Here is a 56,292-nt window from a genome sequence, read left to right as displayed (position 1 = left end):
CGCGGCCCTTGAGCGTGCCGCCGCCCCTGATCACCTGGAAGCCGTCCTTGCCCTGGCGCATGAGGAAGCCCTCGGTCGGCCGAGCCGCGTCGTACCCGGCGATCCAGTAGCGGCCCTTGCCGTCGCCCGTGACGCCGTAGAGCCTGGCCTCGATCGCGGGCAGCTTCTCGCGGGTCCACTTCTTGCCGTTCCACGACAGCACGAGCGGCTCGACGCTGCCGGGCCCGTGATAGACGCCGCCGACGGCCAGCGCCCGCTTGGCGTTGTCGACCTGGATGTCGCGCAGATAGCCGCCGGGCACCGACGGGACCGGCATCGCCTTCCACGAACCGCCCGACTGCCGCACGATCAGCGGCTGCTCCCCCGTGTCGCCGACCGCGAAGCCCGAGGAGACCGCGTAGAGCGCGCCCTTCTCCTTGGTCTTCTGCACCGTCCAGGAGTTGCCCTGGCCGGTGACGATCAGCCCGGTCTTGTCGCGCCGCCCGACCGCGACGACCTTCCCGCCGCGCGCGTCGAGCCCGCCGAGCCAGTCACCGCTCCACAACCCCGGCACCTGCACGCGGTCGAAGCCCGCGAGGTCGCCCTTCGCCAGGTACGGCAGGCCGTCGTGCCCGTCGCCCAAAGCCCAGACCTCACCCGGCGCCGCGGCGGCCACGCTGCGCAGGTTTCCGGCGCCGGTGGAGTCGCGGATGGCGACCTCGCCCCAGGCCTTGCCGTTCCAGTGGCGGATGGTGCCGCGGTTCTTCCAGACGTCCCAGATGGCCTGCTGGCCCACGGCCCAGATGTCGCCCGCCGACAGCGCCAGCACGTCGGAGAGCGAGCCGTCGGCGTCCAGGCGCGCGCTCGTCGACTGCTGCCACGCCTCGATCGTGGCAGGGCGAGGGTCAGCATGCGCCACTCCTGGCGGGACGACCAGCGAGGACGCCAGACACACCGCCGCGGTCAGGGAGAGCGCACGCCGCCGAGAGCGACGGGTCATGAGCAAATGGTACGGGCTGCTCGGGCACGCCCGCCCGGGGACCCCGTCATGTGGCATCGTCCGGCACCGGGGCCCGCAGGGCACGCCGGTCCGGCATCACCCGGCCCGACCTGGGCATGATCACCCAGCGTGCGCGAACCGACACGGGAGAATGTTCAGCTGACCGTTGCCGGGGCGTGACCAGTTCCCGGGCCGATCAGCTCGGCGACGACGGGCAGGTGGTCGGTGGCGGCGACCAGGTCCTCCCGGGCGGCTCCGACACCCCCGCAGGCGGCCACCCGGACTCCGGTGCCCGTGAACACCCCGTCGATCCGCTTGCGCGGCTCCCTGGCCGTGAACGTCATCCCGTCCCCCCGCGGCGCCCACGCGTACGCGTCGGCCAGCCGCCCGGCCAGATACCGCCAGGTGGGCGCGTCGCTCTGCTCGTTGACGTCCCCGCAGACCACCGGGACCGCGCCGAACCGGGCCGCGGCCTTCTCCAGCCGCCCCAGCGCCTCCACCGCGTGGTGGAAGCGGGCCGCCGGGCTCAGGTCCAGGTGGATGGAGGCGACCGCCAGCCGTACCCCTTCGAGCTCCACCACGGCGATCGCCACGCCACGAATCTCCAGCCCCAGGAAGATCTTCAGCACGTGGTGCTCGGCGTGCACGACCCGCGCCCGAGGACCCACGTAGATCGACACCCCGCCGAGCCGCCCGCCGGCCGCCACCCGCATGCCCGCCGCCTCGGCCAGCGCCTGCCGCCGTCCGCGCCAGTAGAGGAAGCGCGGCGCCTCCTGCACGCACAGCACGTCGGCGCGCATCGCCGTGATCACGCGGACCAGCGCGGGCACGCTGTCCTTCAGCCCGCGCACGTTGTAGGTGCCGACCCTCACGCTGGGGAATCTAGCCCCGTCCGGCGCCGCTGTCAGCGCTGCCGCGCCAGGTCCGCCGCGCCGACGACCCCGGCGGAAGCGCCGAGCTCGGCCAGCCGGATGTCGGCGACGGGACGGTGCCCGCGGCCGGTGAGCTGCCGGGCGAAGGTCTCCTTGGCCTGCTCGAAGAACAGGTCGGCGGCACGCGACACGCCGCCGCCGATGATGAAGCAGCCGGGGTCGAGCACCGCGGCCAGGTCGGCCATGCCCTGCCCGAGCCAGTCGGCCAGCGAGGAAAAGGCGGCCAGCGAGGCGTCGTCGCCCTTGCGGGCGGCCTCGGTCACCTCCTCGCCCTCGATCTTCTCCCCGGCCAGCTCGAACAGGATCCGCGCCCGCTCGGGCTGCAGCCTGGCGATCTCCCTGGCGTCGGCGACGAGGGCGTTGCCGCTGGCATATTGCTCCCAGCAGCCGAGGTTGCCGCACCCGCACAGCCGTCCCTCGGGAACGACCTGCATGTGCCCGAGCTCGGCGCCCATCCCCCACCGGCCGCGGAACAGCTTGCCGTCGAAGACGAGCCCGCCGCCGATGCCGGTGCCGACGGTGATGCAGACGACGTGGGTCTGCCCGCGCCCGGCGCCGAAGTTGGTCTCGCCCCACGCCATGGCGTTGGCGTCGTTCTCGACGACGACCGGCAGGCCCACCAGACCGGTGATCTTCTTCTGCAGGGGCTCCTCGCGCCAGGCGAGATTAGGGGCGAAGCGCACGATCGAGCGGGTCTCGTCGACGAAGCCGGCGGCGCCGACGCCGATCGCCTCGATCTCGCGGCCCTCGGCGAGCTCCTTGACCACGTCGGCCACGGTCTCGGCGACGAGGTCCGGCTGGTCGGCCGGCGTCGGGCGCAGCGCGTGCGCGACGATCTCGCCGTCCTCGTCGACCACGCCGGCGGCGACCTTCGTGCCGCCGATGTCCACCCCGATAGTCAGCATGCTCACCCCAGGTCGATGTGTTCCACGTCGTCGCCGCCGCGCTCGTCACGCGTGCGGTCGCGAGTCCTCTCGGCTGCCCCGGGGGTGGGCCTGTTCAGCGCGTCGAACGCGCCACGGACCGCGGCGAACAGCTCTCCGCCCGCGGCCACCAGGTGCCCGGCCACGTCCGCGCCGGATTCCCGCCGCGCCGCGATCGCCCGGCAGACCGGGCAGGCGCGGCAGATGTATTCGTCGTGGGGCTCGGACACGGCCTCGCCCCACACATCCTTCTCCTTGCGCCCGCCACCGGTGACGGTGCTGGCGACGGAGTTGAAAACGGTCTTGCCCACCTGCCTGGTCGCGCGGTCCTGGATCACGCCGAAAAGCTTGCGCGCCTCGTCCGCCACGGATCCGATGGGATCCCTGTCGTTGCCCGTCTCAGTCATCTGACCCTCCCTGCTGAAGAGTCGCTCATCCTCCTCACTCACTTCGCGGCCGACCTCCTCCGTCGGTCGTCCACTCCGTTCGCTGCGTCGGATTCGCTCCTGAGACGAACCGTACCTTCAGGAACCCGTCCTGGAGCACCGCGGCGCCGATCTTCCTGCGGGCGAGCGCCGCCGGCAGCGCGATGATCCTGCGGTACGGCCCCGCCGTCACGATCAGCTCGTCCCGCTTGCGGGCCAGATCCACCTCGCCCTTGGCGGCCCCGGGCAGCGCCAGGCTGAGCTCGTCGGCGGTCAGGACCAGCGGCGGCTCGACGGCCGGCGGGGCGAACGGGTCGGTATCGCCGTAGAGGCTCTCGCCCAGGGCGGTGAGGGCGTCGGCGCCGACGGGCTCGGCGGGCAGGTAGGGCACGACGTGGATGGGCAGGGGCGCGAACGACTCCTCCGCCTCGGCCAGCAGCCGGGCCTGGGCGCGTACCCACTGGGCGCGCCACTCGTCGGCGTCGCCGGCGGGGAAGACCCGGTTGGCGATGACGGCGTCGACGCGGTAGCCGTACAGGTTGAGCGAGGTGAGGGTGCGGCGCGCTTCGGCGAGCACCACCGACTCGGGCGTGAGCACGAGGCGCACGGACGCGCCGGGGCCGGTGAGCAGCTCGCGGATCTCCATGAGCCCGCGGTGCAGGCGCTCGCCGGCGCTGACCACGTCGTCGCCAGGCGCGCTGACGTGGGCGACGCTGCGCATGAACGGCGAGACGACCTTCATGATCCGGCGGCCGACCGGCAGCAGGCGGCTGACGTGCCAGTCGAGCGCCTCGGGCAGGGCGAGCAGGCGCAGCGTCTCGGCGGTGGGCGCGCAGTCGACGACGATGACGTCCCAGCTGCCGGAGCGGGCGTGCTCGCGCAGCTCCAGCAGCGCGATGACCTCTTCGGCGCCGGGCAGGATGGTGATCTCCTCGGCGGTGATCTGGTCGAGGCCGAGCTCGCCGAGCACGCCGCGGGCGTAGTCCTGCAGCTCGCCCCAGTGCTCCTCCAGGGACTTCTGGGTGTCGACCTGGTGCAGGCGCAGGCCGGGGGCGATCTCGCCGGGCTGGGCGGCCAGCGCGTCGGCCAGCGAGTGGGCGGTGTCGGTGGAGATCACCAGGGTCTTGAGCCCGCGGCTGGCGGCGAGCGTGGCGGTGGCAGCGGCGACGGTGGTCTTGCCGACGCCACCCTTGCCGGTGAACAGCAGGACGCGAGGGCTCACCCCTCCACCCGCTTCTTCAGGCCTTTGAGAGCGGTGTCCACGATCACCTTCTCGGCCTTGCGCTTGATCATGCCGATCATCGGGACCTTGAGGTCGACGGCGAGTTCGTAGGTCACCTCGGTGCCACTGCCCGTCTCGGCGAGCTGATAACTCCCGCTGAGCTCGGAGATCATCTTGCCCTGCTCGACGACCCGCCAGCTGACGCCGGTGTCGTCGTCCCACGTGTAGCCGAGGGTGTAGGAGTCGCTGATCACGCCGGCGTCGAGCACGAAGCGCACGTCGGCCGGACGCCCGTCGGCGCCGGTGGTGCGGACCTCGGCGCTCTTGACCGCGCCGGCCCATTCCGGGTACGCGGGAAGGTCCGCGATGACCGCCATGACAGCGGCCCTGTCGGCGGAGATGGTGATGCTCGAAGTGGTGCGATCAGCCATGCGACCACAGTATCGGTCCGCTCACCACTCCAGCACGAACGGCTGTCCCTTTCCCCGGAAATGGCCGACGTTCACGCACTCGGTGCGACCGATCCTGGTGCGCTGGTAGAGCGGCTGGTGAACGTGCCCGAACAGGGCGTAGCGCGGCTGGACGCGCCGGATGTAGTCGAGCGTCGCCTCGCTGCCGCGTTCGAAGCGCCTGGCCACCGTGTCGTACAGCAACTGCGGGACCGCGGGCGGGATGTGCGCGCACAGCACGTCCACCTCGCCGAGCGCGGCGACCTTCGCCGCGTACTCCTCGTCCTCGATCTCGTACGGCGTGCGGTACGCCGTCTTCAGCCCGCCCCCGACGAACCCGAAGCGCCATCCCCCGATCTCCGCCTCCTGCCCGTCGAGCACCCGGTGCCCCGGTTTGAGGTAGTCGGCCCACAGCCGCGGCACGTCCACGTTGCCGTAGGTGAGGTAGGCGGGCTCGGGCATGGCGGCGAACAGCACGGCGTACTGCCTGCGCACGTTGGCCTCGATGTGCTCGCGCGGGTCGCCGCCGAGCCCCTTCCACAGCTCGGCCGACATGGCCCTGGCCTCGTCGAAGCGCTTGGCGGTGCGCAGCGCGATGAACGCGGCCGCGTTGTCGGCGCCGAACAGGTCGGCGAAGATCCCCTGCGCGTGGTCGTCGTAGTCGATGTAGAGGATGAGGTCGCCGAGACAGATCAGGGCGTCGGCCCCGTCGCCCGATCGGGCCAGCGCCTCGGCGCTTCCGTGGACGTCGCTCACGACATGGACCCGCATGCGGGAAATCCTACGAGCGGCGGCGGCTAGCATGAGGTTTGCCCTTCATAACGCCTGTATGACGAAGCTACCGGTGCGTAACTTAACGCGGTAACGTCTCGCCGGTCCCCGAAGAGGAGTTTGATCCGTGCGCGAGTACAGCGTCCCCGTCCTGGTGGATGTGCCGGCCTCGGCCAGCCTGACCGACACCGTGTTCAGGCGCGGCGAACAGGAACCGGGCGCGGTGGTGCTACGGCGCAAATCTGGAGACGACTGGCCGGCGGTGACGGCGGCCGAGTTCAGGGACCAGGTCGTGGCGCTGGCCAAGGGCCTGGTGGCGGCGGGCGTCGAGCCGGGCGACCGGGTCGCGATCATCTCCCGCACCCGCTACGAGTGGACGCTGGTCGACTACGCGATCTGGGCAGCGGGCGCGGTCTCGGTGCCGGTCTACGAGACCTCCTCGGTCGAGCAGGTGCGCTGGATCCTGTCCGACAGCGGCGCCAAGGCGGTCTTCGCCGAACTGGACAACCACGTGGAGACCGTACGCGAGGCCGCTCCCGAGCTGAAGCCGGTCTGGCGGATGGACGAGGCGCTCGACGGCGCCGCCGTGAGCGGCGAGGAGATCGAGCGCCGCCGGGCCGCCCTGACCGGCGCCGACCTGGCCACGATCATCTACACCTCGGGCACCACCGGGCGGCCCAAGGGCTGCCGCCTGACCCACGACAACATGCTGTTCACCGCGCGCAACGTGGCCGGCGGGCCGCTGGAGACGGTGTTCATGACCGAGGAGCCGGGGGTGCTGCTGTTCCTGCCGCTGGCCCACGTCTTCGCCCGGCTGATCCAGGTGGTCGCGATCGAGACCGGAACGGTCCTCTCGCACACGCCGAACATGAAGAACGTGGCCCCGGACCTGGTCTCGGCCAAGCCGACGCTGCTGCTGGGCGTGCCGAGGGTCTTCGAGAAGGTCTACAACGGCGCCGAGCAGAAGGCGATCCAGGGCGGCAAGGGCAAGATCTTCGCCCGCGCGGTGGACGTGGCCGTCGCCTACAGCAAGGCGTCCGGCAAGGCCGGGTTCGGGCTGCGGCTCAAGCACGCGGTGTTCGACAGGCTCGTCTACTCCAAGCTGCGCGCGGCCACCGGCGGCCGGCTGTCCACGGCGATCTGCGGCGGCTCGGCGCTGGGCGAGCGCCTGGGCCACTTCTTCCGCGGCGTGGGCATCGAGGTGCTCGAGGGCTACGGCCTGACCGAGACCTCGGCCCCCTCGACGGTCAACCTGCCCGGCGGCAACAAGATCGGCACGGTCGGCAAGCCGCTGCCGGGCGTCACGGTGCGCATCGGCGAGGACGGCGAGATCCTGGTCAAGGGCCGCCACGTCTTCGCGGGCTACTGGAACAACGACCAGGCCACGGCCGAGGCGGTCGACGCCGACGGCTGGTACCACACGGGCGACGTGGGCGAACTGGACGACGACGGCTACCTGCGCATCACCGGCCGCAAGAAGGAGATCCTGGTGACCGCGGCGGGCAAGAACGTCGCCCCCGGTCCGCTGGAGGACGCGCTGCGCGCGTACCCGCTCATCTCCCAGGCCATGATCGTGGGTGACGACCGGCCGTTCGTCGGCGCGCTGATCACGCTCGACCCCGAGGCGCTGGAGCACTGGAAGAAGGAGAACGGCGCGGAGAGCGCGACGGCGGCCGAGCTGAGCCGCGACCCGCGCATCCTGGCCGAGGTGCAGAAGGCGGTCGACACCGCCAACCTGATGGTCTCGCGGGCCGAGCAGATCAAGAAGTTCGTGGTGCTCGACATCGACATCACCGAGGAGAGCGGCCACCTGACGCCGACGCTGAAGATCAAGCGCAACATCGTCATGCGCGACTTCGCGGACACGGTCGAGGGCCTCTACACCACGTAACCCCTCCGATCACTTTTCTGTTTGAGAACGGTTGCAGGGCCGATATTGACAACTTGAGACGGATCACAGCTACTAGAGGTCGTATCATTCAGCGGCCCTGACTAGCAGTGCTCCGATGAATGGGCCGCACAGTCAACCCGCCGGTTCGTCACGCCCGGCGAGGAAGGCGGCAAGGGTGCACAAGACCCTCGCAGCAGGCTTAGCGGCCCTGCTCGCGCTCACCGCGTGTTCGGTGAACGAGGCGGCCGCGCCGTCATCGCCGGCCCCGGCAGGCGCCAAGGAAGTCACGTTTCTGCTGTTCGAGTCGCCCAACCTGAACGCGGCCTACTGGGACGCGCAGATCAAGCGGGCGACCGACGCGGTTCCCGGCATCACCGTGAAGAAGGTCGTGGCGCCCGCGGCGGGCAGCCGCGACGAGTTCGCCAAGCAGCTCATCGCCTCGGGCCAGTTCCCCGACGTGCACATCGGCCTGCAGGACATCCTCGGCTTCGCGCCGAACCTCTACGCCTGGACGCCCGAGGACCTCAAGGACTTCGAGTGCGCCACCTGCGGCGCGACCGGCGGCAAGGTCGTGCAGCTGCCCACCAACACGCAGACGCACTCGAACGTCTACTACAACAAGGGCCTGTTCGAGAAGGCCGGGATCACCGCCCCGCCCAAGACCTACGCCGAACTGCTCGACGCCGCGGCCAAGCTCAAGGCCAAGGGCATCACGCCGTTCGTGACCGGCGGCGGCCCCGACGCCTTCGCCTCCACGCTGGCCTGGACGGGCGTCCTGACCACCGACGTGTACGGCAAGAACCCCGACTGGATGCGCCAGCGGCGCGAGGGCAAGGTCACGTTCTCCGACCCCGACTTCAAGGCCGCCACCCAGAAGTTCGCCGACCTCGCGGCCAAGGGCTACATCGACAAGAAGGACCTCTCCCGCGACTACGGCGCCACGCAGACCGCCTTCCTCGAAGGCAAGGGCGCCATGTACCCGATGGGCAGCTGGTTCGCCTCGCCCGGCGCCGGCGACAACCCGGAGAACAAGATCGAGATCGGCCGCTTCAACTGGCCCGGCGAGGCCGACTCCGCCAAGCTGGCCGCCTTCACCGGCGGCGGGCTCACGGTCAGCGCCGCCGCCAAGGACCTGGAGTCGGCCAAGAAGTTCGCCCTGGCCTTCCAGCTCGACAAGGCCAACCTGGACGCCTCGGTCAAGGCCGACGCGCTCTTCCCGGCGATCAAGGGCTACACGCCGCCGTCGATGGGGCCGGTGTTCACGGAGTCGTACAAGGCCTGGTCGGACGCCAAGACGGCGGGCGCGATCGTGCCGTCGTTCGGCTGGGAGGCCGGCGACGACGCCATGCTGCCCGGCATGAAGGAGAAGTGGTGGTCCTCGGCCCAGGACCTCGTCAGCGGCAAGAAGAACGTGGACGACGTGCTGAGCTACCTCGACGACGAGTGGGACAAGTCCTCTTGAGAGTCGTGTACAGGAGGGCCTGGTACTTTCTCAGCTTCGGCGCGCCCGGACTGCTCATCTACGTGTGCTTCGTGCTCGTGCCGATCCTGCTCAGCGTGGGCTACAGCATGACGAACTACAGCCTGCTGCGCCCCGGCTGGACCTGGGTGGGGCTGCGCAACTACGAGCTGCTCCTCACCGACCAGGCGTTCCTGACCTCCCTGCGAGTCACCACGATCCTGACCGTCATGGTCCTGGTCGCGCCCAACCTCCTCGGGCTGGCGATCGCGGTGCTGCTGGATCGGCGCGGATGGTTCTACAACGCCATGCGCAGCGTCTACTTCACCCCGATGGTGCTCAGCTCCGTCGTGGTCAGCGTGATCTGGACGCGGGTCCTCGACGACGAGGGCCCGCTCAACCAGGCGCTGCGCTTCCTCGGCGTCGCCGACCCGCCGGGGTGGCTGTCCGACCCCGACTACGCCCTGTTCTCCCTGGGCGGCATCGTCTCGTGGCAGATGCTCGGCTTCTGCGTCGTGGTCTACCTGGCCGGGCTGCAGGGCGTGCCGAACGAGCTGGCCGAGGCCGCCTCCATCGACGGCGCCGGACCCTGGACGCGCTTTCGCCGCATCACCTGGCCGCTGCTGGCCCCCGCCCTGACCGTCAACACCGTGGTCCTGCTGATCACCACCTTCAAGATCTTCGACCACGTCAAGGTCATCACCAACGGCGGGCCCGGCACCGGCACCACCGCCACCGTGGCCTTCACGATCATGCAGGAGGGCTTCGTCGAGAACCACCAGGGCTACGCCTCCGCCATGGCCGTGGTCATGCTGGTGATCATCGCCGTGGCCTCCGTCGTCGCGTTGCGCGTACTCCAGCGCAGGGAGGTGCAGCTGTGAGACGCCCGCTCGTCACGCTCGCGGTCACCAGCGTCTTCTTCGTGCCGCTCTACGTCGCGCTGGTCAACGTCGTCAAGCCGAGCGCACTCATCCCCGGCGCGGGCGCGATCGCGCTGCCGATCCCGCCGACGCTGGACAACCTGAGCGCGGTCCTCACCGACCCCACCAACCTGTTCTGGGCGAGCCTGGCCAACAGCGTCATCGTCACCACGCTGTCGGTGATCGCGCTGACGCTGCTGTCGGCGATGCTCGCGCACTACCTCGCCCGTACGGCGGGCCGCTGGGGCCGGCTCATCACCGTGCTCCTGCTGTGCGGCCTGATGATCCCGCCCCAGGTCATCCTGGTGCCGATCACCCAGGTGCTGCGGGCCTTCGGCCTCATGACGACGGTCCAGGGGCTCGTGCTGTTCAACGTCGGCTACTACATCCCGTTCGGGGTGTTCGTGTTCACCGGGTTCCTCAAGGGCATCCCCGCCGACCTGGAGGAGGCGGCGGCGATCGACGGCGCGGGGCGCGGGCAGGCGTTCTGGCGCATCGTCTTCCCGCTGCTGCGCCCGGCCACCGCCAGCGTCCTGATCTTCCTGTCGGTGTGGATCTGGAACGACTTCCTCAGCCCGCTCATCATCCTCGGCCCCGGGCAGGGCACCACGGTCACCACCGGCATCTACCGCTCGCTCGGGCAGTACTCCTTCGACTACGGCGGCGTGTTCGCGCTCATGTTCCTCTCGACGCTGCCCGTCCTGATCTTCTATCTCGCGCTGCAGAAGCAGTTCGTCAAGGGACTCACCGGCGGTGCCACGAAGGGTTGAGTTTAGCCGCCCTGACAAACGGAAAAAGATCTCAGTCAACGCAAGGAAGCAGGTGCACCCCCCATGATCCTGCCCTCCACCAGAACCGCCGCCGCGTTGCTCGCCGCCGCGCTGGTGCTGGCCGCGTGTTCGTCCGGCAAGGAGGCCACCACCGCGGGCGCGAGCAAGGCGCCGGCGGACGGCAAGGTCTCGATCGCCTACCTCCAGAAGCAGGGCGACCAGGAATACTTCATCGGCGAGGCCCAGGGCGCCAAGGACAAGGCCGCCGAGCTCGGCGTCGACCTGCAGGTCGTCGACCTCGGCGAGGACACCAACAAGGCGGTCACCGAGACACAGGCCGCCATCGGCAAGAAGGTCGGCGGCATCATCATCGTCGTGCCCGCCCCTGCCGTCGGCCCCCAGATCGTCCAGCTCGCCAAGGACGGCGGCGTACCTCTGCTCACCTCCGACGACCAGGTCTGCGTCGACGGCCCCGACCCGGCCGCCTGCGACAAGTCCAAGCTGGTGCCGCGCGTCGGCTTCTCCGGCGCGCAGATGGGCGAGTCCGTCGGCACCCGGGCCGGCGAGGAGTTCAAGAAGGCCGGGTGGAAGAAGGAGGACTCCGCGATCATCACGGCGTGGCAGCAGGACGTGACCGTCTGCACCGACCGCGTCAAGGCCGCTGTGCCCACGTTCGAGGCTGCGGCGGGCGTCACCGGCGTGAAGGTCATCGAGGTCGGCACCGACAACACCCCGACCGGCGCCCAGGACAAGGTCGCGGCCACGATCAGCGGCAACCGGGCGGTCAAGAACTGGGTGATGCTCGGCTGCAACGACGAGAATGTCAGTGGTGGCGTCACCGCCATGCAGAACTCCGGAATCAAACCTGAGAACATCATCGGGGTGGGTTTGGGCGCCTATCTCGCGTGCAAGGACTGGAACAGCGGCAAACCTTCGGGTATGAAGGCAGCGTTGTTCATCAACGGATACGAGGTCGGCAAGCTCGCCGTGCAGACGATGTACGACAACATCAAGAACGGCACCGCCATGCCGGCCGAGGCCTTCGCACCGACGAAGATGGTGGATGCGACCAACTGGCAGGCCGAGGGAGTCAAGTGCAGCGCCTGACACGGTTATCGGTGGCCGCCGCGGCGGCGGCCACCGCTCTGGCAACGCTCGCGAACCCGGCGGCGGCCGACGAGGTGCCCGAAGGCGCCCTGCTCGGCGACGGCAGCCGGGTCGTGCGCGTCGACGACGGCCGCTGGGTGGTGGCCAAACACCTGCCCAACGGCGACATGGCGGTGGCGCTCTACAACGACAGCGGGCACCCGCAGCGCATCGCCACCACGGTCACCGACATCGGGCTGCCAGCGGCGGCGCCCGCCTACCGCGTCCGCGAGCTGTTAACCGGCGCCGACGCCCACACCGCGGGCGTCCTGGCCGCCAACGTGCCCGCCAGGCAGGCGATGCTCTACCAGATCTCCCGGGATGCCGCCTGGTCCTCCTACCCGCCGCTCCTCGAGTTCGACCTCCAGGTCCCCACCCCCTATCAGGGGGCCGCCGCGCTCATCGAGCCCGGCGCCACCGCCCGGGTGACCACCGTCGTCACCAACCACGGGCTCACCAACGCCGCCGACATCGCTTCGGCGCTGCGCGTGCCCGACCGGTGGCTGTCCGCCGCCGCGACCCCGGCCGCCGCCAAGGTCCTCGGCCCCGGCCAGCGCCTGGCCACCGCCTGGAACCTCACCACCCCGGCCGACCTGCCCCGCAACGCGTACTGGCTGGAGGGCAGCGCCGCCAAGCTCCGCGCCTCCTCCGTCTTCGTCGTGCCCCCGCCCGCCCCCACCGGCGCCGCCTACGTCAGCGACCTGCGCTGGCTCAGCATGGCCAACGGCAAGGGCGCGGTCGAACGGCGCAAGGTCGTGGTGAACGGCGCCACCTACGCCAAGGGCCTGACCGCCCACGCCCCCGGCACCCTCGACTACTACCTCGGCGGGCGCTGCACCAAGCTCACCGCGCACGTGGGCGTCGACGACGCCGCCGGCACGGGCGGCACCGTCACCTTCGAGATCTGGGCCGACGGCCGCAAGGCCGCCGACTCCGGGGTGCGGACCGGCGCCATGGCCGCGCTGCCGCTCGCCGCCGACGTCACCGGCGCCCGGCTCGTCAGGCTCGTCGTCACCGACGCGGGCGACGGCCCCAACGGTGACGCGGCCGCCTGGGGAGACCCGGTGATCGCGTGCTCAGGGTAGAGGAGCTGGCCAAACACTTCTCCGGCGTCCAAGCCCTCCGCGGCGTCACCTGCGACTTCCCCGCCGGCCAGGTCACCGCCCTCATGGGCGAGAACGGCGCCGGCAAGTCCACGCTCATCAAGATCGTCAACGGTGACCACCGCCCCGACGGCGGCCGCGTCCTGCTCGACGGCCGCCCCCTCGACCTCCACTCCCCCGCCGACGCCCGCAGCCACGGCATCCGCGTCATCCCCCAGGAGCCGGAGATCATCCCGCACGTCTCCGTCGCCGAGAACGTCCACGCCGGCGCCCTGCCCCGCCGCCGCGGCCGCCTGCTCGACCGCGCCGCCCTGCGCGAGCGCGTCCAGTCCCAGCTCGTACGGCTCGGCTTCGAGCACGCCCTCCACCCCGACACCCTCGGCTCAGCCCTCACCCCGGCGCAACGCCAGCTCGTCGAGATCCTGCGCGCCCTCACCGGCGAGGCCCGCGTCATCGCCTTCGACGAACCCACCTCCTCCCTCGGCGAACACGAGACCGAAGCCCTCTTCGCCCTCATCACCCGGCTGCGCGAGCAGGGCCTGGCCATCGTCTACGTCTCCCACCGCCTCAAGGAGATCTTCCGCCTGGCCGACCGCATCGCCGTCCTGCGCGACGGCGCCCTGGTCGGCGTACGGCAGGCCGCCGAGGCGAGCGAGGGCGAGATCGTGCGCATGATGGTCGGCCGGGACCTGTCATCCATGTTCGAACGCCCCGGCACCGAGGCCGGCGACGTCGTCCTCGACGTACACGAGGTGACCACCGACGACGTGCGCGGCATCACCTTCCAGGTGCGGGCCGGCGAAGTCGTCGCCCTCGCCGGACTTGTCGGGGCCGGCCGCTCCGAACTCTCCCGCGCGCTGGCCGGCGACCTGCCCATCCGCTCCGGGACTGTCAGCGTGGGCGGCCGGGTGCTGCGGCTGCGCCACCCGGGCGACGCCGTACGGGCCGGGCTGGGCTACGCCCCCGAGGAACGCAAGGCCCAGGCCCTCTTCCTCGACCGGAGCGTACGCGACAACACCTCCCTGGTCATCCTCGACCGCCTGCGCACGTTCCGCTTCGTAAACCGCGCCGCCGAGAACCGAGCCGTAGCCGAGTTCGTCACCCGCCTCCGCGTCCGCACCCCGTCCCTGGAACACGAGGTACGCAAGCTGTCCGGGGGCAACCAGCAGAAGGTCGTCCTGGCCCGCTGGCTGGCCCGCCGCCCCAAGGTGCTCATTCTCGACGAGCCGACCCGGGGGATCGACGTGGGGGCGAAGGCGGAGATCTACCACATCATCGCCGACCTGGCCCGCTCCGGCGTGGCCGTCCTCGTCGTGTCCTCGGAACTCCCCGAGGTCCTGGGCCTGGCCGACCGCATCCTGGTCATGCAGAACGGCCGCATCACCGGCGAACTCCCCCGCACCACCGCCACCGAGGAATCCATCCTCTCCCTGGCCATGACCGACGACCTAACCCCCACCCCCTCGTAAACCCCCGCCCACCCCCGCGGCACGCCCCGCCCAGCACGCCCCTCCCCGGCCGGACCATCCCCCACGCCCCCGCCCCGCCCTCGGCCGATCCATCCCCACACCATCCCCGGGCCCACCACCCAGCCCTCATCCCGCAGACCCCGCTCAGCCCGTGACATCACCGCGAACTGCCATCTCACGCACCATGATCGGCCGATGTCCCCACGGCCTGGCCGACGCACCGCCGTACCCCATGACCGCCACTCCCCGCCGAGGCCCGCACACCCATGACCAGCGCAGCAGAGCACGCCGACCCCATGCCAGGAGGCGCGCGATGACCTCCCAGACCAGCGCCCACAAGGCCCCCACCGACCCACGCGGGAACCGCGGCCGATGGGCAGGAGCCGTCACCGCCATCGGCGCCCAGAACCTGATCCTCGTGCTGGCCATCGTGGCCGTGGGCGCGCTGTTCGGCGTGCTGGACCCCGGCTACCTGGCGTGGAGCAACGTCCGGGTGATCGGCGACGCCGTGACGATCGCCGGACTGCTGGCCGTCGTCCAGACGGTGGTGATCATCTGCGGCGCCCTCGACATCTCCGTCGGCTCGGCCACCGGCGTGGCGTCCGTGGTCAGCGCGATGGCCTTCATGTCCACCGACCGCAACCCGATGCTCGGCATGGCCGCCGCCCTGGCCGTGGGCCTGCTGCTGGGTCTGATCAACGGCATCATCATCGTGTACGGCCGCGTCAACGCCGTCATCGCCACCCTGGCCACGCTGGCCGCGTACAAGGGCCTGGCCCAGCTGCTGTCCGGCGGCGCCGCGCAAGGCTACGTCCTGGGTGACGACCTGTTCATCTTCATCTCCCGAGGCAGCCTCGCCGGCCTGCCGACGATGGTGTGGATCCTCATCCTGGTGGCCCTGGCCATCCACATCCTCCTGAAGTACACCGACATTGGCCGCAACCTCTACGCCATAGGCGGCAACGACACCGCCGCCCGCCTCGCAGGCATAAACATCAACAAATACCTGATAGCCGTGTACGCCCTGGCGGGCCTGGTAGCCGCCATAGCCGGCATCATCCTCACCGCCCGAATCGGCTCCGGCCACCCCACCTCGGGCAGCGCCGGCCTGGAACTCAAGGCCATCACCGCCGCGGCCCTGGGCGGCTGCGCCCTGAAGGGCGGAAAGGGCGGAGTGGGCGGCACCCTCCTGGCCGTGGTGCTGCTCGGCGCCCTGGAAAACGGCCTCACCTTCCACGGCATCAGCACCTTCTGGCAGAACGTCGCCCAGGGCGCCCTCCTCGTCGTCGCCGTGGTGATCCAGCAACGCCGCAGCGGCGAACGCGCCGTGGGCCTCCCCACCTGACAACCGGCTCCGAGAGGCGGCCCGGCGGTGGGTGTCGGGCTGGCCAGCCCAAGAGGCCAAGCCAGCGGCAAGGGCGAGCGACGGGCCGGATCCAGGACGTTGGCCTCGTCTCGGGATGTCCCGGGAGAAGGACCCAAGAGGACCAGCGCGAGGGTTCGGGCGGACCAAGCGACGGGTCTTGGCGCTGGGCCAGGCGAAGGGCCCAGAGCTGTGGGTCGCGGCGGTTGTGGCGGGGCTAGTAGGCAGTCAGCCTCGTGGGGCCGTGGTGGTGGGTCGTGGGGTCGTGGGCTGATGCGGTCGTGGGCTAGTGCGGGGTCGGGTGGGGGTCTATGGCGTTGGCGAGGGTGTGGAGGGCGCGGGCGGCTCGGCGGCGGAGGCTGTGTCCAGTGCCGGAGGCTGTGGGGCCTGGGGTGGCGGGGCTGGGATTGGGGCCGCCGCGTCGGTTGGCGGGGGTGGTGGGGCGGCGGCGGTGGGTTGTGGCGGTGCGTTCGGCGGCGGCTTCGGCCAGCAGGTCGGCGTGGCGGGTGCGGACGTAGTCGGTGATCATCTGTTCGTTCATCGGGTGGACTCCGCTCGGGTGATGGCGATGTCGCCGCTCAGGCTGCGGGCGGTGATTTCGACGGTCTGCTCCGTGGGGGACGGCTCGGTGGTGTCCTGGGTGAGGGCGGACGTTACGCGGCCGGTCAAGGAGTTGACGTCCAGCCAGGCGGCGGTGCCCTGGTGCACGGCGACCGTGGCGTCGCCGGAGGTGGTCTGGATGCCGATCTTGCCGCTGGTCACGCAGTGGAGGGACACGTCGCCGGAGGTCGACTTGATGGAGGCGTCCGAGGCGGCCTTTGCGATCACCAGGTCGCCGGAGATGACGGTGGCGGTGATGGGGCCTCGGGCTTCGGTGACGCGTATGTCGCCTGATGCGGTGGTGATGGTGGCGACGTCGTCGATGACGTCAAAGGTGATGTCACCTGACGCCGTCTTGGCGATCGTGGTGGCGGAGTGGGTGGCGTCCAGGTCGCCGGACGCGCTGGTGAACTCGATTCCGGCCACCTGGCCGCGGATTCTGACGTCGGCTGAGGCGGTGTCGACCACTACCCGGGAGCCGGTGGGAACCTCTACGACGATGTCCAGGCTGGGGGTGCGGCGCAGGCGGGAGCTGTCGGGGGCCTTCACCTGTACGACGCCGTCACGGTGGGTGATCTTGACCGATTCGAGGTAGTCGGCGGCGCCGTAGTCGTCCGGGGTGACCTCGACGGTGGTGTCCGCCCGGTCGGACGCGGTGACGACCAGGTCACCGGCCGGGAAGTTCACGTGGAGGGCGATGGGGTCCGGGGTGCTGAAAGTGGGCATGGCGGGATCTCCGATCGGCGTGGTGAAAACACCCTCCCGGTCAGGCGCGGCGAGGGCGTGATGGGTGCCCGCCCAGGACGGGCCTGGGCGCATGTTCTGCCCGCGGGTGACGCTGCGAGCGAGGCCGGCGGGTTGGCGGGCCCAGCCGGTGACGTGCTGCCCGCGGGTGACGCTGCGGGCGGGCCCGGCGTGGTTAGCGGCCTGGCGGGGTTAGCGGGCCCAGCCGGTGATGCGTTGGCCGGGGAAGCCCGAGGGTGGGGCCGGTTGGCCGGAGACGGCCTGGGTCAGGGCGCGGACCATCCAGGCGTTCACCGACAGGCCCGCCTGGCCCGCGACCTGTTCGATGCGGGACTTCAGCGGCTCGGGCAGGCGGAGGGTCATCCTGGCGGTTCCGGCGTCGCCGTCTCCCGGGCCGGGGGGCTCGGGAGGCGCGGGCGGGGCGGAGGGGGTTGGCGGGATGGGTGGGGTCGGGCCTGGCCATGCGGCGTCGGGCCAGCCGGGCGGACCGGGCGGGCCGTAACCACCAGGGCCGTAACCACCACCAGGGCCGTGGCCAGCTCCGGGGCCGGGGCCGCCACCAGGGCCGGGGCCGCTGGGGCCGTAGCTGCCTGGGCCGTACGCGCCCGGACCGTAGGCGCCCGGGTGGCCGCCGGGGCCGGGGTCACCCGGGCCGCCTGGACCGTAGCCGCCTGGGCCGCCTGGGCCGCTGGGGCCCTGGCCTGGCCAGGCGTCGGGGGCCCAGCTTGGGTCGCGGACGGGTGGGACGGTGACCACCAACTCCGGCTCCCTGCCGCGGATCCGCAGCTCGACCAGGCCGGGCTCGATCTGGCTGGTCACCGACTCCGCCGCGTCCGACAGCACCTCCAGCAGCGTCAGCCGCACGGAGGACTCCAGCGCCGAGGTCAGCGAGTCGGCCGCGGCGCGCATGTCCGCGCCGCCCACGTCGGCGGCGGCGGTGAGCTCCCTGCGGAGGGTGTCGATGTGGGGCGTCAGGTCCATGACGTCATCATGACATCAGAGTGCTGTCATGGCAAGGGGCGGACTGACACAGGCAAGCATCACCCCGACGTCACTCGGAGAGGATGTCGTGGAAGCGCCTCGCCACCAGCTCCCATGACCAGGCGGAAGTGATCCACTCGCGCCCCAGCGCCCCCATCTTCCGCGCCCGTTCCCGGTCTTCTAGCAGCTCGACCAGCGCCTGAGCCACCGCCCCTGCCGATCCGCCGTCCACGACCAGCCCGGTCTCCCCCTGACGTACGGCATCCGGCGCCCCGCCGGAGGCCCCGGCCACCACGGGCAGCCCGGTGGCCGACGCCTCCAGGAAGACGATCCCGAGCCCCTCCACGTCGGCCCCCCGCAACCGCGTACGGCAAGGCATCGCGAAGACGTCACCGGCCGCGTAATACCCGGGCAGGCTCTCCCCCGGCACCGCTCCGGCGAACACCACCGACCGGGTCCGGGCCGCCAGCCGTTCCAGCCGCCGCCGGTCAGGACCGTCCCCGACCAGTAGCAGCACCGCGTCCGGCACCGCCCGCAACACCCGGGGCCAAGCCTTGATCAGCTGGTCCTGCCCCTTACGCCGCACCAGCCGGGACACGCACACGACCACCGGCCCCCCGAAGGCGCCCGCAGGGGGCACACCGGGATGGAAGGCCGCCGTGTCGACGCCGGGCGCCAGCCGTACCAGCTTGGCGGCAGGAACGACCCCGGCGAGCCGCGCCCGCGTGTACTCCCCCAGGTAGGTCACCACGTCGGCGTGCGCCCCGATGCGGCGCAGGACGGCGCGCAGCGGCGGGGTGCTCGCCCAGGAGGCCTCGTGGCCGTGCGTCAGCATCACCACCCGCCGCGCCCCCGCCGCGCGCAGGCGGGGCGCGAGCAGCCCCAGCGGGGCCGCGGCGCCGAAGACCACCGTGTCGGCGCCGAGGCGGGTCACGAGCCGGGCGGCCCGCCGCGCGACGCCGGGCGTGGGCAGCATGAGCGAGGTGGGGTGCCGGACGATCGGGTACGGCTGCCGCCGGTCGAACTCGGCGCTGCCCGCCCAGGCCGGCGCGTAGACGACGGCCCCGGGCGTGCGCACCGCCAGCCCGTGCACGAACGACTGGATGCCGCCCTGACGCGGCGGGAAGTCGTTCGTGACGATGAGGACGCGCCTCACGGCTCCGGGACGCCGTTCAGCAGCGCCCAGGAGCGGGCCATGGCGATGCGCTGCGGCGCGGTGGGGTGGGAAGAGTAGAGGACGTACTCGACGGCGTCCGGCGCGAGGTCGGAGATGTTGGTCGTGGCCAGCCGCTTCTGCATGGACACGAACGTCGCCGGGTCGCGGGTGAGGTCGAGGGCGTGGGCGTCGGCGCGGGCCTCGACGTGGCGGCTGACGACGTTCTGGGCGGGTCCGGACAGCACGGTGGCCAGGCTCATCAGGCCCATGACGGCGCCCACGGCCAGGGGTTCGGTGATGGCGGTGACGCGGGCGCGCCGCCGTACCAGCGGGAAGAACGCGAACAGCAGGGCGGCGCCGAACGCGGCGCCCAGCGCGCCGATGAGCGTGCCGTTGAGCACATCGTTGTACTTGGCGTGGCCGAGTTCGTGGGCGACGACGAGTTCGACCTCCCGCTCCGGCGCCTTGAGCAGCGTGTCGTAGACGACGATGCGGCGGGTGGCGCCGAAGCCGGAGACGTAGGCGTTGAGCGCGGTGGTGCGGCGGGAGGCGTCGGCGACGAGCACGTCCTCGACCGGTACGCCGTCGCGCTCGGCCATGGCCAGCAGGCTGGTACGCAGCGGAGACGGCGGCATGGGCCGGAAGTCGTTGAACAGCGGCTCGAAGACGACCGGGTACACGAAGGAGGCGGCGACGGTCAGCGCGGCGGCGCCCACGGCCGCGGGCACCCACCAGCGCCGGAACCTGCGGGCCAGCCCGACCAGCGCCACGATCATGATGGACAGCAGCACGACCCGGACCGCGATGTTCTTGAGCCGGTCGCCGCTCCAGCCCGCCCAGTCCTGGGTGGACAGGCCGAAGTCGCGCAGCCGTACCTCGAACCACATCCCGAGCGGCCAGCGCACGACCTCGACCAGCACGGTGAGCAGCAGCACGCCCAGCACGACCCGCAGCCACCACGGGCCCTTGAGCCGGCCGAGGACCTTCGCGCCGAGCGGCGTGGCGACCAGCAGCCCGGCGAACAGGATCGTGAGCCCGAACGACAGGTACGACGGCACGCTGGTGGCCGCGTCGAACGCCTGCGACCTGGCGATCTCGGCGGCGGAGAAGTCGCGGGCCGGATCGGGGGCGACCTGGGGCGCTCCCGGCGGCAGTGCCCGCCACGGCGTGGTGAACGCGGCGACCGCGACCACGACGGCGCCGAGCACGACGGCGGCGATCCCGGCCTGCCGCCGTGTCCGCGCGGGGGCCTTGTCCCGCTGATCGGTCACTCGAGTTCCTCCCGTAGATAGGCGCGCCACCCGGCGACGAGCTCGCCGGTTGGCAGGGGCAGAGCCCGCTCCACGCCCAGGCGCCGCGCGTCGCGGTAGAGCCTCACCAGCCTGTCCTCGCCGAAGCGCGCGGCCAGGAAGCGACACGCCAGCCAGGCCTCCTGGTAGGACTGTGCCAGCCGCGCGGCCCCTGGCGCGAACGCGTCCGCCCCGGGCAGTTCCTTGGGCATCCGGCCCGCCCGTATCTCGGTGGCCAGTTCGGCGGCCGCCACGGGGACGGCCAGGCCCGCGTCCTTGTAGGCCACGTAGTCGGCGAAGCCCTCGTACAGCCAGGGCGGCAGCCCGCCGGTGCCGGCGGCGACGTGGGTGAGTTCGTGGGCGAGGACGACGTCGCGTCCGGTGGGGGTGAGTTTGGCGTAGTTCTCCGGGATCACGATGACCCTGCCGTCGTGGGCGAGCGCGGCCAGGCCCTCGACCGAGTCCACGCCGGCCGTCCGGGCCGCGTGGGCCGCGTTCTCGGCGAGTTCGACGCTGGGCCGTACCGGCCGGCCGAGGATCGCCGCGACGCGCTCCGCCGCCCGCTCCGCGCGCCGCTGAAGGTCCGTTCCCGCATCGGGGGTCCGCTCGGGGGCGCAGCCCAGCGCGAAGACCAGGAGGGCCGCGAGGGCGGCGCGACGGCTCACGACCACGGCCCCGATGGTAGCCGGACGCGCGAAGGCCCCGTCCCGGGAGGGGACGGGGCCTTTCGGACCGGGCGACTACGTACCGGGCCGGACGGCTCCCGCGAAGGACGACTTGCGCCATCCGCTGAGCCGCTCGATGCGCACCCGCTTGCCTGAGCTCGGCGAGTGGACCATCTTGCCGTTGCCGACGTACATGCCGACGTGGCCTCGACCGCGGAAGAACAGCAGGTCACCCGGCTGTAGCGACTTCCACGAGATCTTCTTCTTGATGCGCGCGTACTGGCTGTGCGTCACGCGGGGGATCTTTACCCCGGCCTTCTTCCAGGCGTACTGGACGAGACCGGAGCAGTCGAAGGCGCCGGGTCCCGTTCCGCCGTAGCGGTACGGGTCGCCGATCTGCGCCCTTGCAGCGGAGACGGCCTTGCGGGCCTTGCTTTTCTGCCGGGCAGTCGCCGACTGCGTCGCCGTCTTGGCCGAGATGGTGGTCTTGGCCTTGGTACTCGCCTGGGCCGCCGGGGCATGGAGGGCGAACCCTCCGGCCGTCACGGTCATGGCGAGCGCCGCGCCACCGAGAACAAGACGGGGGTTGTGCAGGGAGGTAGACAGGATTTCTCCTTGGTTCTTCCACGAACGCCTACCGGGTTAGCTGACGGATTCGGGCCTGGAAGTCGCCCTACGGCACGCTGAACGCGCCGATTCACCCCTTGATCCCGGGGGAATGGGATCGGTGGTTCCCCGGCTCCGTGCCTCCTGGCTGCACGGACTCGGCAGGTCGCTGGCCCTGGTCGTACGGGGGCGACCGGCGGATCTCTATGGGTCCTCATCGAGCCCGGACGGGGCTGATGCCGGTTCGCGGCCACATGGCTTGTTCGCCGCGACGCCAGAACGTACTCCCGGGTTCACGGCCCGGCAAAGTCCCGGCAAAGTTGTAAAGATCAGATAGAGGACCCTGTCAGGACGGGAACTCCTGCTGGGCAGCGGGGTCCCGTTACTCAAATGTGACCCTCCTCACACTTGGAGCTCCAGGGCTGAGTCAGGTCCCATCCGCCCCTCCTGTCACACGCGTCACAGCGGTCAGCCGGAAGCCGGTCGGCGCGTGCCGTACCTCTTCGATCTCCTTCAGCCGCGCGGCGTGCTCGCCGCCGAGATAGCGGAAGAGGTACGGCACGCGCCGCGTCCGCCGGATCTCGAACCGGGCGGCGATGGCCTCGAGCATGTCCCGCGCGGGCGAATGGTCGACGTGCGCCTCGCGCCAGCGGATCATCGGGTCCGGCTCGGGCCGGTCGAAGCGGCCGAGCAGGGTTCCGGCGTCGTAGAACCAGGTGGCGGCGGCCTCGTCGGCCCAGTCCCAGGCGAACTCGTCCACCACGAGCAGCCCGTCCGGCCTCAGCAGCGCGGCCGCCCGGTCGAGCGCGGCCTCCAGCGGGTGCATGTGGTGCAGCGACAGTGACAGCACGATGACGTCGAACGGGTCGTCCTCGTAGCGCGTCAGGTCGGCGCGCTTCGCGGGCACTCCCGCCGCGAGGGCCGCCGACGGGTCGAGGTCGATGGCGGTGACGTCGTGGCCGTGCGCGATCAGCGCACCGGCCAGCTCGCCGTCGCCGCAGCCGGCGTCGAGGACGCGGGCGGGAGCCTCGGGCAGCGCGGAGAGAATCCAGGTGTCCATGCCCCGATCGTGCAGCGGCCGAGCCATGCGCACCACTGCGGGTTCGGCATGAAAGGCATAAGCTCCATGCATGCTTGACGTCTGGTCGCTGAAGGTGCTGTCAGAGGTGGGGCGGCTCGGGTCGTTCTCGGCGGCCGCCGAGGCGCTGTCCATGACCCAACCGGCGGTTTCCCGGCAGATCGCCGCGCTGGAGCGCCGGTCTGGAGTGTTGCTGTTCCACCGCCTGCCACGCGGCGTACGTCCCACCGGCGCCGGGCAGGCCGCGCTGGAGCAGGCCGCGCACGTGCTCGACGGGATCGCGCTGCTGGAGACCCGGCTGGCCGCGCACGCGGCGGGCGAGCACGGGCGGGTGCGCGTACAGGCGTTCCCGAGCGCCGCCACCGCGTTCGTGCCCGAGTGCTTCCGCCTCTTCGCCGCCCGCCACCCGGCCGTCGAACTGTCCCTGACCGTCGGCGGCGGCGCGTCCGCCGTCCTCGCGGGAGAGGCCGACCTCGCGCTGGTCACCTCGTGGGACCCCGCGCCCGCGGGCCTGGACCTGGTGCCGCTGCTCGACGACGAACTGCTGGTCGCGCTGCCGGAGAGCCACCCGCTGGCGGCCGGGGAGAGCGTGCGGCTGCGCGCGCTGGCCGGGCAGGCGTGGATCGACGGCAGCCACCCCGACTGCCTCGGGCCGCTGTCCGAGCTCGCCGCCGCGCTGGGGACGCCGCCGCGCGTCAGCCACCTGTGCGATGACTGGAACGGGCGTCAGGGGCTCGTGGCGGCCGGCGTCGGGGTGATGGTGTTCCCGTCGATCGCGGGCGGCGCGGCCCTGCGCCCGGACATCAGGCTCCTGCGGCCCGAGCCCGCCCTGCCCGCGCGCCGCGTCTTCGCCGCCGTCCTGCCCGCGCCCGGCCGCTCACCGGCCGTGGAGGAGCTGCTGCGGACCATGTTGGGGTACGGCGGGCCGTAACGTGGGCCGGGGCTTCAGGGGCGGATCGCGCCCACGACGCGCCTGCCGTACGAGGAGAACTTGACGACCTTGATGACGTCACCCGTCTGGGGCGCGTGCACGATATTGCCGTTGCCCGCATAAATCGTGACGTGACCGAGGCCCTCGCTGAAGATCAGGTCACCGGGGCGCAACGCGTCCAGCGAGACCCGGCGCTTGGCCCCCCACGCCCACTGCTGCCAGGTCGTACGCGGCAGCGAGACGCCGGCCGCCCGCCAGGAGGCCTGGGTGAAGCCCGAGCAGTCGTAGCCGCGCGGACCGGTGCCGCCGTAGATGTACGGCTTGCCCACCTGCCCGAACGCGAACTTCAGCACCGCCGCCGCGTTCCCGGTCGCCGGGCCCGTGTACTTGATGCCGGTGCTGTTGGGATCGCCCGACTTGTACGCGCCGAGCTCGCGCAGGAGCTTCTTCTGCTCCTGGATCAGCTTGAGGATCTCGGCCCGTTCCTTCTCGACCTTGTCGCGCTCGTCATCGGCCGCGACCAGCGCGTCCTGGGCCAGGTCGCGCTGCGTCTTGAGTCCCTTGTTCTCCCGGTCGAACGCGGCCAGCTTCTCCGCCCGCTCCGCCTGGAGCTGGCCGCTGAGCGCCATGCCGTTGAGCATGCTCATCGGGTCGCCCTGGCCCAGCATCGCCGGCCACGAGGTGACGTCGGAGCCCATCTGGTAGTCGTTGACCGCCATGGTGATGACCTGGGCCCTCAGCCGGGCGACGGTGGCCAGCTTGTCCTTGTAGGAGGAGTTGAGCTGGCCGTACTTCTTCTTCGCCGTCTTGTGCCGCTCGGTGGCGGTGTTGAAGCGCTCGACGACGTGGTCGGCCTTGTTGTTGAGGCGGGACAGCTTCGCCTTGGCCTGTTTGATGGTGGGCTTGGGATCAGCCACGGCCACGCCGACCGGCGACGCCAGCAGCCCGATCGCCAGACCAGTCGCCAACGAAACCCGGCCAAACCTCACAGCGTCGCCTCCCAGTGATCACACCTGGGGGCAAATAGTACAGAAGTGATGGGTGTGTTCTCAGCGTTTACCCCGATTTGTAACCCACGCCCCACCACTCTCACCTCCCCCACCCGCCACCAGGCCGTCCCCGTCACACGCAGCGGGCGCCGCACCGCGCGACCGGCCGCCGTCCGGATGCCCGGGACCGCTGGGGGTGCCCGTCGAGCGGCCGGCCGCGCCAGTGGGCGCAGATCGGAAGTTACGCCCAGCCGAGGCACCCGCGCACCCAGGCAGACCAATCCGGTCTGACACTCCTCCTCACTCCCTCCGCCAGAGCACGAAACCCAGAGCCAAGGCGTCACGTGCGGAGGCCACGGGACGCCCGGCACAGAACGCAAACCCAAGGACAAGGCCGGGAGCACAGGCCGAGCGCGAGGACACGGAGGCGGGACGACGCGGGCCGAGGGACGCGAGGCGCGAGGGGGTGGGGGCGAGAGGGTGTGGGTGGGGGTCAGACGCGGCCGAGGCGGCGGAGGATGAGGGCGGAGGGGACGGGGCGGGCGCCCATGCGGCGGACCGACTCGGCCACCTCGCGGTCCGATGACACCACGGCGATCGCCCGGCCCGGCGGCTCGGCGCGGACCAGCTGGCGGATCACGTCGTCGGCGATCTCGCCCGGGGCGCTGAACAGCACGCGCACCCCCCGGGGCGCCACCACCTGGACGGGTGAGTTGAGTTCGGCGCCGTCGAAGACCACCGTGACCTCCACCCGGGTCTGGGCGACCAGCCCGCCGAGGCCGGTCATCAGGCGGGCGCGCTGGTCGGCGAGGGTGAAGTTGCCGTAGCCGGTCTTGGTCACGTTGTAGCCGTCGATGATCAGGTGCACCTGCGGCAACGCCAGCAACTGGTCAAGCAGCTGCGGGTCGTCGTCGGCCAGTGCACGGGCCGGCACGCCCCGCACACCGGGGGCGCCGGGCGACACCGCCGCCACCGAGTCGGCCGGGCGGCTGATGGTGGTGGGCAGGGCCAGTTCCCTGCGCAGACCGGCCGAGGCGTCCTGCAGCGCGTCAAGGAGGACCCTGATGCGGGCGTCCTCGATGCTCCGGCCCTCGCGGGCGGCCCGGCGGGAGGCCTCCAGCTGCTTCTCCACGTCGCTCAGCCGCTCACGCAACCGGCGCAGCTCGGCCTCGCCCGCACTCCCGGCGGCCGTGGCGGCGGTCTTCACCTCGACGGCGGCCTGCTCCACGGCGGTCACGCGCTGCTCGGCCGCCTTGGTGCGCTCACGGGCCTCGTGGAGTTTGCGGCGAAGGTCGGAGTTCTCGGCGCGGGCGGTCTTGAGCTGCTCGCGCAGCCGGTCGGACTCCTCCTTGGCGGCGGTCTTCGCCCCGGCAAGCTGTTCGCGCAGCCGTACGACCTGCTGCTCCTGCGCGGACCCCTCGGCGGCGACGGCGGACTGCTCCAGGTCGGCGCGCGCCATCTCCACCATCTCCGCCCAGCCGGGCGGGCGGGTGAGGTACGCGGCGGCGGCCACCAGCACGGGGTCGGCGGCCGGCGGCACGCTGCCCTCGGCCAGCGCGGCGACGAGCTCCGGCCAGCCGGCCGCGACCGACTCGGCGACGGCCTCGCGGAACTCCTTGTCGCTCTCCAGCTGAGCGGCGATGGGCGCGCTGCCGAGCTTCGCGCGCTTGCGCGGATCGAACTTGGCGATCCCGCGCAGCGGCGGAGGCACGATGGCGGCCGGCATCGACCCCAGGACCTGCGCCGCGAGGTCGACGACGTTAAGTCTTACCTGCTCAGGGAGCGGGCGAGACAGGCCTTCACCGGCTGAACTCATCCCGTTGTGTCCCTTCGCGCCTTGCTCTTTCAGTCAAGGGTACGGCTGCCGCGTACCTAACCGTAACTGTGCGTTGCATCTGGACAAGCGCTTGGTTGGCGGTATACGACTGTGCCAGGCCAGGGAGGTCCAGGGTGACGGAGCAGATGCGCACTTCCACGCGTGACCTGGAGGAACTGCACGATCGGGTGTCCGCGTGGCTCGGGGCCAAGCTCGGCCGGGCGGTCCCGGTGTCGGAGCTGGAGCGTCCTTCGGGCAATGGAATGTCCAGCGAAACGTTATTTTTCACAGCACAATGGGCCGAAAAGCCCACACGGTGCGTCGCTCGCATGGCGCCCACCGCCGAGGCGGTGCCCGTCTTCCCCGCCTACGATCTCGGCGCCCAGTTCGAGGTCATGCGGCTGGCCCGCGAGCGCGCGGGGGTGCCGGCGCCCCGGGCGCTGTGGTTCGAGCCGGACCCGGCGCCGCTCGGGATGCCGTTCTTCGTGATGGAGCGTGAGGAGGGCCTGGTCCCGCCCGACGTCATGCCGTACACGTGCGAGGGCTGGCTGCTGGAGGCCGATCCCGAGGGCGCGCGGACGCTTCAGGACGAGACCGTCGCGATCCTGGCGGCCGTGCACGAGGCGCCCATCCGCCCCGCCGAACTGGCCTTCCTCGGCGCCGCCGGGCTGCGGGCGCACGTGGAGGACCAGCGCGCCTACTACGCCTGGGCGCACGGCAGGCGCCGCATCCCCGTGCTGGAACGGGCCTTCGACTGGCTGGAGGCGCACTGGCCGGAGGACCCCGGCCCCGACGTGCTGACCTGGGGCGACGCCCGGCCGGGGAACGTCATGTACCGGGACTTCCGCCCGGTGGCCGTGCTGGACTGGGAGATGGCCGCCGCGGCCCCGAGAGAGCTGGACCTCGGCTGGATCATCTTCCTGCACCGCTTCTTCCAGGACATCGCGGAGATGCTGGAACTGCCCGGCATGCCAGACTTCATGCGCCGCGACGACGTCTGCCGGAAATATCAGGAACTAACCGGCTACCAGCCCCGCGACATGGACTTCTACGAGATGTACGCCGCCCTCCGGCACGGCATCATCATGGCCCGCGTCTGGCAGCGGCGCATCCACTTCGGCGAGCAGGCCGACCCCGAGGACCCCGACGACCTGGTCATGCACCGCGCCGCCATCGAGCGGATGCTCGCCGGCGATCAGGGCCCGGCGTCGTAGACGGTCAGCGCGATCTGGACCCGGTTGTTGAGCTCCAGCTTGGTGAGGATGCGCGACACGTGCGCCTTCACCGTGGCCACGCTCATGTAGAGCTCGGCCCCGATCTCCGCGTTGGACCTGCCCTGCCCCACCGCGACGGCCACCTCCCGCTCGCGCTCGCTCAACCGGGCCAGCAGAGCCCGCGCCCGGTCGGTACGCTGCCCCACGCCCCCGTCGGACACGTGCGAGATGAGCTGCCGGGTGACCACCGGCGACAGGATCGGCTCCCCTGCCGCCACCTTGCGGATCGCCGACACCAGGTCGCCGGGCGGGATGTCCTTCAGCAGGAACCCCGCGGCCCCGGCCCGCAGCGCCCGCAGCACCTGGGCGTCGGCGTGGAACGTGGTCAGCACCACCACCTCCGGCGGCGACGCGGTGGCCCGCAGGGCCTCGGTGGCGGCCAGGCCGTCGACGCCCGGCATGCGGATGTCCATGAGCACCACGTCGGGCCGGTGCTCGGCCACGCTCGGCGGCACCTGCGCGCCGTCGGCCGCCTCGCCGACGATCTCGATGTCGCCCGCCCCCGAAAGGATCATCGACAGCCCCGCTCTGACCAGGGCGTCGTCGTCGACGATCAGTACGCGGATCGGTGCGGTGGTCATGTCGTCCACGGTAGCCATGCCTTCACCAGAAAGTCCCCATCGGGTCGCGGGCCGTGCTCCAGACGGCCGCCGGACAACTCCGCGCGTTCGGTCAGCCCGATCAGCCCGGCCCCCGCGCCGGGGATGCGCGGGCCGAGCCGTACCCCGACCGGGTTGCGCACCTCCACCGTGAGACCGTCGCCGGGACCGCCGGAGACCCGCACCGTCACCGGCGCGCCGGCGGCGTGCTTGCGGGCGTTGGTGAGCGCCTCCTGGACGATGCGGTAGGCGTTGCGGCCCAGCGCGTCGGGGACGCCCTCCTGGTCGGGCAGGATCAGCGCGACGTCCATGCCGGCCTGGCGGCCCTCGGCCACCAGGGTGCTGACGTCGGCGAGGGTGGGCTGCGGGCGGTCGGGGACGTCGTCGTCGCCGGCGGAGTGGCGCAGCACGCCGATCACGCCGCGGAGGTCCTGCAGCGCGTGGTGGGCGCTCTCGCGGATGGCGGCGGCGGCCCTGGCGATCTCGGCTGGCTTGGCGTCGGGGCGGAACTCCAGCGCGCCCGCGTGCAGGCTCAGGATCGACAGGCGGTGGGCGAGCACGTCGTGCATCTCCCGGGCGATGCGCTCGCGTTCGAGGTGTTTGGCCTGCTCGGCCGCGGTGTCGGCCTGGACGCGCAGCGACCAGACGAGCTGCCGCCTGGCGCGCACCATGAGCCCCCAGGCGAACAGCGCGGTCACGATCGAGGCGCCCAGCACGAAGGTGCCCCAGAAGCCCAGATCGGGGGTGGGCCGGAAGTAGGCGAAGGGGAAGAGCGTGACGATGTTCGCCAAGGCCACCGGGGCGGAGATCCTGAACGGGCGGTGCACGGCCACGGTGAACATCGCCACCGCCGAGGCCCCGCCCACCAGCACCAGCCCGGTCGACAGCACGGTGAGCGCGAGCGCCAGCGTGACCGGCCAGCGCCGCCGCAGCCACAGCGACGCGCACGCCAGCGCGCCGAGCACCTGCTCGGTGGCCTGCAGCGGCTCGGGGACCTGGCTGATCTCGGGCAGCGTGAGCAGCGTGAGGACGCAGGCCAGCGCGAACATGAGCGTGTCGACGATCCAGTCGCGCGTCGAGCGCTTGACCGGCCGTCCCTCCTCGCCGTCGCCGAGCAGGACCGAGGGCAGCGCCCATCGATATTCCTGCCCGGGTGCCCGGGCGCCGTCCGACTCCTTCATCGTTTCCCGAGGTTAGAGCCTTCCAACGACAGAAAGACAGCGACCAAAGTCGATGTGTCGCTCAACCTACGGCCGAGGCGGCGTCAACGGGCCCGGGGCCAGGCTGGAGCCATGAGAGTGGTCCTCGAGATAGCCGGCTGGCTTCTGCTTCTGCAGGGAGCGGGCGGCGTGATCAATACCTTGTTCGGCTGGTGGAGCTGGGCGCACGACCTGCTGCTGGTCAACAGGCTGTCGTTCCTGAGCGGATACGAGGTGTTCGCCAGCATCGTCCTCGGTGTGCTCGGCGCCGCGCTCCTGGCCGCCACGAGCGCGGCCAAGAAGCGGGAGGCCTGAGATGAGCACGCTGGCCCTGCGCCCGCCGCGCCACCAGGCCGACCCGAGGGCCGTCTCCTGGTGGACGGTCCAGTCGTTGCTGCTGGCCGTGCCACTCGCCGCGGCTGCCGCCGCCGCGTTCTGGTTCTTCTCCGACCGGCCGTTGTGGCTGGGGCTGGTGGTGGCCGCGTTCGTCGTGATCTGCCTGGTGCTGGCCCTGGTGGCGCCGCGTGCGTACTACCGGGTGCAGCGCTGGGAGGTCACCGACGACGCGGTCTACACCCGCCAGGGTTGGGTGACCCACACCTGGCGGGTGGCGCCGATGTCGCGCATCCAGACGGTCGACACCGCGCGGGGGCCGGTGCAACGGCTGTTCGGGCTGGCCGACGTCACGGTGACCACCGCCTCGGCCGCCGGCCACATCAAGATCGAGGCGCTCGACCACGAGCAGGCGGCACGGCTCGCCGAGCGCCTGACCGCGATCACCCAGGCCACTCCCGGAGACGCCACGTGACCACCGCTCAGGAACAGGAGATCCTGCCCGAACAGGGCGGCTGGCGGAAGCTGGCGAGCAGAAGCGTGGCCGCCTCGATGGTGATGTCGGTGGCCGTCATCGTGCCCGTCGTCGTGGTGCTCGGCCGGATCCTGCTCGGCGAGAACTGGTCGTTCCCCGCCGTGGCCGGCGTCAACGCGCTCGCCGCCGTCGTCATCATGGCCGCCGTGGCGGTCTACGACCTGCTGCGCCTGCGCACCACCCGCTGGCGGCTGACGGACGAGCGCCTGGAACTGCGCTCCGGCATCGCCGAGCGTCGCCACCGGTCCGTGCCGCTCGACCGCGTGCGCAGCGTGGACATCACCGCCGATCCGGTACGGCGGGCGTTCGGGCTGGCCGTGGTCAAGGTCGGCACCGGAGAGCACACCGGCGAGAGCAAGGAGCTGACCCTCGACCCGCTGGTCAGGCCGGAGGCGGAGGAGCTGCGCCGTACCCTGCTGGAGACGGAGCGCCCGCAGGAGGGGACGGCCGCGGCGGCCGACGCGGCGGTGGCGCGGCTGGACTGGGCCTGGATCAGGTACGCCCCGCTGAGCATCTGGACGTTCGTGGGCGGCGCGATCGTGGCCGGCGCGCTCTACAAGCTGCTCGACGTGCTCGGCTTCAACCTGGTGAGCGACGGCACGCTGACCCAGGCGTGGTCGTGGGTGCGGGCGCACCCGTGGCTGGCCGCGCTGGCCTTCGTGGCGGCCAACGTGTTCGTGGGCCTGGTGGGGGCGCTGGGGCTCTTCGCCGAGACGTGGGGACGCTACCGGCTGGAACGCGAGCCCGGACGGCTGCGCCTGCACCGCGGCCTGCTGACCACCCGCTCGCTGACGCTGGAGGAGCGGCGGCTGCGCGGCGTGGAGGTGGCCGAGCCGTTGCTGCTGCGGCTGGGCGGCGGCGCCAAGGTGAAGGCGGTGGCGACGGGCCTGCGCAAGGCCGAGGACAACGAGACCGAGGACGTGGCCGCGCTCACCCCGCCGATGCCGCGCGAGCTGGCCTGGCAGGTGGCCGCGGCCGTCTACGGCGCGCTTCCCGGCGAGGAGCACCCGGTGCTGCTGCGCCACCCGCGCGCGGCCAGGCTCAGGCGGCTGCGCTGGGCCGTGGCGTACGTGGTGGTGCTGGCCGCCGCTGTGGGCGTCCTGGACGCGGTGTTTACGTGGGTGCCGGTCTGGGCCTGGGCGGCGCCGGTCGTGGCCCTGCCGGTGGCGCTGGGGCTCGCGGTGGACGCGTACCGGGGGCTGGGGCACGGGCTGGGGCCCAGGCACCTGCTCACCCGGTCGGGTTCTGCGCTGCGCAGCACGGTGGCGCTGGACCGCTCGGGCATCGTGGGGTGGACGGTGCGCCAGTCGTTCTTCCAGCGCCGGGCCGGGCTGCTGACGGTCTCGGCGACCACGGCGGCGGGCAAGGGGCACTACGACGTTCTGGACGTCGCCCAGGACGAGGGCCTGCGCACGGCGTCCGTCGCGGTGCCCGGGCTGCTGGAGCCGTTCGTCGTCAGGCGGTGAGAAAGTCGCGCCTTGCCCAGGCCCCTGTGCTGGGCAAAGCGCGACTTCGACCGATAAGCGTAGCCATCGCACTTGCAACCCAATTGCAGGAGGTCAGCTGCCGGTCGGCTGCTCCTTCATCGCCGCGGCGAAGGCCCGGGCCAGCTTGAGCGCGCCCTCGCGGGCCTCCCTGTCGGCCAGCAGCCGGGCCTTGGCGGAGTTGGGCGCCGCGCCCTCGGGGACGTCCACGCCGGCGTAGTCCACCAGGACCACCTTGGCGCCGACGCGCAGGACGACCGTGCCGCTGCCGTTGTGGAGCAGCCCCTTCTTGAACGTGACGTACTGGCTGAAGGCGCTGTCGCCCAGGTCCTTGACATCCGTGATCTTGCTCCAGGTGATGCCGCCGAAGCCCATCTCCTGGTTGGCGCCGCGCTTGCGCGCGTACAGGCCCCTGGCCGCGCCCTGGTCCTCGGCGCCCGCCCGGTTGGTGAACTCGTGGATCGTGATCATGGCGCTGCGCAGCTTGTAGCCGGCGCCCTCCATGGGGATCTTCTTGTTCAGCCAGCGGCACTCGCTCTGGCGCTCCTGGCCGGCCTCGGCGTCGCGGGCGCGGGTCTCGCCCTCCGGGACGAGCTCCAGCGCCACCTGCGCGACCTTCTGGCACACCGGCGGGAAGACCGCCACCGGCGTGGGCGACAGCGTGGGCCGGGCCGTGGGCGAGGTGGAGACCTTGGGCTTGGGCTGGGCCAGCACGTTCGGGTTGGCCGCCTGCCAGGCAGCCATGCCCTTCACCACGTGCCCGACCAGGGCGCTCGCCTCGCGCAGGGCGTTCTCCTCGTTGATGGACTTGGTGCCCTCGTTCGTGAGCATCTGGGCGTCCTTGGGCTGCTGGCTGGCCTGGAACTTGACCTTGACGGTCATGTCGCCGTTCCTGGCCTGGGCCTCGCCGAAGGAGTACCAGAGCAGGTCGCCGGAGCGCCGCCAGGTGTACTGCACGAAGGCGCCCTCGCCCACGCCCGGGATCTCCCGCATCGGGGAGATGTACTCCTTCTCGCCCTTGCGCAGCTCCGGCTTGGCGGTCTCGCGGTACTTGGCGCCGCTGAGGTCGAGCTCGTAGGAGCTCTGGGCCATGGAACGGCCGGTCTTGGCGCCCTCGCCCTTGTGCTGCTCGACCCGGATGTCGATCTCGCGGCTGCGCCAGAACTCGTTGTAGGAGATGCGGCGGTTGGCCCAGTTACACGTGAAGGAGATCGTGTAGGAGTCGGGGGCGTCGCGCGAGTCGCCGCTGACCGTGGCGCCGGGCACCAGCCGTTCGGCCTCCTTGGGCGGCACCATCGCGCAGACGTCCAGCGCGGACGGCGCCGCCGGCTTGCCCGAGCCCGAGCCGGACGGCACGCCCGTCGGCTTGGCCGCGGTCGGCCGGACGCCGGGCAGCGTGGCCCTGCCCGTGAGCACGAGCGCCGCCACCGCCCCCGCGCCCAGGACCAGCACGACCACGGCGGCGACCAGGGCGACGATCCAGCCCCTGCGACGGGGCGGAGGCAGCTGGGCCGGCGGCATGGTCGGCTGCTCGAACGGTCCGCGGTACGGGTTGGTCGGCGGCTCGAACTGGCTACCGGGGTTCACTGCGTCACTCCTGACTTGCCCGGGAACGGTGGGGAAACATGCTAGTCATGGGGCTTGCAAGGCACTTGCACGCATCAGCGGTCCCATGGCATCAGCTTTGTCCCATGCGCATCAGCCCCTCAGGGCGCCGGCCACGGCCTTCGCGGCCCGCGCGGCCAGGTCCTTGTCGTCCGCGCCGACCCCGCGGGCGTCCTGCTCGTAGACCAGGACCTCCCCGATGAGGTTGCTGTCGCGGAACAGCACCCGCGCGGTGCCCTGCCCGTTGCTCCCCGTCAGGTGCTTCTTGAACGTCGACTGCCCGAACGCCGCCTCGCCCACGCCCGGCACGTCGGCGACCTCGCCGGTGGTCAGCCGGAACGTGGTCCCCTTCGACGCGGTGCTGTTGGCCCGGTCGGCGTCGAACAGCGCGCGGGCCGCGCCAGGCCCGTCCAGGCCCCCGCGCGGCTGCTCGGCACGGGTGCGCACGGTCAGCTCGCGGGCCGGCCGCGAACCCCGCCAGACCCGCCAGCGGCACTCCCCCTCGCGGGTGCGCTCCGCCTTGGCCGAGGTCGCGAGCAGCTCGGCCGCCTTGGACGCCGGGAGCAGGGCGCACGGGTCGGGGGCCGCGGCGTACCTTCCGGCGTCCGGAGCGGTCAGTACGGCCACGCCGTACCAGACCCCGATCCCCAGCACGAGAACGGCGGCGAGCGCGGCGGGCAGCAGCCACCGCCGCCGGCGCGGCCCGGAGACCTGGACCCGAGGCGGCGGCCCGCCCGACAGCGCGGCGCGGACCTGCGCGGCCGTGGGCCGGGCGGCGGGCTCCTTGGCCAGCATCGCCATGAGCAGCCCGCCCAGATCCCGGCCCGCGCGCGTCGGGAAGGGCGGCTCGTGCAGCAGCACGGCGGCGGCCACCGCGGCGGGCATGGCCCGTTCGAACGGCGGGCGCCCCTCCACCACGGTGTACAGGCTCGCGCCGAGCGACCACAGGTCGGAGGCGGGCCCCGAGGCCTCGCCGTTGAGCCGCTCGGGGGCCATGTAGCCGGGCGAGCCCGCGCTGCCGTAGCGGTCGCCGCGCCCGCCGACGGGGGCGGCGATGCCGAAGTCGGTGAGCATCGCGGTGCCGTCGGCGTCGAGCAGGATGTTGGCCGGCTTCACGTCCTGGTGGACGATCCCGGCGGCGTGCGCCGTCTCCAGCGCCGACAGCACGCGCAGCCCGATCGCCGCCACCAGGCCGGGCGGCAGCGGGCCGTGCTCCTTGACGACCTTGTCGAGCGAGCGGCCGGTCGACAGGTCCATGATGATCCACGGCTGGTCGCCGTCGAGCACCACGTCGTGGATGAGCACGATGGCCGGGTCGCGCAGCCGTCCCGCGGCCCTGGCCTCGTGGATGGCGTGGTGGGCGAACTCGGCGCGCTCCTGCGGGCTCAGCCCGCCCGGCACCCTGACCTGCTTGACCGCGACGGAACGGTGGAGCGTCTCGTCGAGCGCCCGCCACACCGTGCCTGCGCCGCCCTCGCCGAGCCGCTCCAGGAGGCGGTAGCGGCCGGCGAGGAGATAGGAGCCGGAGCCGTCAGCTCGCACGGCGCAGCCCCTGTTCGACCAGTTGCGCGGCCTTCTGCGCGGTGTTCCTGATCTCGACGTCGGTGGGCTTGTTGTTGATCGTGGTGTACTCGACCTGCACGACCAGGTTCGCCGTCCTGAAGAGCACGAACGAGCTGTGGATCCGCCCCGTCTTGCCGGACAGCTCGAAGGCGAAGCCGCCCTCGCCGGGAGCGGTGACCTTCCTGATGGCGCCGCGGTTGGCCGGCAGGCTCTGCTTGACCCCGATCTCCGGCCAGGTCCACTGGAGCTTCTCCGACCGGTTCCAGTAGCGCTCCTGGTTGGTCAGGAGGCGGCCGGCCGTGACGGGGGTCATCCGCCAGGGGTCGGGCGTGTCGGAGTCCTTCTGCACCTGCAGGCCGACGCCGGCGCCCGGCGTCGTCCATCCGCACTTGGGCCCGACCTCGTCGGCCGACGGCTTGACCGCCGGCGCCTGGCGGGTGTCGAGCAGCGTGCCCACCTCCTCGGGGGTGAGCAGCTTGCACAGGTCGAGCGGCACGTTGTACGCGCTCGGCGGCGCGTTCTCCCCCGGCCGCAGCAGGAAGAAGCCGCCCACACCGGCCACCAGCAGCACGGCGGCCGCGGCGGCGATCCAGATCCAGACCCGGCTCCCGCCCTTGCGGCGGGTGGGCACGGTGGCGTCGTGGCCTCTGGGCAGCTCGGGGTTCTGGCCGGCGGCCAGTCGCCGCAGCGCGTGCAGGGCTGTGGCGGCGTCCGGGCGGGCGGCGGGGTCGCGGGCGAGCATGGCGGCCAGGAGGAGGCCGAGCGGGCCGCGGGCGGGTCTGGGCGGCCTGGTGAGCGTGTTCTTGATCCGCTCGGCCACCGGCCCGTCGTACACCGGGCTGCCCTCGGCGGCCAGGAAGAGCGTGGCGGCCAGGGACCACAGGTCGCTCGCTGGGCCGCCGGGGTGGCCCTCCAGGCGTTCCGGCGCGATGAAGCCGGGCGAGCCGATCATCAGCCCCTGCTCGGTCAGCGTGGCCTGGCCCTCCTGGCGGGCGATGCCGAAGTCGGTCAGCACCACCCGGCCCGAGTCGGTCAGGAACACGTTGCCCGGCTTCACGTCCCGGTGCTGCAGGCCGCGGGCGTGGGCGGCCGACAGCGCGTCGAGCGTCTCGGCGCCGATCCGGGCGACCTGGGCGGGCGGCAACGGTCCCTGGGCGGCCACCAGCGCGCCGAGGTCGCGGCCGCGCAGCAGTTCCATCACCAGCCAGGGCCGGTCGTGCTCGACGATGACGTCGTGCAGCGCGACGATCCCCGGGTGGCGTAGCTGGGCGGTGGCCTGGGCCTCGCGCACCGCCCTGGTCACGGCCTCGTGGCGCTCGCGCGGGGCCAGGTGTTCGGGCAGCGTGAGCTCCTTGACCGCGACCTCGCGATCAAGCATCTCGTCTCGTGCCAGCCAGACGCGGCCCATGCCGCCGCTGCCGAGCGGCCGGAGCAGGGCGTACCTGTTGGCGAGTCGTCCCCCGGACATAGGTAGGAGACTAACGAAAGATCGTGATTTATCGGTCAGGTACGCTCCCGAACCCCGATCCGATCGGCCGGACAGGGGATGCGGGCGGATAACTGTCGGTCCCCCCTTCTATGGTCTTGGTTCGTGGACGCGGTTCAAGGCACTCTCGACGAGCTAGGCACTCCCCTCAGCGAAGTCACGTTCGTCGTCTTCGACCTTGAGACGACCGGCGGATCCCCCGCCGAGCACGCGATCACCGAGATAGGCGCGGTGAAGGTCAAGGCGGGCGAGGTGCTGGGCGAGTTCTCCACGCTGGTCGACCCGGGTGGACCGATCCCGCCGTTCATCTCGGTGCTGACCGGCATCACCGACGCCATGGTCGTGGCCGCCCCGCGCATCGAGTCGGTGCTGCCGAGCTTCCTGGAGTTCGTCAGCGGCGCCGTCCTGGTCGCCCACAACGCCGGGTTCGACACCCGCTTCATCAAGGCCGCCTGCGCCGCGCTCGGCTATCCGCCCCCGCTCAACCCGGTGGTCGACACCGTCGACCTGGCCCGCCGCGTGCTCACCCGCGACGAGGTGCCCAACGCCAAGCTCGGCACGCTCGCCCGCTTCTTCCGCAGCCCCACCGAGCCCTGCCACCGCGCCCTGCAGGACGCGCGGGCCACCGTGGACGTCCTGCACGGCCTGATCGGCCGGGCCGGCTCCTTCCAGGTCCACACGCTGGAGGAGCTCAAGTCGTTCGTCCGCGCCCCCACACCCGAGCAGCAGCGCAAGCGCCACCTCGCCGAGTCGGTGCCGCACGCCCCCGGCGTCTACCTGTTCGAGGACGAACGCGGCGAGGTCCTCTACATCGGCAAGTCCAACAACCTGCGCAACCGCGTCCGCTCCTACTTCACCGCCAGCGAGACCCGCCCGAGGGTGCGCGAGATGATCGGCATCGCCGAACGCGTGCGCCACGTGGTCTGCGCCACCGCCCTGGAGGCCGAGGTACGCGAGCTGCGCCTCATCGGCGGCGCCAAACCCCGCTACAACCGCCGCTCCCGCTTCCCCGAGAAGGTCGTCTGGCTGAAGCTGACCCAGGAGCCCTTCCCCAGGCTCTCGATCGTGCGCGAGGTGCGTGACGACGACGCCGCGTACCTCGGCCCCTTCAGCAGCGCCAGAGCCGCCGACGACGCCAGGACGGCCCTGCACGAGGCCGTCCCGCTGCGCCAGTGCACCCAGCGCCTGACCGCCTCCACCCGCGTCGCCGCCTGCGTCCTGCACGAGATGGGCCGCTGCGGCGCCCCGTGCGCCGGCCACGAGAGCCCCGCCGACTACTCCCTGCACACCGAGGCGGCCAGACGCGCCATGCAACACGACGCCGGCGCCGTCTACACCGCCGTCAGCGCCCGCATGGAACGCCTGTCGGTCGAGCAGCGCTACGAGGAGGCCTCCGTCGACCGCGACCGCCTGGCCACGTTCATCCGCGCAGCGGCCCGCATGCAACGCCTGGCCGCGCTGACGGGCATCCCGCAGATGGTCGCCGCCAGCCCCGCCTTCGACGGCGGCTGGGACATCCACGTCATCCGCTACGGCCGCCTCGCCGCCGCCGGCGTCATGCCCCGCGGCACCCACCCCGTCCCCTACGTGGAGTCACTGGTCGCCACCGCCGAAACCGTCATCCCCGGCCCCGGCCCCACCCACGCCGCCACCGCCGAGGAGACGGAGTGCATCCTGCGCTGGCTGGAGTCCCCCGGCACCCGCCTCGTGGAGGTGGACGGCCAATGGAGCCTGCCCGCCCGCGGCGCCGCCCGCCACAAGGCCCGCATCGACCTGGCCTACCGCGGACTCGACCACAAGGCGCTGCGATAAGGTGGCAGCCATGGTCACGGCAATCGTTCACATCAACGCCGAAGTCGACCGCATCCCGGAGGTCGCGCAGACGATCGCCGAGATCGACGGGGTCAGCGAGGTCTACTCCATCACCGGCGAATACGACTTGCTGGCCATGGTCCGCGTGTCTGCCTACGAGCAGATCGCCGAGGTCATCCCGGGCCGCCTGAACAAGGTCGCCGGCGTGCTCCACACCGAAACCCACATCGCCTTCCGCACCTACTCCAAACACGACCTGGAGTCTGCGTTCTCCATCGGCCTGCCCGAGACCGACTAGCTTTTCTTCCCTGTCGCTCCTGACGGCCCTGATGGCATCCTCGCCGCACGGTCCTTAAGGCTCTTTCTCCATTACGGCCGGCCACGCCCCCACCACCCGCCGCCGTGGGCTCGCGCAGGTCGGGGGATCGCTTCTCACGTCGGACAACGCCCCGCCGCAACGGCCACGGGTAACACGCGCCCGCGAACCCACAACCTCCCTTGGTTGCCCGCGAACCCGCGACGTCTTGTGCCCGGATCTTCCGGATCTTCCGATCGGCGCAGCCTCCCTCACCACAACGCGGCAGGAAAGCACGAAGGGCCCGAACGTGTGATTCGGGCCCTTCGTGTTATGCGAGTGAACTAGTGCCTGGTGATGGACTTGTCGTCGCCGGAGCCGACGGCGGCATGTTCGTCGTCGTCGTGGCCGTGACCGTGGCCGTCGTCGAGAGGGATCTTCTCCCCGCCGTACGACTTGGACATGGCCGCGCGCAGCTTGCCCAGCGGCCCGCGCATCCCCTTGGGCGGGATGCCCGCGCTGTCCTCCTCGACCGGCAGCATCGGCACCGGCTCCTTGGCGCGCAGCGAGTCCTCGACCGTGTCGATCGGGGCCGTGTGCACCTCGATGAACTCACCGTGCGGCAGCCGCTTGATGACGCCCGACTCCACGCCGTGGCCGATGACCGCGGCGTCGGAGCGCTGGAGTCCGAGGCAGATCCGGTAGGTGATGATGTACGCCAGCACCGGCCCGACCAGCACCAGCACGCGGCCCACGTAGGTGGTCACGTTGAGGCTGATCTGGAAGTTGGCCGACAGCTCGTCGTTGGCGCCCAGCAGCCACAGCACGCCGTAGAACACGATGGCCGACATGCCGATCGAGGTCCGGTGCGGGTTGTTGCGGGGGCGGTCGGAGACGTGCAGGGCGCGGTGGTCGCCGGTCACCCAGCGTTCCAGGAACGGATACAGCGCCAGGCCCGTCATGATGATGCCCATCGGCAGCAACGCCGGAATGATCACGCTCAGTGGCAGCGTGCCCGCGTGGGCCGTGCCGAAGAGGTTGATCTCCCAGGCGGGCATGAGCCGCAGCGAGCCTTCCAGGAAGCCCATGTAGAAGTCGGGCTGCGATCCTGCCGAGATGTCCGCCGGGTTGTAGGGCCCGAAGATCCAGATCGGGTTGATCTGGGCGAACGTCCCGAGCCCCGCGACGAGCGCGAAGGTGAACAGGAACATCGCCCCGGCCTTGAGCATGAAGGCCGGGTAGAAGGGCGCGCCGACCACGTTGTGGTTGTTGGCGCCGCGGCCGGGCATCTGCGTGTGCTTCTGGACCCAGGTGAGGACCACGTGGGCGCCGATCAGCGCGAGCAGGATGCCGGGGATGAGCAGGATGTGCAGCGAGTAGAACCGGGAGATGACATCCATGCCCGGGTACTCACCGCCGAACAGGAAGAACGTGATGTACGTGCCGACCAGCGGCAGCGAGATCGCCACGCCCTCGGTGATGCGCAGGCCCGCGCCGGACAGCAGGTCGTCCGGGAGCGAGTAGCCGGTCAGGCCCTCGGCCAGCGCCAGCGTGAGCAGGATGACGCCGATGAGCCAGGTCAGCTCGCGCGGCTTGCGGTAGGCGCCCATGAAGAACACCCGCAGCATGTGCACCATCATGCTGGCCACGAACAGCAGCGCGGCCCAGTGGTGCATCTGCCGCATCAGCAGGCCGCCACGCACGTCGAAGCTGATCTCCAGCGACGACGCGTACGCCTGGGACATCCCGACACCCTTGAGCGGGGCGTAGGAGCCGTCGTAGATCACGTGCTCCATGCCCGGCTTGAACCACAGCGTCAGGAACGTACCGGTCAGCAGCAGGATGATGAACGAGTAGAGCGCGACCTCGCCCAGCAGGTACGTCCAGTGATCCGGGAAGATCTTGCGGAGGTTGCGCTTGAGGAAGTTGCCCGCCCCCAGCCGGTCGTCGAGGAAGCTCGACGGCCCGCTGATGGCCTTGGGCACTGACGTGAGCTCACTCATGCCGTGCTCCCTTCCCTGGCCGCCTGCTCGGCGTCACCGCGCTCCCAGTAGCTGGGCCCGACGGGGACATTGAAGTCATCCTTGGCAATCAGGAAGCCCTCGGCGTCGACACCGATGTTCAGCTGCGGCAGCGGCCGCGCGGCCGGACCGAAGATGACCTTGGCGCCGTCGGCCGCGTCGAACGTCGACTGGTGGCACGGGCACAGGATGTGGTGCGTGGTCTGCTCGTAGAGGGCCGCGGGGCAGCCGACGTGCGTGCAGATCTTGGAATAGGCCACGATCCCGTCGTGCGTCCAGTTCTTGTTCGTGCCCGGCTTGAGGTCCTCCGGCCTGAACTTGATCAGGATCAGCGTGGCCTTGGCCAGAGCGTTCATGTCGTGCTCGTAGCCCTCGGGCACGACCGACAGGATGCCGCCCGGCGAGTTGAAGTCCGCGGCGCGGATCGGCTGCCCGGTGCCCTCGACGATGAGCTTCATCGGCTTCTTGCGCGTCTCCGCCCAGACGGTGTGGCGCAGGAGCTTGTTGAAGTTGGCGCCGGTCATCTTGGAGTTGTCGAGGTCGCGCAGCAGTACCAGCGGCAGCAGGCCCAGCGGCGCGGAGGCCAGCAGCAGCGTGCGGCGAAGGAGCGGCCGCTTGACGAAGCCGCTCTCGTTGGCGCCCTGCAGGAACGTGTCGGCGACCTCTTCACGGGTCGTCTCGTCCGTGGCCAGGTCGTGGCGTTCCTGGATCAGGTTGTACTTCGGCATGATCGACCGCACCCACACGGTGATGCCGACGGCCAGTCCGAGCAGCGCCAGCGTCAGCGTGCCGCCGAGGGCCAGGTTGGACTGGCCCGTCGACTCCGGCGTGCCGACCTGGATCTGCACGTAGAGGATGATGAAGGCGATCGCCGACAGGAACGTGATCGTGAAGCAGAGCGCCACGATCTTCTCTGCCTTACGCGCCGACTTCTCGTCGGGGATCATCACGCCGGGTACGTCGGCGTCCTCGACGGTCTCCTTGGCCCCAAGCATCGAGGTGCCCGGTGCGGGGGTGCCGATGACACGCTTGGGTACGCGTTCGTCCGGCTGCTCGATCTCGTGCTCGTTGTCTGTCATGACTTCTTCCGCTTCTTCGCGGTGATCCAGATGGCGACGAGCGCCATGAAGCTGATACCCACGACCCACGCCACGAGACCCTCGGTGACCGGGCCGATGCGGCCCAGACCGAACCCTCCGGGGTCCCTCTGGGAGCGGACCTCGGTGATGTAGGCGATCATGTCGCGCTTCTCCTGCGGCGTGATCGTCGTGTCGTTGAAGACCGGCATCGCCTGCGGGCCGGTGACCATCGCCTCGTAGATCTGCTGAGGAGAGGACTCGTTGAGGCTGGGGGCGTACTTGCCCCGGGTCAGCGCGCCACCGGCGCCGCCCCAGTTGTGGCACTGGATGCAGTTGGCGCGGAAGAGCTCACCGCCCTTGGCCGCGTTGCCCATGGCCGGGTCGACCTGGTCCTTGGAGGGGATCGTCGGCCCGCCGCCCAGCGACTGCACGTATGCGGCCAGCTGGCGGGTCGTCTCCTCGTTCACCCACCGAGGGGTGGGCTTGCGCGGCGCCTGGGCGCCGGGGTTCGCTGCCGGCATGCGGCCGCTGCTCACCTGGAAGTCGACGGCCGCGGCGCCCACGCCCACGAGCGTGGGGCCCGTGGAGGTGCCCTCCGCGCTGAGGCCGTGGCAGCTGGAGCAGTGGGCCTGGAAGAGGCTCTTGCCCTGTGCGACGTCGTCGAGCTTTCCGGACGCGAGAGCCGCGTCCGCCGGCCGGCTTCCCTGGACGAGCGTGGCGTAAGCCACCCCGATCAGCGCCAAGGCCAGTACCAGGACGGCATATCTCGCGAGGGGATGCCGCCGCCAGGCGGTGGTCCTAGTCACAGAGATCCCGTTCCTTAACGAATGATGTAGATGGTCGCGAAAAGACCGATCCAGACGACGTCGACGAAGTGCCAGTAGTAGGACACGACGATCGCGCTGGTGGCCTGCTCATGCGTGAAGCGCTTCGCGGCGTACGTGCGTCCCAGCATGAACAGGAACGCGATCAGGCCACCGGTCACGTGCAGGCCGTGGAAGCCCGTCGTCAGGTAGAACACCGAGGTGTAGGCGTTCGCCGACAGGGTCGCGCCCTCGCTCGCCAGCTCCGCGTACTCATACAGCTGGCCGGCCACGAAGACCGCGCCCATGAGGAAGCTGACGAAGTACCAGAATCGGAGCTTGCCGACCTGGCCCTTTTCCGCGGCCCACACGCCCAGCTGGCACGTCACGGAAGACAGAACCAGGATGATCGTGTTGACCGTCGCGAACGGGATGTTCAGGTGAGCAGCCGCCTCCGTGCCCGCAGGCTGGAGGGACGGGCCCCATTCGAAGCCGTCACCGATGCTCACCGACCGGATGGTGAAGTACATCGCGAACAGCGCCGCGAAGAACATGAGCTCAGAGGACAGCCACACGATCGTCCCGACGCTGACCAGGTTCGGTCTGCGCGACGAATGTGCTGTCGTCGTCGAAGTTATTGCGGATGCTGTCGCCACGGGCAGCATTATTGCGGTTCCTGTGGTCGGTCCGGCGCACGACCCCCCGTTAGCAGGAACAAACACGCCACCAACCTGGGATAATTGGGGCAAATCACCCGCCGGGCCCGGCGGCCTGGGATTCCGTCCCACGCCCCCGGTACGATCCAGTTGACCCTACCTCTACGACCGATAGCGAGCGCAGCAGTGAGCACCACTGGGAGCACCGACGAGACCATGAAGGTCCTCGTCTACAGCGACGACGCCGGCACCCGGGACAAGGTGCGGCAGGCGATCGGGCGCCGCCCTGCGGCCGACGTGCCGTTCGTGGAGATCGTCGAGTGCGCCACCGAGCCCAAGGTGCACCAGTGGCTCGGCTCCGGCGAGATCGACGTGGCCGTGCTCGACGGCGAGACCCAGCCCGCGGGCGGCATGGGCGTCTCCCGCCAGGCCAAGGACGAGGTCTACGACTGCCCGCCCATCTGCCTCATCATCGCCCGCCGCGACGACCGCTGGCTGGCCGACTGGTCCAAGGCCGACGCCGTGGTCCCCCAGCCGATCGAGCCGATCGTGCTGGCCGACGCCGTCGCCGGTCTCATGCGCCGCCGTTCCTCCTCCCGACTCAACGCGAAGTAGGTACCCGACGATGGACTCCCGCACGACCTGGCCGGCCCTGCTGTCAGCCCTCCTCGCCGGAGAGCACCTCACCGCGGACGAGACGGCCTGGGCCATGCGGGAGATCATGTCGGGGTCCGCGACCCCCGCCCAGATCGCCGGGTTCGCGATCGCGCTGCGGGCCAAGGGCGAGACCGTGGCCGAGGTCGTGGGCCTGTCGCGCACCATGCTCGACCTGGCCACCCCGCTCCACGTGGACGGTCCCGTGGTGGACGTCGTGGGCACCGGCGGCGACCGCGCCCACACCGTGAACGTCTCCACGATGGCGGCGATCGTGGCCGCCGCCGCGGGCGCCCGCGTCGTCAAGCACGGCAACCGGGCCGCATCCTCCTCGTGCGGCGCCGCCGACGTGCTGGAGCACCTGGGCATCCGCCTGGACCTGACGCCCGAGCAGACGGCCGGCGTGGCGCGCGAGGCCGGCATCGCCTTCTGCTTCGCGCCCGTCTACCACCCGGCGCTGCGCTTCGCCGGTCCGCCGCGCAAGGAGCTGGGCGTCCCCACCGTCTTCAACTTCCTGGGCCCGCTCACCAACCCCGCCCGCCCCACCGCGCAGGCCATCGGCGTCTACGACTCCGACATGCTGCCGGTGCTGGCCGGGGTGTTCGCCGAGCGCGGAGTCTCGGCGCTGGTCTTCCGCGGCGACGACGGCCTCGACGAGCTCACCATCGCGACCACGTCCACGGTGTGGGTGGTCAGGGACGGCACCGCCACGCAGACCACGTTCGACCCGGCGGTGCTGGGCATCCCGCGTGCCGAGGTGGGCGCGCTGCGCGGCGGCGACGTCGACTTCAACGCCCAGGCGGTGCACAACCTGCTGCGCGGCGACAAGGGCCCGATCCGCGACGCGGTCCTGCTCAACACGGCCGCGGCGCTGGTCGCGCTCGACGGTGCGGGCGACGACCTCGACTCGGCCATGATCGACGGCTATGCGCGCGCCGTCCAAGCCATCGACTCCGGCCGCGCCGCCGCCACCTTGGACCGCTGGATCGAGACCAGTCGTTCTCATCGGCCGTTGTGACAATCAAGGGCTCTTCTATCTGTTACGGCTTCGCCGTGGTTGCCCGGACTCGCCGTCGTGAGCTGAGGTCTGTCGAGCGCCGGTCGTGAGGGCTCACAGGGTCGCTCGCCGCTACGACTCCGCCCTTGACCGGCCACCGTGCCCCACCCCGGCCACCGCCCAACGGCGCCGACCTCCACCGACCACCACCCCACCGCGCGGCGCCGCAGAAACCGTGCGGGTCTCCGTCTCACTGGCATCCACGCCTCGGCGTGCAAACCCGTGTGGGGTGCCCGTCTCACGGACACCCCTCCCACAGGTCTTCCGAATCAGGGGTCTCAAGGGTGATCTGGGTTGGTTCGAGGGGTTAGTGGGCTGCCTGGGTGAGTTCCTCTGTTGAGGCCGGCTGGGTGGGTGGGATGTGGCGGAGGAGACGGGCTATCAGGATGGCCATGGCGGCCAGGGCCACCGCGGCGACCAATGCCACCACGTTCAGGCTGGTCGTGAAGGCCTCTCTGGCGGTCGTCACGAGGGCTGCGGCCGTTTCTCCGCCCACTCCTTCGGCGGCGGCCAGTGCGGTCGCCAGCGTGTCTCTGGAGGCCGTCTCCACGGCTGGGGCCAGGGAGTCGGGCAGGGTGAGGGAGCCTCGGTAGAGGGCGGCTCCCAGGCTGCCCAGGATGGCGATGCCCAGGGAGAAGCCGAGTTCGCCGCTGGTCTCGTTCAGGGCCGCGGCCGAGCCTGCCTTCTCCGGCGGGACCGAGCCCACTACCAGGTCGGTGCTCAGGGTCACCAGGGGGCCCGCGCCCAGGTTGATCAGGATCCAGCCGGTCGCCAACGTCAGCGGGCCGGAGACCGCGTCCACCTGGGTGATGACCAGGAGGCCGGTGACCGAGACGGCGAGGCCGTACCCGATGAGGTAGGCGGGGCGGACGCGGCGGGCGAGCAGCGGCGAGAGCAGGAAGCTGACGCCGTTGGCGGCTACGGCGGGCAGCATCCACAGGCCGGCGGCCAGCGGCGACAGGCCCTCGACGAGTTGCAGGTGCTGGGTGAGGAACAGCATGAGCGCGCCCATCAGCAGGGTGGCGGCCATCATGCCGGCCAGGGCGGTGCTGAAGGCACGGCGGGTGAACAGCTTCAGGTCCAGCAGCGGGTGGGCGAGCCTGCCCTGTCTGCGGGCGAACAGGATGCCCATGGCCAGGCCCACGGCGAGGGAGGCGAGGGCGGCAGGCTGAAAGCCGTGCTTGGCGATCTCCTTGAGGCCGTAGATCACCGGAAGGATGGCGGCCAGCGAGAGTGCGACGCTGACGAGGTCGATCCGGCCGGCCGATGGGGCGCGGTACTCGGGCAGGAGCACCGGGCCGAGGATGAGCAGCAGCACCATCGCGGGCACGCCCAGCAGGAACGCCGCACCCCACCAGAAGTGCTCAAGGAGCGCGCCGCCGGCGATCGGGCCCAGCGCTGCGCCGCCCATGAAGCAGGCCAGCCATACCCCGATGGCCAGCCCTCGCTGGCGGGCGTCGGTGAACATGTTGCTGATCAGCGCGAGCGTGGACGGCGCCAGCGTCGCCCCGGCCAGTCCCAGCAGCGCCCGCGCGGCGATCAGCATGCCGGGGCTGGTGGAGTAGGCGGCCGCGACCGAGGCCAGGCCGAAGGCCGCGGCGCCGATCAGCAGCAGCCTGCGGCGGCCGATCCGGTCCCCGAGCGTGCCCATCGTCACCAGGAACCCGGCCAGCACGAACCCGTAGATGTCGGTGATCCACAACTGCTGGGTGCTGCTCGCGCCCAGGTCGGCCGCCAGGTGCGGCAGGGCCAGCAGCATCACGAACACGTCGATGGAGACCAGCAGTGAGGTCAGGGCCAGCACCGCCAGCCCGATCCATTCGCGGCGTCCCGCTTTCGTCGCCGTCATGGCGCGTCCTTCCGTCGTCTCCCCCGCTTTCGCGGAAGAGGTCTCTCCTGCTTTCACGGGAGAGTCGGAACGGCACGCGCGTTCTCTACATGACCGGCGGCGCTACATCGCGTCGGTGCGGCCCGCCTTGATCGAGCTCCACTGCAGCCACTGCTTCCAGTCCTCCTGCCAGTGGCCCCAGCCGTTGGTGGGCTCCAGCTTGCGCGGCGTGCCCGTGATGATGATCGGGTCGCCGATCAGGGTGTTCCTGATGAACCAGGAGGCGTTGGTCGGGCTGATGTTCACGCAGCCGTGGCTGACGTTGGAGTAGCCCTGGGAGCCGACGGACCACGGGGCGCTGTGGACGTACTCGCCGCTGTTGGAGATGCGGACCGTGTTGTAGACGACCATGCGGTAGTAGCCGGCCGAGCCGGGGCCGATGCCGGGCGAGATCATGACGGTGACCGGTTCGCGGGACATCGCCAGGTGGACGCCGGAGGTCGTGTGGTACTTCCAGACTCCGCCCTGGCCGGCGCTCATCGGGATGTCGCGGATCTTCTTGCCGTCGCGGCGCACGGTCAGGTAGTGGGTGTCGGTGCTGCCCTTGGTGATCTGCTCGCGGCCGATCTTGAAGTCGAGGACGTGGTCGCGCTTGCCGTACATGCCGGGGGCGCCGCGCACGCCGGCCAGGCGCGCTTCGAGGCGGACCTTGGTGTGCGCCGGCCAGTACGTCTTGGGGCGGAAGTCCACGTGCCGGTCGTCGAACCAGTGCCAGGCGCCCTCGACGGGCTTGCTCGCCCTGACGTAGAGGTTGCGTTCGACGTTGACCCGGTCGGTGATGGCCCGGTCGAAGGCGATCATGATGGGCATGCCGACGCCGACGGTCAGGCCGGTGTTGTCCTTGTGCGGGGTCAGCTGCTCGATCTCGAAGCTCTTGGTGGCCTTGACCGTGGTGAACGTGCTGGTGGTCTGCTTGCCGTCGCCGGTCGTGACGGCGATCGTGTAGGTGGTGCCCGGCTTGGTGGTGCGGGTGCTGCGCCAGCGGGTGCCGTCGGCGCTGAGCACGCCGGGCAGCGTGATGCCGGGGCCGGTGGCGCGGACGCTCTTCAGCGTGCCCCCGCCCGGCGCGGCGACGATCACGGTCTCGTCGGTGCCGATGTTCACCGCCTGGTTGGCCGGGACGACCGACACGGTGGTGGTTCCCGCCGCGGCCGCCACCGGGCTCGGGCCCTCGTCCGCTCCGGCCGCGTTGCTCGCTGAGCACGCGGTCGCCAGTGCCAGGGCCAGCAGCCCGGCCGATCCAGTCGTTACGCGCCCCACGACAACTCCCCCGTATGTGATCACTCCGCTCACGTCCCGTTACTACCCTCAGTGAGCGAAACGCCACGTATGGCAAGCGGTAAAAAACGCGAAAAACGGGTGCCCTCCCCCGGTTCGGAGGAGAACACCCGTTATCGCAGGCTCAGTGGGAGAAGTTGCCCCGGTAGTACTGGAAAACGAACCCGATCATGGCCATGACGACCATGAACAGCCCGATCAGGAACATCCAGAGGCCGATCGCGAACCCGGCGAAGGCGAAGGCCGCCGCCAGGCAGAGGAACAGCGGCCACCAGGAGCTCGGGCTGAAGAAGCCGATCTCACCGGCGCCGTCGCTGATCTCGCCCTGCTTGTTGTCCTCCGGCTGGTCGCCGATGCGGCGCGCCGTGAACATCAGGTAGTAGCCGATCATGAAGGCGAAGCCGACCGAGATGGCCATGGCCGTGGTGCCGACCGGCTCGCCCTGCCCGGTCGCCGACTTGGTCCAGAACCAGTAGGCGACGTCGACGGCGGCGAAGAACAGGCCGCAGAGCAGGAACAGCCAACCCTGTACCTTCATCAGGCCTCAACCTCCTGCTTGGCCGAAACGTGCGGGTAGTGCAGGTCGAACGCGGGCCGCTCGGAGCGGATGCGCGGCAGCGAGGTGAAGTTGTGCCGCGGCGGCGGGCACGAGGTGGCCCACTCCAGCGAGCCGCCGTAGCCCCACGGGTCGTCCACGGTGACCTTGGGCGCGCTGCGCGCGGTCTTCCAGACGTTGTAGAAGAACGGCAGCACCGAGATGCCCAGGACGAACGCGCCCACCGACGAGATCATGTTGAGGTCGGTGAAGCCGTCGGCCGGGCTGTAGTCGGCGTAGCGGCGCGGGAAGCCGAGCACGCCGAGCCAGTGCTGGACCAGGAACGTCGTGTGGAAGCCGATGAACAGCAGCCAGAACTGCAGCTTGCCGAGCCGGTCGTCGAGCATCTTGCCGGTGAACTTGGGCCACCAGAAGTAGAAGCCGGCGAACATCGCGAACACCACGGTGCCGAAGACCACGTAGTGGAAGTGGGCGACCACGAAGTAGGTGTCGGAGATGTGGAAGTCGAGCGGCGGCGAGGCCAGGATGACGCCGGTCAGGCCGCCCAGGAGGAAGGTCACCAGGAAGCCGACCGAGTAGAGCATCGGCGACTCGAACGACAGGTGTCCCCGCCACATCGTGCCGATCCAGTTGAAGAACTTCACGCCCGTCGGCACCGCGATGAGGAACGTCATGAACGAGAAGAACGGCAGCAGCACCTGCCCGGTCGGGAACATGTGGTGCGCCCAGACCGTGATCGACAGACCGGCGATGGAGATGGTCGCGGCGACCAGGGAGATGTAACCGAAGATCGGCTTGCGGCTGAAGACCGGCAGGACCTCGGTGACTATGCCGAAGAACGGCAGCGCGATGATGTACACCTCGGGATGGCCGAAGAACCAGAACAGGTGCTGCCAGAGCAGCGCGCCTCCGGTCTCGCTGGCGAAGATGTGGGTGCCGAGCTTGCGGTCGGCCTCCAGGGCGAGCAGCGCGGCGGCCAGCACCGGGAAGGCCATCAGCACGAGCATGCTGGTGAGCAGCACGTTCCAGGTGAAGATCGGCATCCGGAACATGGTCATGCCCGGCGCGCGCATGCAGATGATCGTGGTGATGAAGTTGACCGAGCCGAGGATCGTGCCCAGGCCGGACAGCGCCAGGCCCATGATCCACAGGTCACCGCCGAGTCCCGGCGAGCTGATCGCGTTCGACAGCGGCGTGTAGGCGAACCAGCCGAAGCTGGCCGCGCCGTTGGGGGTGAAGAACCCGGACACCGCGATGATGCTGCCGAACAGGTAGAGCCAGTAGCTGACCATGTTCAGCCGCGGGAACGCCACGTCGGGGGCGCCGATCTGCAGCGGCATCAGCTCGTTGGCGAAGCCGGCGAACAGCGGCGTCGCGAACATCAGCAGCATGATCGTGCCGTGCATGGTGAACAGCTGGTTGAACTGCTCGTTCGAGGTGAACTGCAGGCCCGGCTGCGCCAGCTCGGCGCGCATGATCAGCGCCATCACGCCGCCGATCAGGAAGAACGCGAACGACGTGATGAGGTACAGGTGACCGATGATCTTGTGGTCGGTCGAGGAAAGCCACTTCGCGATGATCCGGCCCTTGGGAGTCGGTCGCGCCGTGGTGATCGGCTCTTGGATGGCGGTCACTGGGTGCTCCCGGCCTGTGCGAGGTACTTGTCGTATTCATCCTGCGCAACGAGCTTCACCGAGAACAGCATGCGGCTGTGGTCGACGCCGCACAGCTCCGCGCAACGACCTGCGTAAACGCCGGGCTCGTTGAGCGTCTTGACCTCGAAGACCCTGCCGGGGTTGCCCTCCTTGATGCCGGGGATCACGTCACGCTTGAACCGGAACGCGGGCACCCAGAAGGAGTGGATCACGTCAGGCGAGGACAGGTCGAACTGGACCGTCTTGCCGACGGGCAGCACGAGCTGCGGTCCCTGCCTGTAGTCGCTGACCGGCTGGCCCACCACGGGCGTCAGCTTCTTGCCGCCGACCTCGGTGGTGAAGCGCCAGCTCCACTGGAAGGCCTCGACCTTCACCTTGACGTCGGGAGTGGCCGACACCTTCTCCAGCGTGTTGCTGTCACGCGCGGTGTAGAAGAAGAACACCGACACCATGACCAGCGGAACGAGCGTGTAGAAGATCTCGATCGGCAGGTTGTAGCGAACCTGCGGCGGCAGCTCGGCCGACTTGTTCCGCTTGCGGTGGAAGACGCATGCCCAAAGGATCAGGGCCAGGACGACGGCACCGGTGGCGAGAGCGGCGATCCAGGCCCCGTTCCAGAGGCTCTCGACGACATTGCCCTGCTCGGTCACGCCCTTCGGCAGGAGGCCGCTGGACCAGTCGGCCTCGGGGACATCATTCGCACACGCCGTAGCGGAGGCCAGCAGCAACGCCAAAGCGGCGGCGCGTGGCACTCTGCCCCGGACCAACGAACGCCGCGTCGAACGGCGAGTCGGACTCACGGATCGCCTACCCCACAGATGAAGCCCAGGAGTCACTCCTGGGCGCTCGTATTTCCAAATGCACAGCTGATTGCAGACACATTAGCGCGGAGGGGCCCCGCCCTCCCGCCCGCCCCCTCGATGGCGCGCCGGGAGTGGGACGATAAGTCGCGTGGCGTACTTCGACGCGGCCTCCACCGAGCCGCTTCACCCCCAGGCACGCGAGGCGTATCTGGCGGCCCTGGACGTCGGCTGGGCCGATCCGGCACGGCTCTACAACCAGGCCCGCCGCGCGCACATGCTGCTCGAGCAGGCCCGCACGGAGGTGGCAGAGGCGCTCGGCGCGCGTCCTGACGAGGTGTCGTTCACCTCGTCCGGCACGCAGGCCGTGCATCTCGGCGTGCTCGGCACCCTACACGGGCGGCGCCGTACCGGCCGCCATCTGGTCACCAGCGCGGTCGAGCACTCCAGCGTCCTGCACGCGGCCGGGGTGCACGAGCGCGACGGCGGCACGGTCGAGACCGTGGGCGTCGGGCTGAGCGGCCGCGTCGACCTGCCCGCCTTCACGGCGGCGGTCGCGGCGGAGGGCACCGCTCTCGCCTGCCTGCAGACCGCCAGCCATGAGGTCGGCACGCTCCAGCCGGTGGCCGAGGCGGCGGCGGCCTGCCGTGAGCACGGGGTGCCGCTGCTGGTCGACGCGGCCCAGACCGCGGGGCGGCTGCCGATGCCCGAGGGCTGGTCGGTGCTGACGGCCAGCGCGCACAAGTGGGGCGGACCGGCCGGGGTGGGCGTGCTGGCGGTGCGCAAGGGCACCAGGTTCCGCTCGTTCCTGCCGGAGGACGAGCGCGAGCGCCGCCGGGTGCCCGGTTATGAGAACGTTCCGGCGATCGTGGCCGCGGCGGCGGCGCTGCGCGCGATGAGCGCGGAGGCGGCCCAGGAGAACTCGCGGCTGTCGGCCCTCGTGGACCGGATCAGGAACACGGTGCCGAAGATCGTCCCCGACGTGGAGGTCATCGGGGAGCCGATCGAGCGGGCGCCGCACATCGTCACCTTCTCCTGTCTGTACGTCGACGGGGAGGTGTTGCTCACCGAGCTGGACAAGGCGGGATTCGCGGTATCGTCCGGGAGCTCGTGCACCGCTAGTACGCTTCGACCATCGCATGTTTTGGAGGCGATGGGCGTGCTCACCCACGGGAACGTCAGGGTCTCGCTGCCCCGTGGCGCTTCCTCGGCCGAGGTGGACAGGTTCCTGGAGGTCCTTCCCGACATGGTGCGCCGGATCCGGCAGGACGCAGGAGTGGCATGACAGAAGTGACTCAGCCCGCACTGACGATCGACGCGCTCGGGAAGAAGTGCCCGATCCCGATCATCATGCTCGCCGAGCAGATCAACCACGTTCCGCTCAACGCGGTGGTGGCGGTGCTGGCCGACGACCCGGCCGCCTATACCGACGTGCCCGCCTGGTGCCGGCTGAAGTCGCATCCGCACGTGGGCACGTACGAGCTGCCCGGGGGCGGCTGGGCCATCCACGTCCGCCGCAACTACTGACCCCGGGGTGGCGCGCAGGTCAAAGGGGTAGAACGTCCAGGTACGTCATCTCTTTTCGGGGGGAATCCGATGACCGCTGGACACCCGCACGAGACCGCCCGCGACCTGATGAGCGCGGGCGTGGAGTGCATCGCCGCCCACGAGACGCTCGACCGGGCGGCGCAGATGATGCGCGACCGGGGTGTCGGAGCGCTGCCGATCTGCGGTTCCGACGACCGGCTCAAGGACATCGTCACCAAGTGCATCGCCGAGGGCCACGACCCGTCCAGGGTCACCGCCGGCGACCTGGCCACCGGGCTGGTGTGGGTCCCGGCCGACGCCACCGTGGAGGAGGCGCTGGCCAGGATGGAGGAGAACCAGATCCGCCGGCTGCCGGTGATCGAGAACCACCGCATCATCGGGATGATCAGCGAGGCGGACCTGGCCAAGCACCTGCCGGACGACCAGCTCGCCGGGTTCGTGCACCGCGTCTACGCGGGCGTCTGACGGCCCGGCCGTAGCGGGGAAGGAGCGGGCGCGGCGTTGACGGCCGCGCCCGTCGCCGGGGTCAGGCGTAGTGGCACTTCACGTGGCCGGCGACCTCGGCGGCCGCCTCGGCGCCGTAGGCGGCCGTGAAGCGCTCCATGAAGGACCGCTGGCCCAGCTCGTACTCCTGGCCGCCGACGCGCTCCAGCACGTGCGTGGCGGTGAGGTTGCCCACCTGGCCGCAGCGCTCCAGCGACAGGCCCCACGCCAGCGCCGACAGGAAGCCCGCGCGGAAGGCGTCGCCGACGCCGGTCGGGTCGGCCTTGCCGAGCTCGGGCGCGGGCGCGACCTGGATGGACGGCTCGCCCCTGCGCGCGATGACGGCGCCCTTCGGGCCGAGCGTGGTGATGCGCACACCCACGCGGTCCAGGATCTCCTCGTCGGACCAGCCGGTCTTCTGCTCGATGAGCCCCTTCTCGTAGTCGTTGGAGAAGAGGTACGCGGCCCCGTCGACGAGCTGACGGATCTGCTCGTCGGCCATGCGGGCCAGCTGCTGGGAGATGTCGGCGGCGAACGGGATGCCCCGCTGGCGGCACTCGTCGGTGTGCCTGAGCATCGCGTCGGGGTCGTTGGGGCTGATCAGCACCAGGTCCAGCGCGCCCACGCGGGCGGCGGTCGGCTGCAACTCGATGTTCCTGGCCTCGGCCATCGCGCCCGTGTAGAAGGAGGCGATCTGGTTGTGGTGCTCGTCGGTGGTGCACAGGAATCTGGCGGTGTGGTGAGTCTCCGACACGTGCACCGAGTCGCAGTCGACGCCGTGGCGCTCCAGCCAGGAGCGGTAGTCGGCGAAGTCGGAGCCGACCGCGCCCACAAGGATGGGGGTCAAGCCCAGGCAGCCCATGCCGAACGCGATGTTCGCCGCACAGCCTCCCCGCCGGATCTGCAGGTCGTCGACCAGGAACGAAAGTGACACCCGATCCAGTTGTTCGGCGATGAGCTGATCGCCGAAGCTTCCTGGGAACGTCATCAGATGGTCTGTCGCGATGGAGCCGGTGACGGCGATGCGCACGGGATTCTTCTTCCTCGTTGTCTGCAGGCCAAGTAGAGCCTCACGAGGATATGCGAAGGCCACGTCCACACCAAGGTGAACGCGGCCTCCCACCAACCGGCCACCAGACCGGCTGGACGACGACCACAACCCCGGCGCCCTCAGGCGGTCCGGGGCGGATCGGCGTTGACGCCTTCTTAGTTGAAGGAGTCGCCACAGGCGCAGGAGCCGGTGGCGTTGGGGTTGTCGATGGTGAAGCCCTGCTTCTCAATGGTGTCGACGAAGTCGATCGTCGCGCCCAGCAGGTACGGCGCGCTCATCCGGTCCGTCACGACACCGACGCCGCCGAAGTCGGTCACCACGTCGCCGTCCATCGAACGGTCGTCGAAGAAGAGCTGGTAGCGCAGGCCGGAACAGCCACCGGGCTGGACGGCCACCCGCAGCTGCAGGCCTTCCTCACCCTGCTGCTCCAGCAGGCTCTTGACCTTCGCCGAGGCCGCGTCGGTCAGGATCAGGCCCTGCGTCGTGGTCTCGCTGCTCTCAACCGTCATGTGCGAACTCCCGCGGTCTGTTTCTGACTTCCTACTAAGACGTTAGCAACACCGGCCGACCTCTTCACATTCCCCACCGTCGGTGCGGCCGGCCGTACCCCCTCAAAAGGGGTGGGGTACGGCAAAGCTCCGGGAAGCGTATGCCATCATGAGTATCGTCAATCCGACGATAAGGGGTTCGGCCATGACCACCACCCAGCTGTTCATCCTTGGCAGGAGCGCTGACGCGGGCAGCGAGCGCGGCGTCGACTGTCCCGGCGAGCTTCCCGCCGCCTCCGACCCTGACCTGGTCGAACGGGCGCGCAAGGCGAAGGCGGCGCTGGGCGAGCGCGTGTTCGTGCTCGGCCACCACTACCAGCGCGACGAGGTCATCCAGTTCGCCGACGTGACCGGTGACTCCTTCAAGCTGGCCCAGCAGGCGGCCGCCCGGCCCGAGGCGGAGTTCATCGTCTTCTGCGGCGTGCACTTCATGGCCGAGTCGGCCGACATCCTGACCGGGCCGGGCCAGCGTGTGGTGCTGCCCGACCTGGCGGCCGGGTGCTCGATGGCCGACATGGCCACCTTCGACCAGGTGGAGGAGTGCTGGGAGGCGCTGGAGGAGGCGGGGCTGGCCGACGACGTCGTGCCCGTCACGTACATGAACTCCAGCGCCGACATCAAGGCCTTCTGCGGACGGCACGGCGGCGTCGTGTGCACCTCCTCCAACGCCAAGCGGGCACTGGAGTGGGCGTTCGAGCAGGGCAAGCAGGTGCTGTTCCTGCCCGACCAGCACCTCGGGCGCAACACCGCGGTGCTGGAGATGGGCATGTCGCTGGAGGACTGCGTGCTGTGGAACCCGCACCGGCCCAACGACATGGGCAAGGTCGCCGGGGCGAAGATGATCCTGTGGAAGGGCCACTGCTCGGTGCACGGGCGCTTCACCGCCGAGTCCGTGGACGACGTGCGCGCCCGCATCCCCGGCGTCAACGTGCTCGTGCACCCGGAGTGCCGGCACGACGTGGTGCTGAAGGCCGACTACGTGGGCTCCACCGAGTACATCATCAAGACGCTCCAGGCCGCTCCCGCCGGGTCCAGCTGGGCCATCGGCACCGAGCTGAACCTGGTCAAGCGGCTGGCCCAGATGTTCCCCGACAAGAGCGTCTCGTTCCTGGACAAGACGGTCTGCTACTGCTCCACCATGAACCGGATCGACCTGCCCCACCTGGTGTGGGCGCTGGAGTCGCTCGCCCTGGGCGAGACGGTCAACCAGATCACCGTCGAGGCGGACACCGCCCACTGGGCCAAGGTGGCCCTCGACCGCATGCTGGCGCTGCCGTAACGGCTCAGCCGCCGAAGGCGTAGACGACCCGGACCGACACCGTGACGGACTGCTCACCCGGGCTGATCGAGGAC

At 70.7% G+C, this 56,292-nt stretch carries 55 protein-coding genes and 1 riboswitch (2 of these 56 cut by a window edge); of the genes, 21 read left to right on the top strand and 34 right to left on the bottom strand.

Annotated elements, in window-relative coordinates; translation table 11 throughout:
• From HNR40_RS39925 to HNR40_RS39895, 7 genes are all read right to left on the bottom strand, one after another.
• A protein-coding gene (locus tag HNR40_RS39925; RefSeq protein WP_246509969.1) for a hypothetical protein crosses the window boundary here: on the bottom strand, nt 1-979 show its 5' portion. Its footprint begins 137 nt before the window's first position; the window shows 979 of its 1,116 coding nt (coding positions 1-979); the start codon lies at nt 977-979; the stop codon falls past the left edge of the window.
• Between the two features lie 155 nt (nt 980-1,134).
• The gene (locus HNR40_RS39920; protein ID WP_312896682.1) at nt 1,135-1,851 is read right to left on the bottom strand and encodes an endonuclease/exonuclease/phosphatase family protein; all 717 of its coding nucleotides are present in this window, start codon (nt 1,849-1,851) and stop codon (nt 1,135-1,137) included.
• Nucleotides 1,852-1,883: 32 nt separating this feature from the next.
• Nucleotides 1,884-2,816 carry an ROK family glucokinase gene (locus HNR40_RS39915; RefSeq protein ID WP_184970988.1) on the bottom strand — a complete coding sequence of 311 codons (933 nt, stop codon included), beginning with the start codon at nt 2,814-2,816 and terminating at the stop codon, nt 1,884-1,886.
• A gap of 2 nt (nt 2,817-2,818) precedes the next feature.
• On the bottom strand, nt 2,819-3,241 hold the full coding sequence (locus tag HNR40_RS39910) for a DUF5304 family protein (RefSeq protein WP_184970926.1): 423 nt from the start codon (nt 3,239-3,241) through the stop codon (nt 2,819-2,821).
• Nucleotides 3,242-3,275: 34 nt separating this feature from the next.
• Nucleotides 3,276-4,481: an ArsA family ATPase gene (locus HNR40_RS39905; protein ID WP_184970924.1), complete on the bottom strand. Its 1,206-nt coding sequence runs from the start codon at nt 4,479-4,481 to the stop codon at nt 3,276-3,278.
• Nucleotides 4,478-4,912, bottom strand: coding sequence for an SRPBCC family protein (locus HNR40_RS39900; protein WP_184970922.1), 435 nt, complete (start codon nt 4,910-4,912; stop codon nt 4,478-4,480). The genes HNR40_RS39905 and HNR40_RS39900 overlap by 4 nt, the downstream gene beginning before the upstream one ends.
• Nucleotides 4,913-4,933: 21 nt before the next feature.
• Nucleotides 4,934-5,701, bottom strand: coding sequence for a metallophosphoesterase family protein (locus tag HNR40_RS39895; RefSeq protein WP_184970920.1), 768 nt, complete (start codon nt 5,699-5,701; stop codon nt 4,934-4,936).
• Nucleotides 5,702-5,828: 127 nt separating this feature from the next.
• Between HNR40_RS39895 and HNR40_RS39890 the strand changes: the two genes are divergently transcribed.
• The 8 genes from HNR40_RS39890 (at nt 5,829) to HNR40_RS39855 (ending at nt 15,804) form a co-directional block, all read left to right on the top strand.
• A complete protein-coding gene (locus HNR40_RS39890) occupies nt 5,829-7,592 on the top strand; it encodes an AMP-dependent synthetase/ligase (protein WP_184970918.1) in 1,764 nt (587 codons plus the stop codon).
• Nucleotides 7,593-7,767: 175 nt separating this feature from the next.
• The gene (locus HNR40_RS39885) at nt 7,768-9,054 is read left to right on the top strand and encodes an ABC transporter substrate-binding protein (RefSeq protein WP_221341377.1); all 1,287 of its coding nucleotides are present in this window, start codon (nt 7,768-7,770) and stop codon (nt 9,052-9,054) included.
• Between the two features lie 5 nt (nt 9,055-9,059).
• Nucleotides 9,060-9,932, top strand: a complete 873-nt coding sequence (locus tag HNR40_RS39880) for a carbohydrate ABC transporter permease (protein WP_312896685.1) — start codon at nt 9,060-9,062, stop codon at nt 9,930-9,932.
• Complete coding sequence (locus tag HNR40_RS39875; protein ID WP_184970913.1) at nt 9,929-10,741, top strand: carbohydrate ABC transporter permease; 813 nt, start codon at nt 9,929-9,931, stop codon at nt 10,739-10,741. The genes HNR40_RS39880 and HNR40_RS39875 overlap by 4 nt, the downstream gene beginning before the upstream one ends.
• 63 nt (nt 10,742-10,804) lie before the next feature.
• Nucleotides 10,805-11,848 (top strand): substrate-binding domain-containing protein, encoded by a 1,044-nt coding sequence (locus HNR40_RS39870; protein WP_184970910.1) that lies wholly within the window; start codon nt 10,805-10,807, stop codon nt 11,846-11,848.
• Nucleotides 11,836-12,972, top strand: coding sequence for an NPCBM/NEW2 domain-containing protein (locus HNR40_RS39865; RefSeq protein ID WP_184970908.1), 1,137 nt, complete (start codon nt 11,836-11,838; stop codon nt 12,970-12,972). The genes HNR40_RS39870 and HNR40_RS39865 overlap by 13 nt, the downstream gene beginning before the upstream one ends.
• Nucleotides 12,960-14,459, top strand: coding sequence for a sugar ABC transporter ATP-binding protein (locus tag HNR40_RS39860; RefSeq protein ID WP_184970907.1), 1,500 nt, complete (start codon nt 12,960-12,962; stop codon nt 14,457-14,459). Before HNR40_RS39865 ends, HNR40_RS39860 begins: the two co-directional genes overlap by 13 nt.
• Before the next feature lie 313 nt (nt 14,460-14,772).
• Nucleotides 14,773-15,804: an ABC transporter permease gene (locus tag HNR40_RS39855; protein ID WP_184970905.1), complete on the top strand. Its 1,032-nt coding sequence runs from the start codon at nt 14,773-14,775 to the stop codon at nt 15,802-15,804.
• A gap of 304 nt (nt 15,805-16,108) precedes the next feature.
• Here the strand turns inward: HNR40_RS39855 and HNR40_RS39850 are convergent, their stop codons facing one another.
• From HNR40_RS39850 to HNR40_RS39815, 8 genes are all read right to left on the bottom strand, one after another.
• Nucleotides 16,109-16,363: a hypothetical protein gene (locus HNR40_RS39850; RefSeq protein ID WP_184970903.1), complete on the bottom strand. Its 255-nt coding sequence runs from the start codon at nt 16,361-16,363 to the stop codon at nt 16,109-16,111.
• Nucleotides 16,360-17,148, bottom strand: a complete 789-nt coding sequence (locus HNR40_RS39845) for a DUF4097 family beta strand repeat-containing protein (protein ID WP_184970901.1) — start codon at nt 17,146-17,148, stop codon at nt 16,360-16,362. The genes HNR40_RS39850 and HNR40_RS39845 overlap by 4 nt, the downstream gene beginning before the upstream one ends.
• A 210-nt stretch (nt 17,149-17,358) precedes the next feature.
• Nucleotides 17,359-18,147 carry a hypothetical protein gene (locus HNR40_RS39840; protein ID WP_184970899.1) on the bottom strand — a complete coding sequence of 263 codons (789 nt, stop codon included), beginning with the start codon at nt 18,145-18,147 and terminating at the stop codon, nt 17,359-17,361.
• Between the two features lie 70 nt (nt 18,148-18,217).
• A complete protein-coding gene (locus HNR40_RS39835) occupies nt 18,218-19,303 on the bottom strand; it encodes a glycosyltransferase family 4 protein (protein ID WP_184970896.1) in 1,086 nt (361 codons plus the stop codon).
• Nucleotides 19,300-20,574: a M48 family metallopeptidase gene (locus tag HNR40_RS57570; RefSeq protein ID WP_184970895.1), complete on the bottom strand. Its 1,275-nt coding sequence runs from the start codon at nt 20,572-20,574 to the stop codon at nt 19,300-19,302. The genes HNR40_RS39835 and HNR40_RS57570 overlap by 4 nt, the downstream gene beginning before the upstream one ends.
• Complete coding sequence (locus HNR40_RS57565; RefSeq protein WP_184970893.1) at nt 20,571-21,263, bottom strand: hypothetical protein; 693 nt, start codon at nt 21,261-21,263, stop codon at nt 20,571-20,573. Before HNR40_RS57565 ends, HNR40_RS57570 begins: the two co-directional genes overlap by 4 nt.
• A gap of 69 nt (nt 21,264-21,332) precedes the next feature.
• Nucleotides 21,333-21,809, bottom strand: a complete 477-nt coding sequence (locus HNR40_RS39820; RefSeq protein ID WP_184970891.1) for a C40 family peptidase — start codon at nt 21,807-21,809, stop codon at nt 21,333-21,335.
• A 64-nt stretch (nt 21,810-21,873) separates the two neighbouring features.
• A riboswitch (cyclic di-AMP (ydaO/yuaA leader) is annotated at nt 21,874-22,037 on the bottom strand.
• Nucleotides 22,038-22,290: 253 nt separating this feature from the next.
• Nucleotides 22,291-22,923 carry a class I SAM-dependent methyltransferase gene (locus HNR40_RS39815; protein ID WP_184970889.1) on the bottom strand — a complete coding sequence of 211 codons (633 nt, stop codon included), beginning with the start codon at nt 22,921-22,923 and terminating at the stop codon, nt 22,291-22,293.
• A 70-nt stretch (nt 22,924-22,993) separates the two neighbouring features.
• Here HNR40_RS39815 and HNR40_RS39810 point away from each other — a divergent pair, with 70 nt between their 5' ends.
• On the top strand, nt 22,994-23,872 hold the full coding sequence (locus tag HNR40_RS39810) for a LysR family transcriptional regulator (RefSeq protein WP_184970887.1): 879 nt from the start codon (nt 22,994-22,996) through the stop codon (nt 23,870-23,872).
• A gap of 14 nt (nt 23,873-23,886) precedes the next feature.
• Here HNR40_RS39810 and HNR40_RS39805 read toward each other — a convergent pair whose 3' ends face one another.
• Nucleotides 23,887-24,840 carry a C40 family peptidase gene (locus HNR40_RS39805; RefSeq protein ID WP_246509967.1) on the bottom strand — a complete coding sequence of 318 codons (954 nt, stop codon included), beginning with the start codon at nt 24,838-24,840 and terminating at the stop codon, nt 23,887-23,889.
• Between the two features lie 514 nt (nt 24,841-25,354).
• On the bottom strand, nt 25,355-26,677 hold the full coding sequence (locus HNR40_RS39800) for an NYN domain-containing protein (RefSeq protein ID WP_184970884.1): 1,323 nt from the start codon (nt 26,675-26,677) through the stop codon (nt 25,355-25,357).
• 329 nt (nt 26,678-27,006) lie between these two features.
• On the opposite strand from HNR40_RS39800, the gene HNR40_RS39795 reads away from it, so the two are divergent.
• Nucleotides 27,007-27,891 carry a phosphotransferase family protein gene (locus HNR40_RS39795; RefSeq protein WP_246509966.1) on the top strand — a complete coding sequence of 295 codons (885 nt, stop codon included), beginning with the start codon at nt 27,007-27,009 and terminating at the stop codon, nt 27,889-27,891.
• Here HNR40_RS39795 and HNR40_RS39790 read toward each other — a convergent pair.
• Together HNR40_RS39790 and HNR40_RS39785 are read right to left on the bottom strand one after the other, a co-directional pair.
• Complete coding sequence (locus HNR40_RS39790) at nt 27,873-28,532, bottom strand: response regulator (RefSeq protein ID WP_221341374.1); 660 nt, start codon at nt 28,530-28,532, stop codon at nt 27,873-27,875. The genes HNR40_RS39795 and HNR40_RS39790 overlap by 19 nt on opposite strands.
• Nucleotides 28,529-29,731, bottom strand: coding sequence for a sensor histidine kinase (locus HNR40_RS39785; protein ID WP_184970880.1), 1,203 nt, complete (start codon nt 29,729-29,731; stop codon nt 28,529-28,531). Before HNR40_RS39785 ends, HNR40_RS39790 begins: the two co-directional genes overlap by 4 nt.
• A gap of 111 nt (nt 29,732-29,842) precedes the next feature.
• Between HNR40_RS39785 and HNR40_RS39780 the strand changes: the two genes are divergently transcribed.
• The 3 genes from HNR40_RS39780 to HNR40_RS39770 are packed head-to-tail and all read left to right on the top strand — an operon-like array spanning nt 29,843 to nt 32,083.
• Nucleotides 29,843-30,064 carry a hypothetical protein gene (locus tag HNR40_RS39780; protein WP_184970878.1) on the top strand — a complete coding sequence of 74 codons (222 nt, stop codon included), beginning with the start codon at nt 29,843-29,845 and terminating at the stop codon, nt 30,062-30,064.
• Nucleotide 30,065: 1 nt separating this feature from the next.
• Nucleotides 30,066-30,557 carry a PH domain-containing protein gene (locus HNR40_RS39775; protein ID WP_184970876.1) on the top strand — a complete coding sequence of 164 codons (492 nt, stop codon included), beginning with the start codon at nt 30,066-30,068 and terminating at the stop codon, nt 30,555-30,557.
• Nucleotides 30,554-32,083, top strand: coding sequence for a PH domain-containing protein (locus tag HNR40_RS39770; protein ID WP_184970874.1), 1,530 nt, complete (start codon nt 30,554-30,556; stop codon nt 32,081-32,083). The genes HNR40_RS39775 and HNR40_RS39770 overlap by 4 nt, the downstream gene beginning before the upstream one ends.
• Before the next feature lie 93 nt (nt 32,084-32,176).
• Here the strand turns inward: HNR40_RS39770 and HNR40_RS39765 are convergent, their stop codons facing one another.
• From HNR40_RS39765 to HNR40_RS39755, 3 genes are all read right to left on the bottom strand, one after another.
• Nucleotides 32,177-33,688, bottom strand: coding sequence for a hypothetical protein (locus tag HNR40_RS39765; protein ID WP_184970872.1), 1,512 nt, complete (start codon nt 33,686-33,688; stop codon nt 32,177-32,179).
• Nucleotides 33,689-33,799: 111 nt separating this feature from the next.
• Nucleotides 33,800-35,248, bottom strand: a complete 1,449-nt coding sequence (locus tag HNR40_RS39760) for a serine/threonine-protein kinase (RefSeq protein WP_184970870.1) — start codon at nt 35,246-35,248, stop codon at nt 33,800-33,802.
• Nucleotides 35,238-36,737, bottom strand: coding sequence for a serine/threonine-protein kinase (locus tag HNR40_RS39755; protein ID WP_184970868.1), 1,500 nt, complete (start codon nt 36,735-36,737; stop codon nt 35,238-35,240). The genes HNR40_RS39760 and HNR40_RS39755 overlap by 11 nt, the downstream gene beginning before the upstream one ends.
• Nucleotides 36,738-36,860: 123 nt before the next feature.
• Between HNR40_RS39755 and HNR40_RS39750 the strand changes: the two genes are divergently transcribed.
• Entirely contained in the window at nt 36,861-38,567 is a 1,707-nt protein-coding gene (locus HNR40_RS39750; protein ID WP_184970866.1) for a DEDD exonuclease domain-containing protein, read from the top strand.
• Between the two features lie 10 nt (nt 38,568-38,577).
• The gene (locus tag HNR40_RS39745; RefSeq protein WP_184970864.1) at nt 38,578-38,865 is read left to right on the top strand and encodes an Lrp/AsnC family transcriptional regulator; all 288 of its coding nucleotides are present in this window, start codon (nt 38,578-38,580) and stop codon (nt 38,863-38,865) included.
• A gap of 341 nt (nt 38,866-39,206) precedes the next feature.
• On the opposite strand, the gene qcrB is transcribed toward HNR40_RS39745, so the two are convergent.
• From qcrB to ctaE, 4 genes are read right to left on the bottom strand one after another with little or no spacing between them, the layout of a single operon-like run.
• Nucleotides 39,207-40,865, bottom strand: a complete 1,659-nt coding sequence (gene qcrB, locus HNR40_RS39740; RefSeq protein WP_184970862.1) for a cytochrome bc1 complex cytochrome b subunit — start codon at nt 40,863-40,865, stop codon at nt 39,207-39,209.
• Entirely contained in the window at nt 40,862-41,962 is a 1,101-nt protein-coding gene (gene qcrA / locus HNR40_RS39735; RefSeq protein WP_184970860.1) for a cytochrome bc1 complex Rieske iron-sulfur subunit, read from the bottom strand. The genes qcrB and qcrA overlap by 4 nt, the downstream gene beginning before the upstream one ends.
• Nucleotides 41,959-42,768 (bottom strand): cytochrome bc1 complex diheme cytochrome c subunit, encoded by an 810-nt coding sequence (gene qcrC / locus HNR40_RS39730; protein WP_184970858.1) that lies wholly within the window; start codon nt 42,766-42,768, stop codon nt 41,959-41,961. Before qcrC ends, qcrA begins: the two co-directional genes overlap by 4 nt.
• Nucleotides 42,769-42,782: 14 nt before the next feature.
• A complete protein-coding gene (gene ctaE / locus HNR40_RS39725) occupies nt 42,783-43,430 on the bottom strand; it encodes an aa3-type cytochrome oxidase subunit III (protein ID WP_184970856.1) in 648 nt (215 codons plus the stop codon).
• Nucleotides 43,431-43,637: 207 nt separating this feature from the next.
• Here ctaE and HNR40_RS39720 point away from each other — a divergent pair, with 207 nt between their 5' ends.
• Both HNR40_RS39720 and trpD read left to right on the top strand, forming a co-directional pair.
• The gene (locus tag HNR40_RS39720) at nt 43,638-44,036 is read left to right on the top strand and encodes a hypothetical protein (protein WP_184970982.1); all 399 of its coding nucleotides are present in this window, start codon (nt 43,638-43,640) and stop codon (nt 44,034-44,036) included.
• Between the two features lie 10 nt (nt 44,037-44,046).
• Nucleotides 44,047-45,093 (top strand): anthranilate phosphoribosyltransferase, encoded by a 1,047-nt coding sequence (trpD, locus tag HNR40_RS39715; protein ID WP_184970854.1) that lies wholly within the window; start codon nt 44,047-44,049, stop codon nt 45,091-45,093.
• Between the two features lie 346 nt (nt 45,094-45,439).
• Here trpD and HNR40_RS39710 read toward each other — a convergent pair whose 3' ends face one another.
• From HNR40_RS39710 to ctaC, 5 genes are all read right to left on the bottom strand, one after another.
• A complete protein-coding gene (locus tag HNR40_RS39710; protein ID WP_184970851.1) occupies nt 45,440-46,981 on the bottom strand; it encodes an MFS transporter in 1,542 nt (513 codons plus the stop codon).
• A gap of 102 nt (nt 46,982-47,083) precedes the next feature.
• Nucleotides 47,084-48,280 (bottom strand): L,D-transpeptidase, encoded by a 1,197-nt coding sequence (locus tag HNR40_RS39705; protein WP_184970849.1) that lies wholly within the window; start codon nt 48,278-48,280, stop codon nt 47,084-47,086.
• Nucleotides 48,281-48,422: 142 nt separating this feature from the next.
• Nucleotides 48,423-48,836, bottom strand: a complete 414-nt coding sequence (locus HNR40_RS39700; protein WP_184970847.1) for a cytochrome c oxidase subunit 4 — start codon at nt 48,834-48,836, stop codon at nt 48,423-48,425.
• Nucleotides 48,836-50,488, bottom strand: coding sequence for an aa3-type cytochrome oxidase subunit I (gene ctaD, locus HNR40_RS39695; protein ID WP_184970845.1), 1,653 nt, complete (start codon nt 50,486-50,488; stop codon nt 48,836-48,838). The genes HNR40_RS39700 and ctaD overlap by 1 nt, the downstream gene beginning before the upstream one ends.
• Nucleotides 50,485-51,261 (bottom strand): aa3-type cytochrome oxidase subunit II, encoded by a 777-nt coding sequence (gene ctaC, locus HNR40_RS39690; protein ID WP_312896681.1) that lies wholly within the window; start codon nt 51,259-51,261, stop codon nt 50,485-50,487. The genes ctaD and ctaC overlap by 4 nt, the downstream gene beginning before the upstream one ends.
• A gap of 199 nt (nt 51,262-51,460) precedes the next feature.
• On the opposite strand from ctaC, the gene HNR40_RS39685 reads away from it, so the two are divergent.
• From HNR40_RS39685 to HNR40_RS39675, 3 genes are all read left to right on the top strand, one after another.
• Nucleotides 51,461-52,594 carry a cysteine desulfurase family protein gene (locus HNR40_RS39685; protein ID WP_184970841.1) on the top strand — a complete coding sequence of 378 codons (1,134 nt, stop codon included), beginning with the start codon at nt 51,461-51,463 and terminating at the stop codon, nt 52,592-52,594.
• Nucleotides 52,591-52,836 (top strand): sulfurtransferase TusA family protein, encoded by a 246-nt coding sequence (locus tag HNR40_RS39680; protein ID WP_184970839.1) that lies wholly within the window; start codon nt 52,591-52,593, stop codon nt 52,834-52,836. The genes HNR40_RS39685 and HNR40_RS39680 overlap by 4 nt, the downstream gene beginning before the upstream one ends.
• A gap of 69 nt (nt 52,837-52,905) precedes the next feature.
• The gene (locus HNR40_RS39675) at nt 52,906-53,322 is read left to right on the top strand and encodes a CBS domain-containing protein (protein WP_184970837.1); all 417 of its coding nucleotides are present in this window, start codon (nt 52,906-52,908) and stop codon (nt 53,320-53,322) included.
• Nucleotides 53,323-53,383: 61 nt separating this feature from the next.
• On the opposite strand, the gene HNR40_RS39670 is transcribed toward HNR40_RS39675, so the two are convergent.
• The gene (locus HNR40_RS39670; protein WP_184970835.1) at nt 53,384-54,370 is read right to left on the bottom strand and encodes a carbohydrate kinase family protein; all 987 of its coding nucleotides are present in this window, start codon (nt 54,368-54,370) and stop codon (nt 53,384-53,386) included.
• Between the two features lie 176 nt (nt 54,371-54,546).
• Nucleotides 54,547-54,900, bottom strand: a complete 354-nt coding sequence (locus tag HNR40_RS39665) for a HesB/IscA family protein (protein ID WP_184970832.1) — start codon at nt 54,898-54,900, stop codon at nt 54,547-54,549.
• 184 nt (nt 54,901-55,084) lie between these two features.
• Here HNR40_RS39665 and nadA point away from each other — a divergent pair, with 184 nt between their 5' ends.
• Nucleotides 55,085-56,218 carry a quinolinate synthase NadA gene (nadA, locus tag HNR40_RS39660; RefSeq protein ID WP_184970830.1) on the top strand — a complete coding sequence of 378 codons (1,134 nt, stop codon included), beginning with the start codon at nt 55,085-55,087 and terminating at the stop codon, nt 56,216-56,218.
• Nucleotides 56,219-56,222: 4 nt separating this feature from the next.
• Here nadA and HNR40_RS39655 read toward each other — a convergent pair whose 3' ends face one another.
• Nucleotides 56,223-56,292, bottom strand: partial view of an SIMPL domain-containing protein gene (locus HNR40_RS39655; RefSeq protein WP_312896680.1) — the end only. Its footprint extends 542 nt past the window's final position; 70 of the gene's 612 nt are visible here — the last part of the coding sequence; the start codon falls outside the window, past its right edge — the gene reads right to left on this strand; it ends in the stop codon at nt 56,223-56,225.

Source organism: Nonomuraea endophytica (genome assembly GCF_014203235.1).
Classification (GTDB): Bacteria; Actinomycetota; Actinomycetes; order Streptosporangiales; family Streptosporangiaceae; genus Nonomuraea; species Nonomuraea endophytica.
Note: the sequence above shows the minus strand (reverse complement) of the source record. Positions and strands in the feature narration are given on the sequence as shown.

Coding starts and splice junctions, on each gene's coding strand:
- HNR40_RS39815 (WP_184970889.1), bottom strand. CDS start 22,923: ATGGACACCTGGATTCTCTCCGCGCTGCCCGAGGCTCCCGCCCGCGTC.
- nadA (WP_184970830.1), top strand. CDS start 55,085: ATGACCACCACCCAGCTGTTCATCCTTGGCAGGAGCGCTGACGCGGGC.
- HNR40_RS39780 (WP_184970878.1), top strand. CDS start 29,843: ATGAGAGTGGTCCTCGAGATAGCCGGCTGGCTTCTGCTTCTGCAGGGA.
- trpD (WP_184970854.1), top strand. CDS start 44,047: ATGGACTCCCGCACGACCTGGCCGGCCCTGCTGTCAGCCCTCCTCGCC.
- ctaE (WP_184970856.1), bottom strand. CDS start 43,430: ATGCTGCCCGTGGCGACAGCATCCGCAATAACTTCGACGACGACAGCA.
- HNR40_RS39800 (WP_184970884.1), bottom strand. CDS start 26,677: ATGAGTTCAGCCGGTGAAGGCCTGTCTCGCCCGCTCCCTGAGCAGGTA.
- HNR40_RS39895 (WP_184970920.1), bottom strand. CDS start 5,701: ATGCGGGTCCATGTCGTGAGCGACGTCCACGGAAGCGCCGAGGCGCTG.
- HNR40_RS39820 (WP_184970891.1), bottom strand. CDS start 21,809: ATGACCGTGACGGCCGGAGGGTTCGCCCTCCATGCCCCGGCGGCCCAG.
- HNR40_RS39855 (WP_184970905.1), top strand. CDS start 14,773: ATGACCTCCCAGACCAGCGCCCACAAGGCCCCCACCGACCCACGCGGG.
- HNR40_RS39845 (WP_184970901.1), bottom strand. CDS start 17,148: ATGCCCACTTTCAGCACCCCGGACCCCATCGCCCTCCACGTGAACTTC.
- HNR40_RS39900 (WP_184970922.1), bottom strand. CDS start 4,912: ATGGCTGATCGCACCACTTCGAGCATCACCATCTCCGCCGACAGGGCC.
- HNR40_RS39810 (WP_184970887.1), top strand. CDS start 22,994: ATGCTTGACGTCTGGTCGCTGAAGGTGCTGTCAGAGGTGGGGCGGCTC.
- HNR40_RS39745 (WP_184970864.1), top strand. CDS start 38,578: ATGGTCACGGCAATCGTTCACATCAACGCCGAAGTCGACCGCATCCCG.
- HNR40_RS39775 (WP_184970876.1), top strand. CDS start 30,066: ATGAGCACGCTGGCCCTGCGCCCGCCGCGCCACCAGGCCGACCCGAGG.
- HNR40_RS39680 (WP_184970839.1), top strand. CDS start 52,591: ATGACAGAAGTGACTCAGCCCGCACTGACGATCGACGCGCTCGGGAAG.
- HNR40_RS39910 (WP_184970926.1), bottom strand. CDS start 3,241: ATGACTGAGACGGGCAACGACAGGGATCCCATCGGATCCGTGGCGGAC.
- HNR40_RS39790 (WP_221341374.1), bottom strand. CDS start 28,532: ATGACCACCGCACCGATCCGCGTACTGATCGTCGACGACGACGCCCTG.
- HNR40_RS39675 (WP_184970837.1), top strand. CDS start 52,906: ATGACCGCTGGACACCCGCACGAGACCGCCCGCGACCTGATGAGCGCG.
- HNR40_RS39710 (WP_184970851.1), bottom strand. CDS start 46,981: ATGACGGCGACGAAAGCGGGACGCCGCGAATGGATCGGGCTGGCGGTG.
- HNR40_RS39850 (WP_184970903.1), bottom strand. CDS start 16,363: ATGAACGAACAGATGATCACCGACTACGTCCGCACCCGCCACGCCGAC.
- HNR40_RS39700 (WP_184970847.1), bottom strand. CDS start 48,836: ATGAAGGTACAGGGTTGGCTGTTCCTGCTCTGCGGCCTGTTCTTCGCC.
- HNR40_RS39755 (WP_184970868.1), bottom strand. CDS start 36,737: ATGTCCGGGGGACGACTCGCCAACAGGTACGCCCTGCTCCGGCCGCTC.
- HNR40_RS39840 (WP_184970899.1), bottom strand. CDS start 18,147: ATGGACCTGACGCCCCACATCGACACCCTCCGCAGGGAGCTCACCGCC.
- HNR40_RS39915 (WP_184970988.1), bottom strand. CDS start 2,816: ATGCTGACTATCGGGGTGGACATCGGCGGCACGAAGGTCGCCGCCGGC.
- qcrA (WP_184970860.1), bottom strand. CDS start 41,962: ATGACAGACAACGAGCACGAGATCGAGCAGCCGGACGAACGCGTACCC.
- HNR40_RS39870 (WP_184970910.1), top strand. CDS start 10,805: ATGATCCTGCCCTCCACCAGAACCGCCGCCGCGTTGCTCGCCGCCGCG.
- qcrB (WP_184970862.1), bottom strand. CDS start 40,865: ATGAGTGAGCTCACGTCAGTGCCCAAGGCCATCAGCGGGCCGTCGAGC.
- HNR40_RS39720 (WP_184970982.1), top strand. CDS start 43,638: ATGAAGGTCCTCGTCTACAGCGACGACGCCGGCACCCGGGACAAGGTG.
- HNR40_RS39785 (WP_184970880.1), bottom strand. CDS start 29,731: ATGAAGGAGTCGGACGGCGCCCGGGCACCCGGGCAGGAATATCGATGG.
- HNR40_RS39795 (WP_246509966.1), top strand. CDS start 27,007: ATGGCGCCCACCGCCGAGGCGGTGCCCGTCTTCCCCGCCTACGATCTC.
- HNR40_RS39665 (WP_184970832.1), bottom strand. CDS start 54,900: ATGACGGTTGAGAGCAGCGAGACCACGACGCAGGGCCTGATCCTGACC.